The organism is Salmonella sp. SAL04214 (assembly GCF_046550615.1).
Lineage (GTDB): Bacteria > Pseudomonadota > Gammaproteobacteria > Enterobacterales > Enterobacteriaceae > Salmonella > Salmonella enterica.
The window spans coordinates 1-57,671 of record NZ_JBGDXT010000014.1; the positions used below are offsets into that span (position 1 = coordinate 1).

The 57,671-nt window shown below is 53.4% G+C and carries 48 protein-coding genes, 1 pseudogene and 1 riboswitch (1 of these 50 running past the window's edge); of the genes and pseudogenes, 27 read left to right on the forward strand and 22 right to left on the reverse strand.

Annotation, left to right across the window (positions count from 1 at the left end):
• Positions 1-311: 311 nt before the first annotated feature.
• Positions 312-1,163 (reverse strand): glutamate racemase, encoded by an 852-nt coding sequence (gene murI / locus ACLJQD_RS19985; protein ID WP_000201804.1) that lies wholly within the window; start codon positions 1,161-1,163, stop codon positions 312-314.
• Positions 1,108-2,964, reverse strand: coding sequence for a TonB-dependent vitamin B12 receptor BtuB (btuB, locus tag ACLJQD_RS19990; protein ID WP_000591415.1), 1,857 nt, complete (start codon positions 2,962-2,964; stop codon positions 1,108-1,110). The genes murI and btuB overlap by 56 nt, the downstream gene beginning before the upstream one ends.
• A 65-nt stretch (positions 2,965-3,029) precedes the next feature.
• Positions 3,030-3,223, reverse strand: a riboswitch (cobalamin riboswitch).
• Between the two features lie 114 nt (positions 3,224-3,337).
• Between btuB and trmA the strand changes: the two genes are divergently transcribed.
• Entirely contained in the window at positions 3,338-4,438 is a 1,101-nt protein-coding gene (gene trmA / locus ACLJQD_RS19995) for a tRNA (uridine(54)-C5)-methyltransferase TrmA (RefSeq protein ID WP_017441854.1), read from the forward strand.
• 46 nt (positions 4,439-4,484) lie between these two features.
• On the opposite strand, the gene ACLJQD_RS20000 is transcribed toward trmA, so the two are convergent.
• Together ACLJQD_RS20000 and fabR are read right to left on the reverse strand one after the other, a co-directional pair.
• Complete coding sequence (locus ACLJQD_RS20000) at positions 4,485-4,844, reverse strand: YijD family membrane protein (protein ID WP_000813834.1); 360 nt, start codon at positions 4,842-4,844, stop codon at positions 4,485-4,487.
• 15 nt (positions 4,845-4,859) lie between these two features.
• Positions 4,860-5,495, reverse strand: coding sequence for an HTH-type transcriptional repressor FabR (fabR, locus tag ACLJQD_RS20005; protein ID WP_000971958.1), 636 nt, complete (start codon positions 5,493-5,495; stop codon positions 4,860-4,862).
• 198 nt (positions 5,496-5,693) lie between these two features.
• On the opposite strand from fabR, the gene sthA reads away from it, so the two are divergent.
• Positions 5,694-7,094, forward strand: a complete 1,401-nt coding sequence (sthA, locus tag ACLJQD_RS20010) for a Si-specific NAD(P)(+) transhydrogenase (RefSeq protein WP_001120791.1) — start codon at positions 5,694-5,696, stop codon at positions 7,092-7,094.
• Here the strand turns inward: sthA and oxyR are convergent.
• The 4 genes from oxyR to argC form a co-directional block, all read right to left on the reverse strand.
• On the reverse strand, positions 7,077-7,994 hold the full coding sequence (gene oxyR, locus ACLJQD_RS20015) for a DNA-binding transcriptional regulator OxyR (protein WP_001025919.1): 918 nt from the start codon (positions 7,992-7,994) through the stop codon (positions 7,077-7,079). The two genes, sthA and oxyR, sit on opposite strands and share 18 nt — an antisense overlap.
• 283 nt (positions 7,995-8,277) lie before the next feature.
• Positions 8,278-9,654, reverse strand: coding sequence for an argininosuccinate lyase (gene argH, locus ACLJQD_RS20020; RefSeq protein WP_017441855.1), 1,377 nt, complete (start codon positions 9,652-9,654; stop codon positions 8,278-8,280).
• A gap of 117 nt (positions 9,655-9,771) precedes the next feature.
• Positions 9,772-10,548, reverse strand: a complete 777-nt coding sequence (argB, locus tag ACLJQD_RS20025) for an acetylglutamate kinase (protein WP_001575262.1) — start codon at positions 10,546-10,548, stop codon at positions 9,772-9,774.
• 7 nt (positions 10,549-10,555) lie between these two features.
• A complete protein-coding gene (gene argC, locus ACLJQD_RS20030) occupies positions 10,556-11,560 on the reverse strand; it encodes an N-acetyl-gamma-glutamyl-phosphate reductase (RefSeq protein ID WP_017441856.1) in 1,005 nt (334 codons plus the stop codon).
• An 88-nt stretch (positions 11,561-11,648) separates the two neighbouring features.
• On the opposite strand from argC, the gene argE reads away from it, so the two are divergent.
• The 7 genes from argE (at position 11,649) to ACLJQD_RS20065 (ending at position 21,698) form a co-directional block, all read left to right on the forward strand.
• Positions 11,649-12,800: an acetylornithine deacetylase gene (gene argE, locus ACLJQD_RS20035; RefSeq protein ID WP_000800208.1), complete on the forward strand. Its 1,152-nt coding sequence runs from the start codon at positions 11,649-11,651 to the stop codon at positions 12,798-12,800.
• A 391-nt stretch (positions 12,801-13,191) separates the two neighbouring features.
• Positions 13,192-15,843 (forward strand): phosphoenolpyruvate carboxylase, encoded by a 2,652-nt coding sequence (ppc, locus tag ACLJQD_RS20040; RefSeq protein WP_001005548.1) that lies wholly within the window; start codon positions 13,192-13,194, stop codon positions 15,841-15,843.
• A gap of 210 nt (positions 15,844-16,053) precedes the next feature.
• Positions 16,054-17,787, forward strand: a complete 1,734-nt coding sequence (locus ACLJQD_RS20045) for a phosphoethanolamine transferase CptA (protein ID WP_017441857.1) — start codon at positions 16,054-16,056, stop codon at positions 17,785-17,787.
• 160 nt (positions 17,788-17,947) lie between these two features.
• A complete protein-coding gene (locus ACLJQD_RS20050; protein WP_000274595.1) occupies positions 17,948-18,784 on the forward strand; it encodes a helix-turn-helix transcriptional regulator in 837 nt (278 codons plus the stop codon).
• 254 nt (positions 18,785-19,038) lie between these two features.
• The gene (gene fsa / locus ACLJQD_RS20055) at positions 19,039-19,701 is read left to right on the forward strand and encodes a fructose-6-phosphate aldolase (RefSeq protein ID WP_000424866.1); all 663 of its coding nucleotides are present in this window, start codon (positions 19,039-19,041) and stop codon (positions 19,699-19,701) included.
• Between the two features lie 11 nt (positions 19,702-19,712).
• Positions 19,713-20,816, forward strand: coding sequence for a glycerol dehydrogenase (locus ACLJQD_RS20060; protein WP_000374031.1), 1,104 nt, complete (start codon positions 19,713-19,715; stop codon positions 20,814-20,816).
• A 258-nt stretch (positions 20,817-21,074) separates the two neighbouring features.
• A complete protein-coding gene (locus ACLJQD_RS20065) occupies positions 21,075-21,698 on the forward strand; it encodes a DUF1287 domain-containing protein (protein WP_000666692.1) in 624 nt (207 codons plus the stop codon).
• Positions 21,699-21,755: 57 nt separating this feature from the next.
• Here ACLJQD_RS20065 and katG read toward each other — a convergent pair whose 3' ends face one another.
• The 3 genes from katG to ACLJQD_RS20080 form a co-directional block, all read right to left on the reverse strand.
• Positions 21,756-23,936 carry a catalase/peroxidase HPI gene (gene katG, locus ACLJQD_RS20070; protein ID WP_017441858.1) on the reverse strand — a complete coding sequence of 727 codons (2,181 nt, stop codon included), beginning with the start codon at positions 23,934-23,936 and terminating at the stop codon, positions 21,756-21,758.
• Positions 23,937-24,100: 164 nt separating this feature from the next.
• A complete protein-coding gene (metF, locus tag ACLJQD_RS20075) occupies positions 24,101-24,991 on the reverse strand; it encodes a methylenetetrahydrofolate reductase (protein WP_000007508.1) in 891 nt (296 codons plus the stop codon).
• A gap of 194 nt (positions 24,992-25,185) precedes the next feature.
• The gene (locus ACLJQD_RS20080; RefSeq protein ID WP_017441859.1) at positions 25,186-26,742 is read right to left on the reverse strand and encodes a bifunctional metallophosphatase/5'-nucleotidase; all 1,557 of its coding nucleotides are present in this window, start codon (positions 26,740-26,742) and stop codon (positions 25,186-25,188) included.
• Between the two features lie 135 nt (positions 26,743-26,877).
• Between ACLJQD_RS20080 and ACLJQD_RS20085 the strand changes: the two genes are divergently transcribed.
• The 3 genes from ACLJQD_RS20085 (at position 26,878) to mscS (ending at position 30,095) form a co-directional block, all read left to right on the forward strand.
• Positions 26,878-28,002 (forward strand): hypothetical protein, encoded by a 1,125-nt coding sequence (locus ACLJQD_RS20085; protein ID WP_017441860.1) that lies wholly within the window; start codon positions 26,878-26,880, stop codon positions 28,000-28,002.
• Positions 28,003-28,236: 234 nt separating this feature from the next.
• Positions 28,237-29,235 (forward strand): hypothetical protein, encoded by a 999-nt coding sequence (locus tag ACLJQD_RS20090; protein ID WP_017441861.1) that lies wholly within the window; start codon positions 28,237-28,239, stop codon positions 29,233-29,235.
• Positions 29,236-29,237: 2 nt separating this feature from the next.
• Positions 29,238-30,095, forward strand: a complete 858-nt coding sequence (gene mscS, locus ACLJQD_RS20095) for a small-conductance mechanosensitive channel MscS (RefSeq protein ID WP_000398251.1) — start codon at positions 29,238-29,240, stop codon at positions 30,093-30,095.
• Between the two features lie 125 nt (positions 30,096-30,220).
• On the opposite strand, the gene metL is transcribed toward mscS, so the two are convergent.
• Together metL and metB are read right to left on the reverse strand one after the other, a co-directional pair.
• Positions 30,221-32,653 carry a bifunctional aspartate kinase/homoserine dehydrogenase II gene (gene metL, locus ACLJQD_RS20100; protein WP_000110811.1) on the reverse strand — a complete coding sequence of 811 codons (2,433 nt, stop codon included), beginning with the start codon at positions 32,651-32,653 and terminating at the stop codon, positions 30,221-30,223.
• Between the two features lie 2 nt (positions 32,654-32,655).
• Positions 32,656-33,816: a cystathionine gamma-synthase gene (gene metB, locus ACLJQD_RS20105; RefSeq protein ID WP_000197213.1), complete on the reverse strand. Its 1,161-nt coding sequence runs from the start codon at positions 33,814-33,816 to the stop codon at positions 32,656-32,658.
• 264 nt (positions 33,817-34,080) lie between these two features.
• Between metB and metJ the strand changes: the two genes are divergently transcribed.
• Together metJ and ACLJQD_RS20115 are read left to right on the forward strand one after the other, a co-directional pair.
• Entirely contained in the window at positions 34,081-34,398 is a 318-nt protein-coding gene (gene metJ, locus ACLJQD_RS20110; protein WP_000852811.1) for a met regulon transcriptional regulator MetJ, read from the forward strand.
• A gap of 456 nt (positions 34,399-34,854) precedes the next feature.
• Positions 34,855-36,645, forward strand: a complete 1,791-nt coding sequence (locus ACLJQD_RS20115) for an aryl-sulfate sulfotransferase (RefSeq protein ID WP_000899639.1) — start codon at positions 34,855-34,857, stop codon at positions 36,643-36,645.
• A gap of 602 nt (positions 36,646-37,247) precedes the next feature.
• On the opposite strand, the pseudogene ACLJQD_RS20120 reads toward ACLJQD_RS20115, so the two are convergent.
• Together ACLJQD_RS20120 and rpmE are read right to left on the reverse strand one after the other, a co-directional pair.
• A pseudogene (locus ACLJQD_RS20120) lies at positions 37,248-37,361 on the reverse strand (hypothetical protein); the annotation flags it as partial.
• A gap of 279 nt (positions 37,362-37,640) precedes the next feature.
• Positions 37,641-37,853 carry a 50S ribosomal protein L31 gene (gene rpmE, locus ACLJQD_RS20125; protein WP_000715284.1) on the reverse strand — a complete coding sequence of 71 codons (213 nt, stop codon included), beginning with the start codon at positions 37,851-37,853 and terminating at the stop codon, positions 37,641-37,643.
• A 203-nt stretch (positions 37,854-38,056) separates the two neighbouring features.
• Here rpmE and priA point away from each other — a divergent pair, with 203 nt between their 5' ends.
• From priA to rraA, 7 genes are all read left to right on the forward strand, one after another.
• Positions 38,057-40,255: a primosomal protein N' gene (gene priA, locus ACLJQD_RS20130; protein ID WP_017441862.1), complete on the forward strand. Its 2,199-nt coding sequence runs from the start codon at positions 38,057-38,059 to the stop codon at positions 40,253-40,255.
• Between the two features lie 154 nt (positions 40,256-40,409).
• Positions 40,410-41,435 carry a DNA-binding transcriptional regulator CytR gene (gene cytR / locus ACLJQD_RS20135; protein WP_000841337.1) on the forward strand — a complete coding sequence of 342 codons (1,026 nt, stop codon included), beginning with the start codon at positions 40,410-40,412 and terminating at the stop codon, positions 41,433-41,435.
• Positions 41,436-41,528: 93 nt separating this feature from the next.
• Entirely contained in the window at positions 41,529-42,503 is a 975-nt protein-coding gene (gene ftsN, locus ACLJQD_RS20140; RefSeq protein WP_017441863.1) for a cell division protein FtsN, read from the forward strand.
• A 91-nt stretch (positions 42,504-42,594) separates the two neighbouring features.
• Positions 42,595-43,125: an ATP-dependent protease subunit HslV gene (hslV, locus tag ACLJQD_RS20145; protein WP_000208240.1), complete on the forward strand. Its 531-nt coding sequence runs from the start codon at positions 42,595-42,597 to the stop codon at positions 43,123-43,125.
• 9 nt (positions 43,126-43,134) lie between these two features.
• Complete coding sequence (gene hslU, locus ACLJQD_RS20150; protein ID WP_001293360.1) at positions 43,135-44,466, forward strand: HslU--HslV peptidase ATPase subunit; 1,332 nt, start codon at positions 43,135-43,137, stop codon at positions 44,464-44,466.
• A gap of 66 nt (positions 44,467-44,532) precedes the next feature.
• Entirely contained in the window at positions 44,533-45,462 is a 930-nt protein-coding gene (menA, locus tag ACLJQD_RS20155) for a 1,4-dihydroxy-2-naphthoate polyprenyltransferase (RefSeq protein WP_000139639.1), read from the forward strand.
• A gap of 92 nt (positions 45,463-45,554) precedes the next feature.
• A complete protein-coding gene (rraA, locus tag ACLJQD_RS20160; protein WP_000872918.1) occupies positions 45,555-46,040 on the forward strand; it encodes a ribonuclease E activity regulator RraA in 486 nt (161 codons plus the stop codon).
• 221 nt (positions 46,041-46,261) lie between these two features.
• On the opposite strand, the gene zapB is transcribed toward rraA, so the two are convergent.
• A complete protein-coding gene (gene zapB / locus ACLJQD_RS20165) occupies positions 46,262-46,501 on the reverse strand; it encodes a septal ring assembly protein ZapB (protein ID WP_000051370.1) in 240 nt (79 codons plus the stop codon).
• Positions 46,502-46,899: 398 nt separating this feature from the next.
• On the opposite strand from zapB, the gene ACLJQD_RS20170 reads away from it, so the two are divergent.
• The 4 genes from ACLJQD_RS20170 (at position 46,900) to fpr (ending at position 51,239) form a co-directional block, all read left to right on the forward strand.
• A complete protein-coding gene (locus ACLJQD_RS20170) occupies positions 46,900-47,745 on the forward strand; it encodes an MIP/aquaporin family protein (protein ID WP_000084285.1) in 846 nt (281 codons plus the stop codon).
• A 20-nt stretch (positions 47,746-47,765) separates the two neighbouring features.
• A complete protein-coding gene (gene glpK / locus ACLJQD_RS20175; RefSeq protein WP_000136808.1) occupies positions 47,766-49,274 on the forward strand; it encodes a glycerol kinase GlpK in 1,509 nt (502 codons plus the stop codon).
• Between the two features lie 111 nt (positions 49,275-49,385).
• A complete protein-coding gene (gene glpX, locus ACLJQD_RS20180; RefSeq protein ID WP_001250624.1) occupies positions 49,386-50,396 on the forward strand; it encodes a class II fructose-bisphosphatase in 1,011 nt (336 codons plus the stop codon).
• 96 nt (positions 50,397-50,492) lie between these two features.
• Entirely contained in the window at positions 50,493-51,239 is a 747-nt protein-coding gene (gene fpr / locus ACLJQD_RS20185) for a ferredoxin--NADP(+) reductase (protein WP_000796303.1), read from the forward strand.
• Between the two features lie 109 nt (positions 51,240-51,348).
• On the opposite strand, the gene ACLJQD_RS20190 is transcribed toward fpr, so the two are convergent.
• Complete coding sequence (locus tag ACLJQD_RS20190; protein ID WP_017441864.1) at positions 51,349-51,777, reverse strand: DUF805 domain-containing protein; 429 nt, start codon at positions 51,775-51,777, stop codon at positions 51,349-51,351.
• Positions 51,778-51,877: 100 nt separating this feature from the next.
• On the opposite strand from ACLJQD_RS20190, the gene ACLJQD_RS20195 reads away from it, so the two are divergent.
• The gene (locus tag ACLJQD_RS20195; protein ID WP_000802241.1) at positions 51,878-52,474 is read left to right on the forward strand and encodes a YiiQ family protein; all 597 of its coding nucleotides are present in this window, start codon (positions 51,878-51,880) and stop codon (positions 52,472-52,474) included.
• A 112-nt stretch (positions 52,475-52,586) separates the two neighbouring features.
• Positions 52,587-53,354, forward strand: coding sequence for a triose-phosphate isomerase (gene tpiA, locus ACLJQD_RS20200; RefSeq protein WP_017441865.1), 768 nt, complete (start codon positions 52,587-52,589; stop codon positions 53,352-53,354).
• Between the two features lie 109 nt (positions 53,355-53,463).
• Here tpiA and ACLJQD_RS20205 read toward each other — a convergent pair whose 3' ends face one another.
• From ACLJQD_RS20205 to ACLJQD_RS20225, 5 genes are all read right to left on the reverse strand, one after another.
• A complete protein-coding gene (locus ACLJQD_RS20205) occupies positions 53,464-54,768 on the reverse strand; it encodes an SLC13 family permease (RefSeq protein WP_017441866.1) in 1,305 nt (434 codons plus the stop codon).
• 97 nt (positions 54,769-54,865) lie between these two features.
• Positions 54,866-55,588, reverse strand: coding sequence for a GntR family transcriptional regulator (locus ACLJQD_RS20210; protein ID WP_001535809.1), 723 nt, complete (start codon positions 55,586-55,588; stop codon positions 54,866-54,868).
• 62 nt (positions 55,589-55,650) lie between these two features.
• Positions 55,651-56,691: an ADP-ribosylglycohydrolase family protein gene (locus tag ACLJQD_RS20215; RefSeq protein ID WP_000557882.1), complete on the reverse strand. Its 1,041-nt coding sequence runs from the start codon at positions 56,689-56,691 to the stop codon at positions 55,651-55,653.
• A gap of 9 nt (positions 56,692-56,700) precedes the next feature.
• A complete protein-coding gene (locus ACLJQD_RS20220; RefSeq protein WP_017441867.1) occupies positions 56,701-57,660 on the reverse strand; it encodes an aminoimidazole riboside kinase in 960 nt (319 codons plus the stop codon).
• 10 nt (positions 57,661-57,670) lie between these two features.
• Position 57,671: a 1-nt sliver of an MFS transporter gene (locus tag ACLJQD_RS20225; protein WP_000777314.1), read on the reverse strand. Its footprint extends 1,334 nt past the window's final position; only 1 of the gene's 1,335 nt is visible here; its start codon lies off the right edge, out of view — the gene reads right to left on this strand; the stop codon is cut by the window's right edge — 1 of its three bases falls inside, at position 57,671.

Below are 57,671 nucleotides of genomic sequence, written 5' to 3' on the forward strand. Positions count from 1 at the left end.
ATTTTTCGTCTTGCGACGTCAAGAATCCGTATCTTCGAGTGCCCACACAGATTGTCTGATAAATTGTTAAAGAGCAGTGCCGCTTCGCTTTTTCTCAGCGGCGCGGGGTGTGCATATTACGCTTTCCCGCTTCAGAGTCAAGCGTTTATTTTCGCTTTTCTCCGTGAGGTTCTGGTCTGAACCCCGCTGACCCGGCGGCCTGTGTGCCGTTGTTCCGTGTCAGTGGTGGCGCATTATAGGGAGTTATTTCTGCCTGACAAGAGGAAATTTAAAATAATTTCTCAAGTGCCTGGTATTTACCCAAAACGCCATTAAACCGCCAGTTTTTCGAGCGTTTCAAAGCCATAACGCTGTAAAACGGGTAATAATTGTTCAGCTCCTGGCGTCATTGCCATGCAATAAGCAATATTGGCATCGGTTGATTTCGCATCCGGCGCTTCATGTTCCAACAGCCAGGCTGTACGACGCGCTATCGCCGCGCCGGAATCCACTAACCGCGTCCCTTCGGGCAGGACTTGCAAAAGCTCGTCCCGTAATAGAGGGAAATGCGTACACCCCAGAACGACCGTGTCAGGCGGCTCCGGCATTCGTAGCCATGGGCGTAATATGCGGCGCAGCTCTTCCAGCGAGACCGAGTCGCCATGTAATTTCGCTTCCGCCAGTTCCACCAGTTCTGCCGACCCCAACATGGCTATCTGACATTCATTAGCGAAGCGCGCAATCAGCTCGTGAGTATAAGGACGTTTGACCGTCGCTCTCGTCGCCAGTAGCCCGACGACGCCATTGGCGGTCAGCCGCGCCGCTGGTTTAATCGCAGGCACAACGCCCACCACCGGGAAGGCAAACTTTTCACGTAATGCGGGAAGTGAGACCGTACTGGCGGTATTGCAGGCAATCACCGCCAGTGAAAGGGGATAGCGCTGCTGTACCGCAGTCACAATCTCGACAACGCGCTCGACGATAAACGTTTCACTCTTTTCCCCGTAGGGGAAAGCCACGTTATCGAAAGCATATATATAGTGGAGATCCGGCAGGAGCCGCCGAATCTCATCATAGACCGACAATCCACCGACGCCGGAATCAAATACCAGCACGGTGGGACGTGGTTCAGAAGGTGTAGCTGCCAGACAAGGTGTATTCTCGTCCTGCAGTTTGGTAGCCATAAACTGTCTCGTAATCTTTGTCGAACAGGTTGGCTATTTTACCACGAACTGTCAGATGTGAGGTGACCGGATATGAAACTCCAATATCCCACAAGCTCAAGCCGCCCATTTTTACATCTCTATTATTGTCGTAGTCTTTATCGTAACGTTCGCCGAGGTACTGATACATCACATTCCAGCCGAGTTCAAAAATCTGTCCGGTCAGCTCATACTTTACCTGCTGCTTAGCACGGCGATAGAGAACCTTATTGGTTTCATCATCACGCGGATCGACGTATTGCAGCGTCAGGTGGTGATCTACCGGGCCAGTGGTGATATTTCCGGTCCACTCCAGACCTTTAATGGTGGCCGACTTCAGATTAACGTATTGATTATCTTTATAATCGATCAGGTTTTGAACCTTATAATGATATGCAGAAAGGCGCCAATCCAGCGGTCCGGTCAGCCCATCAATGCCGGCCTCCCACTGCCTGGATTCTTCCGGCTTTAGGTTTGGGTTAGCGGCAATACCAGGCCCATAAGAAGATGCAAAACGCGTCGCGCCATATTGCTGCCCAAGGGACGGTGCCAGGAACCCCGTACCATAGGAGAGAGTTGCCCGATAACCATCAACAAACTCCCAGCCCGTTGCGGTCTGCCATGTCCCATGCCAGCCGAACTGCTCATCATGATCTTCACGGCCAGAAGCTTCCAACGTGACACTATCGATTTGTTGCTGTCCGGTCAGATAGAGCCCGGTGGTATCACGTTTGTAAGTATCGGCCTTCGTTGTACTACTGGAGGTCAGTTTTTCCTGTTTCCAGTCAGCCCCACCGCTAACCGCTCCGTGCCCAACTTCAACACTATTACCCCATTGAATATAACGCTGCTCCATGTTATCCAGCGAGGCATCCCCCGCATACCGACCAAGATCGTTACTGTAGTTGTAATCTTTAATATGTTGATAATTGGCGATCAGCTGAGAAGAATAGATGCCAGAACTGTATTGCAGGCCAGCATCCCAAGATTGGGTGTAATTCTGGGCCTCATCATTGCCGCCAACATAACCATATGAACCCTGATCGTAATCGCTATTCGCCGTATAACCATAGCCGCGAAAGAAACCGGAGACGTTATCGTTAAACTTATGCTGTACGCCTCCCCAGAACAACTTATTGCGGTAGCCGTCCCGGTCACTGTCCCCGTTATAGGGAGAGTCAGGCTGAATGTTAAAACCCCTGGTCGTCTCATACGCCCCGGCAGCAGTTACAATCGTATCGCCAAACCGTTTATTCATAATCCCATCATAGGTCTGGTAGCCATCCGATCCCATACCGGCGTTGATCTGTGATTTCTCGTCATTGCTCATCGTAATAATATTGACGACGCCGCCAATCGCGCCAGAACCGTACACCGCTGAACGCGGTCCGCGAATGTATTCAATGCGCTGCACTAACGACACCGGAAGCTGACCAATATCAATCGCGTTACTAATGCCCGCCCGCGCCATCGGCACACCATCAATCAGTACCAGGACATGCCGCGATTCGGTGCCACGAACATACAGCGAGGAACTCTTCCCCATTCCGCCACTCTGTGAAATATCCACACCAGGAAGACGGCGCATTACGTCATTAAGATCTTTTGACTGCCAGCGCTGAATATCCTCGCGGGTGACGACATCGGTTGGCGCCAAAACAGAGTTTACAGGCTGCTGAAAACGGTTGGCGGTGACAACCAGGGTATCCGGGCTAGTGTCCTGCGCCCAAGCGGAAAAGGCCGTGACGGAGAACGCCGTCAGCAGCGTAGCTTTTTTAATCATTGTAAAGCATCCACAATATAAGAAGGATGCCGCAGGCTTCATCGATAGTACGCGATGATGAAAAACCAGATGCGACGTTAGCCGGCAGGTCTTCGGGCTTGGAGGGTTATCCGTTGGCTGGATAGCAGAAATGATGACTTCCCGCCGGAGGCAGTGTCTGCTTACGCTCTCATCTCACCTTTCCTTACCGCTGCGCGTCAGCTCCAGATTTTCACTGGATTCCCTATTAACTCACAGGACCGGCCCACGGATGCTACCGTCTGTCACAACACCCTGTCCAGACCGCGCATCACAAATCAGAAATCATCAATAGCTGGACATCCACTGAGCAATCCCTACAATCCCCGCGTACTTTTATTATTCAGGATGCGATATGACCCCCGAACATCTTCCGACAGAACAGTATGAGGCGCAGCTGGCCGAAAAAGTGGCGCGCTTGCAGAGTATGATGGCGCCGTTTTCTGACCTGGTTCCGGAAGTATTTCGCTCGCCGGTCAGTCACTATCGTATGCGTGCGGAATTTCGCCTGTGGCATGACGGCGATGACCTGTACCACATTATGTTTGATCAGCAGACCAAAAGCCGGATTCGCGTTGGCACCTTCCCGGCGGCCAGCCAACTGATTAATACCTTAATGAAGGCGATGATTGCCGGCGTGCGCGATAATCATGCACTGCGGCATAAGCTGTTCCAGATCGATTATCTCACGACCTTGAGCAACCAGGCGGTAGTGTCGTTGCTGTACCATAAGAAGCTGGACGAAGAGTGGCGTGAAGCCGCCACTGCGTTACGCGATGCTTTACGCGCGCAAGGTCTGAACGTACACCTGATTGGCCGGGCCACTAAAACCAAAATCGAATTGGATCAGGATTATATTGATGAGCGTCTGCCTGTGGCAGGTAAAGAGATGATCTACCGCCAGGTCGAAAACAGCTTTACGCAGCCAAACGCCGCCATGAATATTCAGATGTTAGAGTGGGCGCTGGAGGTGACGAAAGACTCAAAAGGCGATCTGCTTGAGTTGTATTGCGGCAACGGCAATTTTTCTTTAGCGCTGGCGCGCAATTTTAACCGCGTGCTGGCAACCGAAATCGCCAAACCGTCCGTCGCTGCCGCACAGTACAATATTGCCGCTAATCATATTGATAATGTGCAAATTATTCGCATGGCGGCGGAAGAGTTTACCCAGGCGATGAACGGCGTTCGTGAGTTTAACCGCCTGCAGGGGATCGACCTGAAGCGCTATCAGTGCGAAACCATTTTTGTCGATCCGCCGCGCAGCGGTCTGGACAGCGAAACGGAAAAAATGGTGCAGGCTTATCCACGTATTCTGTACATTTCCTGCAATCCGGAAACGTTGTGCAAAAACCTGGAAACGTTAAGCCAGACGCACACGGTGTCTCGCCTGGCGCTATTCGATCAGTTCCCGTATACGCATCATATGGAATGCGGGGTATTACTCACCGCAAGGTAAAATGTACGTCGGATGGCCGGTTATACCGCCATCCGGCATTCGCACACTATTCCGCGGTGTCCTGCTTGCGGTTACGCAGTTTAAAGCCAATCCAGAATACCAGAATCACCGACAGCACCGCCGGGAAGAAATTAGAGCCAATATCCGGATATTCTGCACGCACGACGGTGCTATACAGTAAAACGCCAAGAATGAAACAGGCGGCGGCCAACCCCGGCAAACCTACCGGCATAGTACGATTTTGGTAGCGCTGATGCAGGCAATATACCGTCAGCACCAGCGAGATAATCGGGAATACGGAGAACGGCACAATAGCGCTAAACAGCGCCGCGAATGTGCCGTTAATCGATAAGCCAGCGATGAGCGCCAGCAACAGCGTACCTTTATCTTGACCTGACTGTTTCATTACTCGTCCTTCACGTTATTCGGAATGATGTGCTATTTTCTCTTGCTCACGGCGATACCAGTAATACGCCCCTTTCGCAATCATGCGCAGTTGCAATACCAGCCGCTCTTCTAATTGCCGACGCTGTTCAGCGCCGATGTCCAACGCCTCTGCGCCCGCGCTAAAGACAATAGTCACCATCGCTTCGGCCTGGGCTTCAGTAAACGCGCGCGGCATATGGTTTTCGAGTTCCAGATAGTCGGCAAGTTCCGCAATAAAATGCTGAATCTCCCGCGCGACGGCGGCACGAAACGCCGCGGAAGTGCCGGAACGCTCGCGCAACAACAGACGGAAGGCGTTGGGGTTGTTGCCGATAAACTCCATAAATGTGGAGACCGACGTGCGAATGACGCTGCCGCCTTTCGCGATGCGCTGTCGCGCCTGACGCATCAACTGACGCAGCATCAGACCGCTTTCATCCACCATCGTCAGACCGAGTTCATCGACATCGCGAAAATGACGGTAAAACGACGTTGGCGCGATGCCCGCTTCACGCGCCACCTCACGCAAACTCAGGCTGGCGAAACTCCGCTCAGCGCTCAGTTGGCTGAATGCGGCTTCCACCAGCGAACGCCGGGTTTTTTCTTTTTGTTGCGCTCTAACACCCATCACAATGTCTGAATCCTTCCATATGCCTTATTCGGCACTATACCAGAGAATAAAAGTAACGGGTTCACACTGGATTGTGAATGATTGTTTACAGACAGTTTGTGCTCCGGCTTCGCAAAAAAGCACAACGATAATTGGGTTAAAGCCGGGCAAATGTTATCATCGTGTTTATTTTATGTATAAAAACAGGTGAGTAATACCATGCCACATTCCTGGGATTATGATGCAGTCGTCATAGGGTCAGGCCCCGGCGGTGAAGGCGCTGCAATGGGTCTGGTTAAGCAAGGAGCACGCGTCGCGGTGATTGAGCGTTATCATAACGTTGGCGGCGGATGTACCCACTGGGGCACCATTCCATCCAAAGCCCTTCGCCACGCCGTCAGCCGCATTATTGAATTTAATCAAAACCCGCTCTATAGCGACCACTCCCGTCTTCTTCGTTCTTCTTTCGCCGATATCCTTAATCATGCCGATAACGTGATTAATCAACAAACGCGTATGCGTCAGGGGTTTTATGAGCGTAACCACTGTGAAATCTTGCAGGGCAACGCCCATTTTATTGACGAACATACCCTGGCGCTGGAATGCCATGACGGCACGGTTGAAACCCTGACGGCAGAAAAATTTGTTATTGCCTGTGGTTCGCGTCCTTACCATCCCAGTGATGTGGATTTCTCGCATCCGCGCATTTATGACAGCGACTCAATCCTGAGTCTCCACCATGAACCGCGCCACGTTATTATTTACGGCGCTGGCGTTATCGGCTGCGAATATGCGTCCATCTTCCGCGGTATGGATGTGAAAGTGGATCTGATCAACACCCGCGATCGCCTGCTGGCCTTTCTCGATCAGGAGATGTCCGACTCTCTCTCTTACCATTTCTGGAATAGCGGCGTGGTGATTCGCCACAATGAAGAGTATGAGAAAATCGAAGGCTGCGATGATGGCGTCATCATGCACCTGAAATCCGGCAAAAAACTGAAGGCTGACTGCCTGCTCTATGCTAATGGCCGTACCGGTAACACCGATTCGCTGGCGCTGGAGAATATTGGTCTGGAAACAGACAGCCGTGGACAGCTCAAAGTCAACAGTATGTACCAGACCGCCCTGCCGCACGTCTATGCGGTGGGCGACGTGATTGGCTATCCCAGTCTGGCCTCCGCCGCCTACGATCAGGGGCGTATTGCAGCGCAGGCGCTGGTGAAAGGCGAAGCGACCGCGCATCTTATCGAAGATATCCCCACCGGGATTTATACCATTCCGGAAATCAGTTCTGTCGGCAAAACCGAGCAGCAGTTAACGGCAATGAAAGTGCCTTACGAAGTGGGCCGCGCGCAGTTTAAGCATCTGGCGCGAGCGCAAATCGTCGGCATGAACGTCGGCACGCTAAAAATTCTCTTCCACCGCGAAACCAAAGAAATTCTGGGGATTCACTGCTTTGGCGAACGCGCCGCCGAAATTATTCATATCGGCCAGGCGATCATGGAGCAGAAAGGTGGCGGTAACACTATCGAATACTTCGTTAACACCACCTTTAACTACCCAACCATGGCGGAAGCTTATCGGGTTGCGGCGTTGAACGGCTTAAACCGCCTGTTTTAACGCCTTGTCGAAATGGCCATCCATTGCGCCACGGATGGCCTCAGCCAGTTGCTCATAACGGCTACGCAGCGGCGATCCCGGGCGATAAACCAGCCCCACGGTACGACGCGGCTCCGGCTTAATGCATGGCAGATAAACCACGCCGTCGCGCTTACGCTCCTGCGGTACGGCCAGCGCGGGGAGTAGTGTAATACCACTGCCCGCCGCCACCATGTTGCGCAGCGTTTCCAGACTGGTCGCCCGGAAATGGGTATCTTCATCCGCTCCCGCTTCAAAACAGAACCCCATCGCCTGATCGCGCAGACAGTGGCCATCTTCCAGCATCAGCAATTTCTCGCCCGCCAGGTCGGACATCGGCACGCGATCGCGATTCGCCCACGGATGATCCTCATAAATAGCCAGCATCATGGGCTCATCAAACAGCGGCACTTCGATAAACGCCTCGCTCTCTTTCACCAGCGCCAGAATAGCGCAGTCAAGCTTGCCGCTATCGAGTTGCGCTAACAGCTGATGCGTTTGCGCCTCATGCAGATACATCTCCAGCTTCGGGAAAGTCTGGTGCAACATTGGAATGATAAGCGGCAGCAAATAGGGACCAATTGTTGGGATTAAACCAATATGCAGCGGGCCGGACATCGTCTCGCCTTGTTGGCTTGCCATCTCCTTGAGCACCTTGACCTCACGCAGTACGGTACGCGCCTGATCCACCAGCAGTAAGCCCGCCTGGGTAAACAGCACTTTACGGCTCGTACGCTCCAGCAGCATAACGCCCAGCTCATCTTCCAGCTTACGTATTTGCCCACTAAGGGTTGGCTGGCTGACGTGACAGGAGTCCGCCGCTCGCCGGAAATGGCGATGTTCGGCTAACGCCACCAGATATTCAAGATCACGAATATTCATTATTCATCCTCCGTCGCCACGATAGTTCATGGCGATAGGTAGCATAGCAACGAACGATTATCCCTATCAACCTTTCTGATTAATAATACATCACAGAACGGAGCGGTTTCTCGTTTAACCCTTGAAGACACCGCCCGTTTAGAGGGTATCTCTCGAACCCGAAATAACTAAAGCCAACGTGAACTTTTGCGGACCTCTGGTCCGCTTTTTTTTGCGTAAAAAAGCCCGGCGTCGCTGATGCTCGGCCGGGCAGTATTACCTGATAGCGTTACGCTTATAAGGCCTACAACGCGAGGCGCGCCCTGGCATCGTCGATGGCCTGCGCCACCTGCTGCGGAGAAACGCCGCCTTTTGCCGCCCGTTTATCCAGACACGACTGCAAAGACAACATCGGATACACATCGTCGCCAATCACGTGGCTGAATTTCTGTAAATCGGCCAGCGGCAACGCTTCCAGCGGCTTACCCTGGCGAATGGCTTCTACCACCGCTTCGCCGACAATATGGTGCGCTTCGCGGAACGGCACGCCTTTCGCGACCAGGTAATCCGCCAGCTCCGTGGCGTTGGCATACCCCTGTTGCGCCGCGTCCTGACAACGTGGGCGTTTCACCTGAATACCGTCCAGCACCAACGCCGCCATATGCAGGCAGTCAAGCCAGGTATCGAGCGCATCGAACAGCCCTTCTTTGTCTTCCTGCATATCTTTGTTATACGCCAGCGGCAGACCTTTTAAGGTCATCATCATGCCGGTTAGCGCCCCTTGTACGCGACCGCACTTACCGCGAATCAGCTCCAGCGCGTCCGGGTTTTTCTTCTGCGGCATTAACGATGAACCGGAAGTCACGCGGTCAGAAAGCTCTACAAAACCCGCTTCACCAGAATTAAAGAAAATCAGATCTTCCGCGAAGCGTGACAGATGCACCATGCCGATAGCCGCATCAGAAAGCAGTTCCAGTACGTGGTCACGATCGGACACGCTGTCCAGGCTATTGCGGGTCGCAGACGTAAAGCCCAGCCAGCCTGCCAATTGTTCACGGTCAATTTCATAGGCCGTTCCCGCCAACGCGCCGCAACCTAGCGGACTCACGTCCAGACGTTTAAGCGTGTCCTGCAGGCGGCTTTCATCGCGCGCCAGCATTTCGACATACGCGAGACACCAGTGGGCGAAAGTCACTGGCTGCGCGCGTTGCAGATGGGTATATCCCGGCATTACCGCGTCCTGGTTCGCCTGCGCGGTTTCCACCAGCGCGCTCTGTAACTGGCGGTTAGCGGTAAGCAGTTCCCTCACCGTCTCTTTGCACCACAGTTTCAGGTCCGTCGCCACTTGATCGTTACGGCTGCGCCCGGTGTGCAGCTTTTTACCCAACTGACCCACTTTGTCGATGAGCTTACCTTCCACCCAGCTATGGATATCTTCCGCATCGCTTTGCAGGATTTGCTGCGGATTCGCGCGAACCTCTTCCAGCAATACGTTCAGCGCTTCTTCCAACTGTCGTTGCTCATCGGCAGTCAGTACGCCTACCGTGACCAATGCTTTGGACCAGGCCACAGAACCGACAATATCCTGCTCCGCCAGACGGTAATCGAAGCGCAACGAATCATTGAATTGTTTAAACCGCTGGTCTGCCGCCTGTGTAAAACGCCCACCCCAAAGTGCCATAATAGACTTCCTTAAATTCTTCGAATTTCACTGCCGGATGGCGCTACGCTTATCCGGCCTACAATTTCTGTTCACGCAGGCCCGATAAGGCGCAGCCGCCATCGGGCGAACAAATAGTTAAGCCAGAATACGCGTGCCAATCGGCGTGCCGTTAAACAGCGCCGGCAGTTGCTCCGCATGACGCCAGGAAGCGATATCCACAGGGCGACCCAGCGCCCGCGCAGCATCGAGGGCCGCATTCACTTTCACAATCATCCCGTCGGTAATAATGCCCTGGTCGATAAGCTGCTCGGCTTTGGACGCCGTCATTTCGGCGATACGCTGGCCTTTGCCGTCCAGAATACCGCTCACGTCGGAAAGCAGGATCAGATCGGCCCCCAGCGTCGCCGCCAGCGCGGTTGCCGCCTGATCGGCGTTGACGTTCATCAGTTGGCCGTCGTCTGTTACGCCAATGGAGCTGACCACCGGCAGAAAGCCGTTTTCCAGCAGCATGTTAATCAGCTTCGGCGACCCCGGCTGCGCCAGCCCGACGTGGCCTAACGCTTCATCGAGTTGGGTCACGTTTACGCTGTCGCCATCGCCCAGAAACAGACCAACAGAGGCGATATGGTGTTTCTTCGCCCAGGCCAGCAGAGTTTTGTTAGCGGTTCCCGCCAGCGCGCCGGTAATGATGCCAATCTGATCGGCAGGCGTCACGCGCAGGCCGTCTTTCTTTTTCACTGGCAAATTAAGCCCTTTCATCAGCTCATCCACCACGCAACCGCCGCCGTGAACAATCACCAGCGGACGCTGATGGGACTCACGATAGTTGACCAGCGCGGTAAAAAGACGTTCCAGAGCCTCTTCGCTATCCAGTAATACGCCACCCAGCTTGATAATTAATGGATTCATCATTTCACCCTTAAATAAGAGACTGCGTTTCAGCGAAGCCAAAACGAATATTAGCGCACTGCACCGCCTGCGCCGCTGCGCCTTTCAACAAGTTGTCTTCGGTTGCCACCACAATCAGATGTTCGCCCTGGACGGCAAAACCAATATCGCAGAACGGCAGCCCGACGACGTTCTTTAACGCCGGAACGCCTTTGTCATACAGGCGCACCAGCGGTTTGTCGCCATAGGCTTTTTGCAACACGTCGGCGATCTGCGCATGGGTTACTCCCGCTTTCAGGCGGCAGGTAATGGTTTCCAGAATCCCGCGCGGGAAATTCCCCAGATGCGGGGTGAAGATGACCTCCGCGCCCAGATGGACGGCGATTTCCGGCTGATGACGATGCGTAAACACGCCATACGGTTGCAAACTCACTTCACAGAAACTGTTCGATATTGCCGCTTTGCGCCCCGCGCCGCTCACCCCGCTGGTGGCATTAATTACCGGCCACTGCGTCAGATCCAGAAGCCCGCCGTCAATCAGCGGTTTTAGCGACAACTGCGCTGCGGTTGGATAGCAACCAGGAACCGCAATCAGATTCGCCGTGTTCAGTTTATCGGCATTCCACTCCGCCAGACCATACACCGCCTGCTCCAGCAGCTCAGGATACTGATGAGTAAATCCGTAGTACTTTTCATAGAAGGCGCGATCGTTTACCCGAAACGCGCCGGAAAGATCGAATACGACGCATCCGGCCTGTAAAAACTGCGGCGCCAGATCGTGGCTCACTTCATGCGCTGTCGCCAGGAACACCACATCAACATCTGCGCTAAAGTCACGTACATCCGACATCGGTTGCAATGGCAGGTCGACAATCCCTTTTAACTGCGGATGTAAATCAGAAATTAACTTTCCTGCATCATTGCTTTGCGCTGAGACGGTCAAAGCGGTTATGGTCATATGTGGGTGGCGATTTACGTAGCTTACAAGCTCTGCGCCCGCATAACCGCTAGCGCCTACAATCAGCGTATTCAACATCGGGTTCCTTTATGCTCAACGTTAATGTATTTTTATTCATAATTAATGCATGAATATTGATACTATCATGACCTGAGGTGTGTCAACAATGAAAAACGTTTTACCGCCATTTATCGAGATTTACCGCGCTCTGATTGCCACACCGTCGATAAGCGCAACCGAAGAATCCCTGGATCAAAGTAATGCGTCTTTAATCACTTTGCTTGCAGGCTGGTTCAGCGATCTTGGTTTCAACGTAGAGGTTCAACCGGTTCCAGGAACGCGAAACAAATTTAATATGCTCGCCAGCACCGGACATGGCGCGGGCGGTTTGCTGCTGACCGGCCATACCGACACGGTTCCCTTTGATGACGGACGCTGGACGCGCGACCCGTTCACGCTGACCGAGCACGACAATAAGCTCTATGGCCTGGGCACTGCGGATATGAAAGGCTTCTTCGCTTTTATTCTGGACGCGCTACGTGACGTTGACGTCACAAAGTTGAAAAAGCCGCTCTACATTCTGGCGACCGCCGATGAAGAGACCAGCATGGCGGGGGCGCGTTATTTTTCCGAAACCACGGCATTACGTCCGGACTGCGCGATCATTGGCGAACCGACGTCGTTGCAACCGATACGCGCGCACAAAGGGCATATCTCTAATGTCGTTCGCGTCCTGGGGCAGTCCGGTCATTCCAGCGACCCGGCGCGTGGGGTTAACGCCATTGAACTGATGCACGATGCGATTGGCCATATCATGCAACTGCGTGACTCGCTGAAAGCGCGGTATCACTACGAGGCGTTTACCGTTCCGTATCCAACGCTGAATCTGGGCCATATTCACGGCGGCGATGCCTCAAACCGTATCTGCGCCTGCTGCGAATTGCATATGGATATTCGTCCACTGCCGGGCATGACGTTAAACGACCTTAATGGACTGCTTAACGACGCGCTGGCCCCGGTAAGCGAACGCTGGCCGGGCCGCCTGACGGTGGCGGAATTACATCCGCCGATTCCAGGTTATGAGTGTCCACCGGACCACCAACTGGTTGAAGTAGTAGAAAAACTGTTGGGAACGAAAACCGACGTGGTGAACTACTGTACTGAAGCGCCGTTTATGCAGACATTATGCCCAACGCTGGTGCTTGGTCCGGGCTCAATTAATCAGGCGCATCAGCCGGATGAATATCTCGAAACGCGTTTTATTAAGCCAACCCGGGAATTGATTACCCAGGTAGTACATCATTTTTGCTGGCATTAATGCATATTGCCCGGTGACGCGATGTTTACCGGGCCTACCCCGTCTTGTAGGCCGGATAAGCGCAGCGCCATCCGGCATCTCTACGCCACATGTTCATAAGCATTTCTTATTTGGCACGATGCGAATTAACTTTAATAAATTACCGCCATTTTTTCGTTTGCTGAACCGATTTCGCAGTAATTGACGCCACGGGTTTTACGTGGCTTTATAAAGATGAGAAGTGATGTGAAAAAGCTTGGTCCGAAAGATTTCGCGTTGCGGCAAGACGGCAAACGAGCACATCCCAGGGAGCTTACATAAGTAAGTGACCTGGGTGGGAGAGCGCAGCCAACGCCGCCGCAGCGTGAAAGATGCAGGACAATTACAACAGAGATGGGGTGTCTGGGATCATATGAACGAACAATATTCCGCGTTGCGTAGTAATGTCAGTATGCTCGGCAAGGTGCTGGGAGAAACCATCAAGGATGCGCTGGGAGAACACATTCTTGATCGCGTAGAAACAATCCGTAAGCTATCCAAATCTTCACGCGCCGGCAATGAAGCTAATCGCCAGGAGCTGCTCACCACGCTACAAAATTTGTCTAATGACGAGCTGCTGCCAGTTGCGCGCGCGTTTAGTCAGTTCCTGAACCTGGCCAATACTGCCGAGCAATACCACAGCATTTCGCCAAAAGGCGAAGCCGCCAGCAACCCGGAAGTGATTGCCCGCACTCTGCGTAAACTGAAAAACCAACCGGACCTCAACGACGCAACCATCAAAAAAGCGGTAGAGTCGCTGTCTTTGGAGTTGGTGCTAACCGCCCATCCGACAGAAATTACCCGCCGTACGCTTATTCACAAGATGGGTGAAATCAATAACTGTCTGAAACAGCTTGATAATACCGATATCGCCGACTACGAACGTCACCAGGTGATGCGTCGCCTGCGCCAGTTGATTGCCCAATCCTGGCATACGGATGAGATCCGCAAGCAGCGCCCAAGCCCGGTGGATGAAGCCAAATGGGGCTTCGCCGTGGTTGAGAACAGCCTGTGGCAGGGCGTACCTAACTATCTGCGTGAACTGAACGAACAGCTGGAAGAAAATCTCGGCTACAAATTGCCGGTGGATTTTGTGCCGGTACGTTTTACCTCCTGGATGGGCGGCGACCGTGACGGCAACCCGAACGTGACGGCGGATATCACCCGCCACGTGCTCTTGTTAAGCCGCTGGAAAGCCACCGATCTGTTCCTGAAAGACATTCATGTTCTGGTATCAGAACTGTCGATGGTCGACGCCACGCCGGAGCTGCTGGCGTTAGTGGGCGAAGAAGGCGCGTCTGAGCCGTATCGCTATCTGATGAAAAAATTGCGCGCCCGTCTGATGGCGACCCAGTCCTGGCTGGAAGCGCGTCTGAAAGGCGAGAAGCTGCCCAAACCGGCTGGCCTGCTGACGCAAAACGAGCAGCTCTGGGAACCTCTGTACGCCTGCTACCAGTCGTTACAGGCCTGCGGCATGGGCATTATCGCCAACGGCGAGTTACTCGACACGCTCCGCCGCGTGAAGTGTTTCGGCGTACCGCTGGTGCGTATTGATATCCGTCAGGAGAGCACCCGCCATACCGAAGCGCTGGGCGAAATTACCCGCTACCTTGGTATTGGCGACTACGAAAGCTGGTCGGAAGCCGACAAGCAGGCCTTCCTGATCCGCGAGCTGAACTCCAAACGTCCGCTACTGCCGCGTAACTGGGAGCCGAGCAACGATACCCGCGAAGTGCTTGAAACCTGCAAGGTTATTGCCGAAGCGCCAAAGGGGTCGATCGCCGCCTACGTGATTTCAATGGCGAAAACGCCGTCTGATGTGCTGGCTGTGCATCTGCTGCTGAAAGAGGCTGGTATCGGCTTTGCCATGCCGGTCGCGCCGCTGTTTGAAACCCTCGACGACCTGAACAACGCCGACGACGTGATGACCCAGTTGTTGAATATCGACTGGTATCGCGGGCTGATTCAGGGTAAGCAGATGGTCATGATCGGCTACTCCGACTCGGCAAAAGACGCCGGCGTCATGGCCGCGTCATGGGCGCAGTATCAGGCGCAGGACGCCCTGATCAAAACTTGTGAAAAAGCGGGCATCGAGCTCACCCTCTTCCACGGCCGCGGCGGCTCTATTGGCCGTGGCGGCGCGCCAGCCCACGCGGCGCTGCTTTCGCAACCGCCAGGCAGTCTGAAAGGCGGCCTGCGCGTGACCGAGCAGGGCGAGATGATCCGCTTCAAATACGGCCTGCCGGAAGTCACCGTCAGCAGCCTCTCGCTCTACACCAGCGCAATTCTGGAAGCAAACCTGCTGCCGCCGCCGGAACCGAAAGACAGCTGGCGTCATATTATGGATGAGCTTTCCGTCATCTCCTGTGAAACCTACCGCGGCTACGTGCGCGAAAATAAAGACTTTGTACCGTACTTCCGCTCCGCGACGCCGGAGCAAGAGCTGGGCAAATTGCCGCTCGGCTCACGTCCGGCGAAACGTCGTCCAACTGGCGGCGTCGAATCGCTGCGCGCGATTCCGTGGATCTTCGCCTGGACGCAAAACCGCCTGATGCTGCCAGCCTGGCTGGGCGCGGGTACTGCGCTGCAAAAAGTGGTGGAAGACGGTAAACAAAGCGAACTGGAAGCCATGTGCCGCGACTGGCCGTTCTTCTCCACGCGTCTTGGGATGCTGGAAATGGTGTTCTCAAAAGCCGACCTGTGGCTGGCCGACTATTACGATCAGCGTCTGGTGGCGAAAACGCTATGGCCGCTGGGCAAAGAGCTACGAGACCTGCTGGAAGAAGACATTAAAGTGGTGCTGGCGATTGCCAACGATTCGCACCTGATGGCCGACTTACCGTGGATTGCGGAGTCCATTCAGTTAAGAAACGTTTATACCGATCCATTAAACGTGTTGCAGGCCGAGTTGCTGTATCGTTCCCGTCTGACTGAAGAGCAGGGCAAATCGCCCGATCCTCGCGTCGAACAGGCGTTGATGGTCACGATTGCGGGCGTCGCCGCCGGTATGCGCAACACCGGCTAACGCCAAAAGAAAGCCGCCCTCACGCAGTTATGTGGGGGCGGCATGAAATACTGCTGTCATCCTCGTCATTTTTTCAATATATTCCTGTCTGCATTTTATGCATTTGTAAATCTTTCTTAGCAAAACGTGCGGCATAAAGCAGGTTTGCTTCAGATTCTTTTAAGGTTCAGGCGTTACGTTTGGCGCTACGATTAAAGACAGGCTCTCATTATGCAATCCACATTACTCCAGACTAAACCCGCGTTTAGCTGGAAAGCCCTGGGCTGGGCACTGCTCTACTTTTGGTTCTTTTCCACCCTCCTGCAGGCCATTATTTATCTCACCGGATACAGTGGGACAAACGGTCTGCGGGATTCGCTACTGTACAGCTCACTGTGGCTGATCCCGGTCTTTCTGTTTCCAGGCCACATCCGGGTTATTGCTGCCGTTATTGGCGTCGTACTCTGGGCCGCCTCGCTGGCGGCGCTGAGCTATTACGTAATCTACGGGCAGGAGTTCTCGCAAAGCGTGCTGTTTGTGATGTTTGAAACCAACGCCAATGAAGCCAGCGAATATTTAAGCCAATATTTCAGTCTGAAAATTGTTCTTGTCGCGCTGGCTTATACGGTGGCGGCGATTTTGCTGTGGACACGTCTACGCCCGGTTTATATTCCATCCCCCTGGCGTTATCTGGTGTCGTTTGCCCTGCTGTACGGGCTGATCCTCCATCCCATCGCGATGAATACCTTTATCAAGCATAAGTCGATGGAGAAAACGCTGGATAGCCTGGCGTCACGAATGGAGCCCGCCGCGCCGTGGCAATTTATTACTGGCTACTATCAGTACCGTTTACAGCTCGCTTCGCTGAATAAACTGCTGAATGAAAACGATGCCCTGCCGCCGCTGGCTAACTTCCAGGACCACTCCGGCGATGCGCCGCGCACGCTGGTACTGGTGATTGGCGAATCGACCCAGCGTGGCCGTATGAGTCTGTACGGTTATCCGCGCGAAACCACGCCGGAACTGGACGCGCTGCATAAAACCGACCCCGGGCTGACCGTGTTTAATAACGTGGTAACTTCGCGACCGTACACCATTGAGATTCTGCAACAGGCGCTAACATTCGCGGACGAAAAGAACCCGGACTGGTATCTGACGAAGCCATCGTTGATGAATATGATGAAACAGGCCGGGTATAAAACCTTCTGGATCACTAACCAGCAGACGATGACGGCGCGTAATACCATGCTGACCGTGTTCTCTAAGCAGACTGATAAGCAGTTCTATATGAACCAGCAGCGCACTCAAAGCGCGCGCGAATATGACAGCAACGTGCTGGCGCCGTTTAAAGCGGTGTTAGCCGACCCGGCGCCGAAAAAATTCATTATTGTGCATCTGCTGGGAACGCACATTAAATACAAGTTCCGCTATCCAGAAAACCAGGGCAAGTTTGATGGTAAAACCGACCATGTTCCGCCGGGATTAAGCAGCGACGAACTGGAGTCGTATAACGATTACGACAACGCGAACCTGTATAACGACTATGTTGTCGCCAGTCTGATTAAGGACTATAAAGCGACCGATCCGAACGGTTTCCTGCTCTACTTCTCCGATCACGGTGAAGAAGTGTATGACACGCCGCCGCATAAGACGCAGGGACGAAACGAAGATTCGCCAACCCGTCATATGTATACGGTGCCGTTCCTGCTGTGGACCTCAGAGAAATGGCAGGCGGCGCATCCGCGCGACTTCTCACAGGATGTCGATCGTAAGTACAGCAGTTCCGAGCTTATCCATACCTGGTCGGACTTAGCGGGCCTGACCTATGATGGCTACGACCCGACGCGTTCCATCACCAACCCGCAGTTCAAAGAGACCACGCGCTGGATTGGCAACCCATATAAGAAAAATGCGCTGATTGATTATGATACGTTGCCGTATGGCGATCAGGTCGGTAATCAATAGCCTGTATGCTGCCCGATAACGCTAACGCTTATCGGGCCTGGCGTTCTTCTCTCCCGCAGTCCGGATAAGGCGCCAAGCGCCGCTATCCGGCAATAATCGCTTGAGGACATCGGTTTTCGACGTTACTGTTTCCTCTGTTTGCGATCGGCAGGGGATTATCATGTATCACGACGTCAGCCACCTTCTCTCCCGTCTCATCAACGGCCCGCTGCCGCTGCGCCAGATTTATTTTGCCAGCGCCAGCGGCCCAGCGCCGGAACTGGCGTACCAGGTGGATTTTCCGCGGCTGGAGATTGTGCTGGAGGGCGAGCTTACTGACATGAGCATTACCGCCCCGCTCATTCCTTGCGATGTTCTCTACGTTCCGGCTGGCGGCTGGAACATCCCGCAGTGGCAAACGCCCGTCACCACCCTGAGCATTCTGTTTGGCAAACAGCAGTTAGGTTTCAGCGTAGTCCACTGGGATGGTCAGCAGCATCAAAACCTCACGAAACAGCACGTTGCGCGCCGTGGCCCGCGTATCGGCTCTTTCCTGTTACAAACGCTTAATGAGATGCAGATGCAGCCGCAAGAGCAGCAAACGGCCAGATTGATTGTCGCCAGCCTACTAAGCCATTGCCGCGATCTGCTCGGCAGCCAAATCCAGACCGCCTCCCGCAGCCGCGCGCTTTTTGAAGCCATTCGGGAGTATATTGATGAACGCTACGCCGCGCCGTTGACGCGCGAATCGGTAGCACAGGCGTTTTATATCTCGCCAAATTACCTCTCGCACCTGTTCCAGAAAACGGGAGCCATCGGCTTTAACGAATACCTGAACCATACGCGACTGGAACACGCCAAAACGTTGCTGAAGGGTTATGACCTGAAAGTGAAAGAGGTGGCGCACCGCTGCGGCTTTGTCGACAGTAACTATTTCTGCCGCCTGTTTCGCAAAAATACGGAACGCTCGCCGTCGGAGTATCGCCGCCAGTATCACAGCCAGCTAACGGAGAAATAATCCACACGTCAATAAAGAGAATACAGTAGATAAAACGCGCACTTACTGGATTATTGTAATATCAATACAAAAACCTCACTCCCCCACATGGCATACAACAGCACGTTATACGTTAATCATCACCAAATTGTGAAGTAAATCACGCTTTACCAAGGGCATCACATTTGTCCAGTTTTTGGCAGATTTGTCACATAGCGCATCCGGGGCACGCTCCTTTATCCTGTCCATAACAAAAACTCACGAAGAGAAAGACTATGGAACTCTATCTGGATACCGCTAACGTGGCGGAAGTTGAACGTCTGGCGCGCATTTTCCCGATTGCCGGCGTCACCACCAATCCAAGCATTGTGGCAGCCAGCAAAGAATCTATCTGGGATGTGCTGCCCAGGCTGCAAAACGCCATCGGCGAAGAAGGCACTTTATTTGCGCAGACCATGAGCCGCGACGCGAAAGGAATGGTGGAAGAAGCCAAACGGCTGAATAACGCCATCCCCGGCATTGTGGTTAAAATTCCGGTGACTGCCGAAGGTCTTGCAGCGATTAAATTGCTGAAAAAAGAAGGCATCGTGACGCTGGGCACCGCCGTCTACAGCGCGTCGCAGGGCCTGCTGGCGGCGCTGGCGGGCGCAAAATATGTCGCTCCCTACGTCAACCGCGTTGATGCGCAGGGCGGCGATGGCATTCGTATGGTTCAGGAGCTGCAAACGCTACTGGAACATCACGCGCCCGACAGCATGGTGCTGGCGGCCAGCTTTAAAACGCCGCGGCAGGCGCTGGATTGCTTACTGGCAGGTTGCCAGGCGATTACCCTTCCTTTAGATGTAGCGCAACAAATGCTCAATACGCCTGCGGTAGAGTCAGCAATAGAGAAGTTTGAGCAAGACTGGAAAAACGCTTTTGGTAATCTGAACCTGTAGGAGAGAAATGTATGGATCGCATTATTCAGTCACCAGGTAAGTATATTCAGGGTGCAAACGTCATCGCGCGTCTTGGCGATTATTTAAAACCAATGGCGAACAACTGGCTGGTTGTGGGCGATAAATTCGTGCTGGGATTTGCCGAAGAGACTCTGCGCAAAAGCCTGACGGATGCCGGTTTGTCAGTAGAAATCGCCCCGTTTGGCGGCGAATGTTCGCAAAATGAGATCGACAGGCTGCGCGCCGTCGCCGAAAAAAGTCAGTGTGGCGCCGTACTGGGTATCGGCGGCGGTAAAACGCTGGATACCGCCAAAGCGCTGGCGCACTTTATGAACGTCCCGGTCGCTATCGCGCCGACCATCGCCTCTACCGACGCACCGTGCAGCGCGCTCTCGGTTATTTATACCGATGCCGGTGAGTTTGACCGTTATCTGTTGCTGCCGCATAACCCGAATATGGTCATTGTCGATACGCAGATAGTGGCGGGCGCGCCGGCGCGTCTGCTGGCAGCCGGTATCGGCGATGCGCTGGCGACCTGGTTTGAAGCGCGCGCCTGCTCACGCAGCGGCGCCACCACAATGGCGGGCGGCAAGTGTACACAGGCCGCGCTGGCGCTGGCGGAGCTATGCTATAACACGCTGATCGAAGAAGGCGAAAAAGCCATGTTGGCCGCCGAACAGCACGTCGTCACGCCAGCGCTGGAGCGCGTCATCGAAGCCAACACCTACCTGAGCGGGGTCGGTTTTGAAAGCGGCGGTCTGGCCGCAGCGCACGCGATTCATAACGGTTTAACGGCGATTCCGGATGCGCACCACTATTATCACGGTGAGAAGGTCGCTTTCGGTACGCTGACGCAACTGGTGCTGGAAAACGCGCCGGTCGAAGAAATCGAAACCGTTGCTGCGCTGTGCCATTCCGTTGGCCTGCCGATTACGCTGGCGCAACTGGATATTAAACAGGATATCCCGGCCAAAATGCGCACCGTCGCGGAAGCCTCCTGCGCAGAAGGTGAAACTATTCATAACATGCCTGGCGGCGCAACGCCGGATGAAGTGTACGCCGCGCTGCTGGTCGCCGACCAGTACGGTCAACGCTTCTTGCAGGAATGGGAATAAGGTCCGAGCAATACTCCTGACGATAGTCAGGAGTATTTCAGCTTGCTGACACAACAGAATTCATTTGCCGAATGTCGACACAGGCACCTTATCTGGCCTTGTTATCCAATCATCCAGGCCGGGTAAGCGAAGCGCCATCATCAGGTATTCCATAGCCTGGAATCAGTCCATTTTGTCCTGAAATAGACTTTTTTATCACGCACCATTCTCTCCGCGGAAAGTCAAATGACGTACTGACACACTTCACGGACGAAGAAGATGAAATTCGCACAGGCACTTATCGGTATTCTTGCTGCTTTTTTTATTAGCCATACCTCTCATCATTCGCCACGCTCTGATACCAGACCAATAACCGTTCAGGCGCAAACTAATGCTGCAATCGCCCAAAGTGCCGGGACACAAATAGGTAAGACGCTATTTTATGATGCTGCCTATGTTCGTCTGGATTATCCGAATGGCGATCTTCCGCTGGAGCGTGGCGTATGTGCAGATGTCGTCATCCGCGCGCTGCGCAGTCAGCAGGTTGATTTACAGAAACGGGTACATGAAGACATGCAGGCGCATTTCTCTGCCTACCCGAATAATTGGAAGCTGAAACGCCCGGACAGCAATATCGACCATCGCCGCGTTCCGAATCTGGAAACCTGGTTCCAGCGTCAAAACAAAGCGTTGCCGGTGACAGATAAATATAGCGATTATCAACCGGGAGATATTGTCTCCTGGCGACTGGATAACGGCCTTGCGCATATTGGCGTGGTATCCCTGAACGTCACGCCTGAAGGGGTGCCGCTGGTTGTGCATAACATAGGCGCGGGAGCACAGGAGGAAGATGTATTATTTAACTGGAAAGTAACGGGACATTTTCGTTATTTTTCGCATTAAACGCGGAAAACGTCAGCGACTACCGAATAGCAGCCGCTGACGAATTAACCTATCAGATTATTGCAGATCGAAACGGTCCAGGTTCATCACTTTCACCCATGCCGCGACGAAGTCCTTCACAAACTTCTCGTGCGCATCGCTACACGCGTAAACTTCCGCCAGCGCGCGCAGTACGGAGTTGGAACCAAACACCAGATCGGCGCGGGTCGCCGTGTATTTCACCTCGCCAGTCAGACGATCCCGGCTTTCGAACAGCTCATTAAATTCGTCGGTCGGTTTCCACTCGTAACGCATATCCAGCAGATTAGCGAAGAAGTCTGTGCTGAGCACGCCCGGTCTGTCGGTAAAGACACCGTTCTGGCTGCCGTCAAAGTTGGTTCCCAGCACACGCATCCCGCCAACCAGTACCGTCATTTCCGGCGCGGTCAACGTTAACTGCTGCGCTTTATCAATCAACAGCGATTCGGTCGTCGACACATCCAGACGCGCACGATAGTTACGGAATCCATCGGCAATCGGTTCAAGCAGCGAGAACATCTCGATGTCGGTCTGATCCTGACGCGCATCCACCCGGCCCGGCGCAAAAGGTACGCTGATGCTGACACCCGCAGCAGCGGCCGCCTGCTCGATACCGACCACGCCCGCCAGCACAATAATATCGGCCAGCGAAGCTTTATTCGTCGTTTTCTGGATCTCTTCTAATACCGGCAGAACACGAGCCGCAACGGCGTTGACATCCCAGTCGCGCTGAGGCGCTAATGCCAGACGCGCGCCGTTAGCGCCGCCACGCTTATCGCCGCCGCGGAAAGTAGACGCGGATGCCCAGGCAACCGAAACCATCTCGCTAATAGAAAGCCCGGATGCAGCGATCGCCGCTTTCAGGTTGATAATGTCTTCCTGCGTTGGCTGGTAGAGCGGTTGCGGCAACGGGTCCTGCCAGATCAGATCTTCTTTCGGCACTTCCGGTCCGATGTAACGCGCTTTTGGTCCCATATCTCTGTGCGTCAGTTTGAACCAGGCACGAGCAAAGGCTTCATTAAAGGCCTGCGGATCGTTAAGGAAACGACGGGAAATCTTCTCGAACTCCGGATCAAAACGCAGCGTCAGGTCGGTGACCAGCATGGTTGGCTTACGTTTTTTCGACGGATCGAACGGGTCCGGGATGATGTCCGGCGCGTCTACCGCTTCAAACTGGATAGCGCCAGCCGGACTACGGGTTTGTACCCACTCATATTTGAACAGGTTCTCGAAGAAATAGTTGCTCCACTGGGTCGGCGTCTGCGTCCAGACCACTTCCAGCCCGGAGGTGATAGCATCCGCGCCAACGCCGCTACCATAGCTGCTGGCCCAACCTAAGCCCTGCGCTTCAATCGGCGCGGCTTCCGGATCGGCCCCTACATGGGATGCCGCTGCCGCGCCGTGGGTTTTACCGAGGGTATGCCCGCCAGCGATCAACGCCACGGTCTCTTCGTCGTTCATCCCCATATTGCCAAAGGTAGCGCGAATAGCGGCGGCGGCAGAAAGTGGTTCGCCGCTGTGATCCGGCCCTTCCGGGTTAACGTAGATAAGGCCCATCTCGGTCGCGCCCAGCGGCGCTTTTGCCAGCGCTTCAGGGTGTCGGTGAGTCAACCAGGCTTTTTCATCGCCCCAGTTCACATCCAGATCCGGTTCCCAGACATCTTCACGCCCGGCGCCGAAACCGAAGGTACGGAAGCCGGAGTTTTCCAGCGCCACGTTACCCGCCAGAATAAACAGGTCGGCCCAGGAAATTTTCTGGCCATATTTCTGCTTAATCGGCCACAACAAACGACGCGCCTTATCCAGGCTGACGTTATCCGGCCAGGAGTTAAGCGGCGCAAAACGCTGTTGACCACGACCCGCGCCGCCACGACCATCAATAGAACGGTAGGTGCCAGCGCCATGCCAGGCCATACGAATAAACAAACCGACATAGCTGCCCCAGTCGGCGGGCCACCACGGTTGTGAATCGGTCAGCAGCGCCTTGAGATCCCCTTTCAGGGCGGAGTAGTCTAACTTGCTAAACTCTTTGCGGTAGTCAAAGTCTTCACCCAGCGGGTTAGAACGGTTGGAATGTTGATTCAAAAGATCCACACGAAGCTGGTTCGGCCACCAGTCGCGGCTGGCTGTCCCTGCGCCTGCGCTTCGGTCATGCCCCCCCTGATGGAAAGGACATTTTCCAGTGGATAACGTGTTATGGGTATCGTCGGTCGTGCTCATATCTCAGCTCCCTTTTAAAGTGTTACCGTTACGATATACACCAGGAGCAAATAGATATAGTTGAATTAATCCACAGATTCGATAGCTAATACCTTTTATATTTTTAGTTACAGAGATGTAGATCAATATGAGTTGTAATAAAGCTCCCGGCAGGGAGCTGGAGGTTATAAACCCGGTCTTACGCCCAGCGTGTGGCAAATGGCATAACTCATTTCCGCACGATTCAACGTGTAGAAGTGGAAATCCTTTACTCCTTCACGGCTTAAAATTTTCACCATGTCCATCGCAATGTTAGCGCCCACCAGCTTGCGGGTTTCCGCGTCATTATCCAGCCCCTCAAACATCAGTGACATCCAGGACGGAATGCGGACATTGGTCATATCGGCAAATTTTTTCGCCTGTTTAAAGTTAGACACCGGTAAAATGCCGGGAATAATTTCTACGTCGATACCGGCAGAAACACAGCGGTCACGAAAACGCAGGTAGCTTTCCACATCGAAGAAAAATTGGGTTATCGCGCGGTTAGCGCCAGCATCCACTTTACGCTTCAGATTAAGCAGATCGGCCTGCGCGCTTTTCGCTTCCGGATGTACCTCCGGATAGGCCGCTACTGAAATATCGAAATCGGCCACCTCTTTGAGCAAACCAACCAGATCGGCGGCGTACATCTCCGGCTTACCGCTGCCCGGCGGCAAATCACCGCGCAAAGCGACAATGTGGCGGATACCGTTATTCCAGTAGTCGCGGGCGATGGTGCGCAGTTCATCGCGCGTGGCGTCAATACAGGTAAGGTGCGGCGCGGCCTCAAGCCCAGTACGCTCTTTAATGCCTTTAATAACGCTATGAGTGCGGTCGCGCTCCCCGGAGTTGGCGCCATACGTTACCGAAACAAACTTCGGTTTCAGACTGCTCAGGCGATCGATGGAGTTCCACAGGGTTTGCTCCATTTCACTGGTGCGCGGCGGGAAAAATTCAAACGAAACGTTAATCTGACCCTGTACTTCCGCCAGGCTCTGATTCAGGGCTTCCCGCTGGTTGGCGTGAAAAAAGCTCATACCTTACCTCATCAATCGCATGTTATTATTTGTTGTGTTGTAAACATCTATCCGTTTAGACGTCCAGATGTAAAAATGACGGAAAAGCAGAAGGACGTCAACTGAAAAATCACGCCAAAGAATGAGGAATATTCAGCAAAGTTGAATTTTCTTCATGTCACGCCGCGACACTGAACGCGCCGCGGCAGGGGAAATTACTTCTTCACATCCGCAACGCGCATCCCTTTGAGCTGCTCATCCGTGATGGTGTTGCCCGCCTTGAAGTAATCGACTATCGCATTCGACACATAGTAGCCGCCGGAGGTGTTCCGCGCCTGGCCTTCCGTGAATGCCGCAAAACCATCGCCGCCGTCGGCAAGGAAGCTGTTGGTGGCAATGTGATAAACCGTAGCATCGTCAATCGGCTTGCCATTGAGCGTCAGCACGGTAACCCGCTGGCCGACAGGTTTGCTGCTGTCATACTTCATCTCCAGCCCTTTAGACACCTGCAATACGCCGTTGCTTAAGCCAGCGCCATGCTCCATCAGGCTGCGCAATTGTTTACCGGTTAAATCCATCGTGACCAGTTCATTAGGGAACGGGAAGGTACTGATTACCGCACCCATCGTCACCGCGCCAGCCGGGATTTCGTTGCGGATACCGCCAGAGTTAGTAAGCGCTAACTGGGTGTCTTTCCCCGCCGTAAAAAGCAGCGCATCCGCCGCCAGATTCCCCAGCGACGACGATTCGCCATACGCGCGGGTCAGCTCAACCGGCGACTGGGCCACCGTTTGCTGCACGACTTTATCGAGCTTTTTGTTCCAGCCGTCGATCACCTGTTTCGTTTGCGGGTCGGGCTTCCACTCATCAGCAAAAATGGTCTTCAGCTCGAAGTTCTTCACCGTAAAGTGGTGTGGTTTCTCTTTGTAATCCAGCACCAGTTTACCCACATCAATGCCGCCGCTGTCCGTTGAGAGGATCAGAGTATTACCGACTTTAATCGGTTCCGGCGTACCGACATGCGCGTGGCCGGTAATCAAAATATCCAGCCCTTTTACCTGACTTGCGGTCTGAATATCTTTATCCAGCGCGCGCCGCACATCGGTATTTCCCATGCTGGACTGGCAGGCCGGGGTGCCTTCGTGGATCAGCGCGACGGTCAGATCGACTTTACCTTTAAGTTCATCAATGTAACGTTGCAGCCACTTAATTTCATCGCGTGCCTCAATGCCCACGCGCGTCGCGGCGGATACCGTATCATTAAAAGCAAAGACACCGTGTAAGCCGATTACGCCAATCTTGACGCCATCTTTTTCAACAATGGTGTACGGCTTATCCCAGAAGGATTTACTGCTGTCCTCATAAAAAATATTGCCCTGCACGATAGGGAATTTCGCCCGGCTAAGTTGCAACAATGTATTGTCCCAGCCATGATCGAACTCATGATTACCGATAGTGGCAGCGTCATACTGCATGGTATTCAAAATATCGATAATCGCTTTACCCTTCGTCAGGCTGCTGATATACGGTCCGGTAAAGTAATCTCCGGCATCAAAAAACCACGTCGCCTTATTTTTGGCTTTTTCCTGCTTCACCAACGTGGTGATATTGGCCCAACCGCCAATATCGCGTTTACCGTCAGCAATCCACGGTACTTTATAAGGCTCCACATGGGCGTGTAGATCGTTGGTGTAAATAATGGTGACATCTTTGGCGCAGGCCCAGAACGGCAGCGTGAACAAAATACCGGCAGCAAGCAGTTTTACTTTCATAAATAAGTCCCTTTCAGTCATATAAAGATTCGCTACGTTACGTTCTGAAAGGTTTTTTTATGTGAGAGTCCTCACACCCGCGTACCGTTTTATGAAGGCAGAATCAACGACCTGCCAAAATCGTTGGTAAAATGTATGCCGCCTCTGTTCACCATTAATGCCTGCAAAAGCGCTGGTTGTCGCAATCTTGGGCTGCCTGACTCGCCGGATTATGTGTGGCCGGACTATCGCCTGGGTTATCCGGCATTGCATTGTCGAGCCTGCGGCAGTTATCCGCCGCTCTTCAACGAGGTGGAATTTCGCCGCTGGGCGTCTGCTTATATCGCGCAGTATGCCAAAGAGCATGGTCACTTTTGTCCCGACTGCTATCAAAAAACATGGATTCGCTATGGACGTAATCCCGGCGGAACGCAGCGACTTCAGTGCCAGTACTGTAAGAAGGTCTGGACGCCAAAACAGCACGCGCTGAATGCCGCCGAAACGCCGGAACAGATTTGCAGTATTCCGCTGCTCGTACCGTTTCAGGGAGCGAATGCCTTCCAGCAATTGTACTTTTTATTCAGTTTTGACGCTGTTCGCGGCAATGTTCTTCACCTTTCCAGCAATTTCACGTTACTTTCTGCCGGAAAGAGTTTGCATTACCACTGGAAAGGAATTGCGCCGCCCGAGGGTGAGGATGGCGATATTATTCACCGTATCGCCATTAAAGAACGGCAATTTTTACAGCGTAGTCAGTTCGATGAGATTCAGTATGGCCCGGCGGCGCTTAAACGTAACGCGCAAGGAACAATACTTCGCCCGGTCATTACGGCGCATGGTCATTTTCGGGTGCTGAAAAACCGCTTTCCTGATGTCACGACACACATCATTGCCCATGAGTGTTTTTTGCGCGGCGCGGTCATTACGGCATGGGCGGAGCGGTTTCGCCAGCGTCTCTCCTCGCTGTGGTTCGTTGAGGAAGAGATAAACGATGACGATTGCCGCGCAGAGTGGCAACTGTTAGGCAAAACATGGCAGGGATGGTGGCAAAATCAGTGGCAACTCTGGGGGCAAGGTCACAACCGCAAAATGGTCTGTTCGTTAACTGGTTCCCACTTAGAACAAGGTGTCGCCGTTAATCTGGCGGCTAGTCGCCGCTTTGTTACCTGGCTATGGCAACAACCTGAATTCCAGCAAAGCACCCACTATTCCGCCAAACGCGTCACGCAAATTCTGTATTTGCTGACGGAAAAATATAACTCACAATGGAATCACATTTAACCCAATGATGTAATGCCACGCATAAAAAATCACAGATTATCATTCAGAAGGCGCTATAGATTTAATCACCTCACATCCTGCTTTTATACGCTGAAAAAGAATAGAACTATTTGATAAAATGGCCCTTCGTTTTAAGTTAAAATCGGCTATAAACGTTATTCACATAATCAATATTTATTATCAATTTAAATAGTTCTATACATTCTTATTTTCTATGGAAAACAAGGGATAAATATGGAAATTACTTTACCGTCAATGTCAGATAAAAAATGGACCTGCGCCGATCTCCTGAGTAGCTATCGATTCTGGGGGATCACTTTTTTCTTTTTGGTGCTCTCTTTTATCAGTTCGCTGGGATCGTCGTATGGTGTTTATTTTTGGAGTAAATCTCTGTCTATTCCAGCCAATCGTATTGGCGCCATTCTCGTTGGCGGCCAACTGGGATACCTCCTGGGTATGGTTGCCAGCTGGTTTGTCTGCCGTATAAAAAATTGTTACCCCTTCTACTTTGTTGCGCTCCTGTTAATCATTAGCGTGGTCTGTTCCTTCTGCATAAATGGCCCGTCTGACGTAGTCAGGCTTATCATAGCGCAGTTTTTAATTAATCTGGGTATGGGGATCGTAACGCTGTTAGTCCCCATGCTGCTTTTCAGCGCTATCGGCAGTGCTCAGACATTTGTTATTTTATTTAGCCTCTGCTTACTGTTCAAATTTATCATCGCTGGCTATCTGTCTATATTTATATACTCAATTCCTTATATAGGAATAATCGTAATTACTTTAGCGGTTATCGCGCTTTTGCTACTATTACCGCTCAAAAAAGAACTTTTCTATATTGCACCGCCCAAAAGGTTCTCATCAACCCAGCGACCTGAGTGCGCAGAACCCCTTGTCGTCGCATTATTGGCCTTTTTCATTCCATTTTATATTATTTATTGGTTCTTCAGAATTCACCGGGAAATGCAATTTGTGGCGCCTTCGCCCCGACTCATGACCGCATGTGGCGCGGGATGGCTGTCAGCCATTATGCCGTTTGGCACAGCCATATTGTGTCTGACGCTTAGCGACGAAATCCGCGCTCTGCTGGCGAATAAAAAAGAAGATGGCGGAATACGAACCGGCTGGACACTATTCTGGGCGTTACTGCTGCCACCCGTCGGCGCGGCGATTATCCAGGCAAAAATGAACCGTTTTATTACTGCTAATACCGCGGATACTGCTGACAGAGGATAAACATGGAAGGTTTTGAGTTATTTCCAAAAATTAAAGGCGCGATCAAATGGATGGCCGAGCACAGTGACTCGGTAATTCATTTTGGCTGGAATGTTGTTGCCGCCATCATTCTACTTTTCATCGGTAAGTTAATAGCTCGCTTACTATCGAGGGGGCTGGAAAAATTACTTCTCAGGCGGCAAGTGGATGCCACTATTGTCCACTTTTTCTCCGCGCTGGTTCGCTACATCACGATAGCTTTCACGGCAGTAGCCGCTCTTGGCCGTGTCGGTATAGAAACCTCCTCAATTATTGCCGTTATCGGTGCGGCGGGTTTAGCCATTGGTCTGGCGCTGCAAGGGTCACTTTCCAACTTTGCCGCAGGCGTACTGCTTGTCTCCCTGCGCCCTTTCCGCGCCGGGGAAATTGTACAAATTGGCCTGGTTATCGGCACAGTAGAAAAGGTCCATATTTTCTCCACCACTCTGCTCACTGCGGATAGCAAAGAAGTTGTCATCCCGAATGGTAAAATTATTGCTGATAATATTATCAACTATTCACGACACCCCTATCGACGTATTGATCTGATTATTGGCGTGGATTACCAAAGCCGTATTGCTGACGTAAAAAGCGTGATACATCGTATTATTGAACAAGATCATCGCATTGATAAAACCCGCGATATTACGGTCCGCCTGGGCGAACTTGCGCCCTCTAGCCTGAATTTCTATGTTCGCGTATGGGTGCCCAACGCTCAGTACTGGAGTACTTACTACGATCTTCTGGAAAATATCAAGGAAGCGATGGATGAAAACGGCATCAATATTCCTTACCCCCGGATGGATGTCCGGGTTGAGAATGTAAAAAGCATCACGCCATAATGTTTCGTCAGCAATCGGATAGCGCTTCGTATATCAGTATCTACAGAATGACTGCATAACGTATTGAAACGTATTGATGAGGGAGCGAAGCGCAACCCGGCGCTTCGCTCACGAACTTGCCTTTATTACAGCAACTGCGCCAGGCGGTTGATATCCGACTGAATCGCCCCGGCGGTCACATCGCGACCCGCGCCCGGCCCACGGATCACCAGCGGGTTATCGCGATACCAGCGGCTTTCAATAGCAAAGACATTATCGCACGGCAGCAGCGCCGCCAGCGGATGCTCCGGACGCACCGCTTCAACGCCGACGCGCGCTTTGCCATTGGCGTCGAAACGCGCCACGTAACGCAACACCAGCCCCAGTTCGCGGGCTGCCTCCAGACGCTGCACCATCTGTTCATTCAGCGCGTCGCCGTTTTCGAAAAAGTGATCGATAGACCCTTCTTCACAGTGCGCCGGCACCAACGATTCTACACGCACCTGATCCGGCTCGATGTCGTATCCCGCCTCGCGCGCCAGAATCACCAGCTTACGCATGACATCTTTTCCGGAAAGATCGACGCGCGGATCGGGTTCCGTCAGCCCCTGCTGCCAGGCCTGATCCACCAGATCGGTAAACGGCACCGTGCCGTCAAATTGCAGGAACAGCCAGGATAGCGTCCCGGAGAAGATCCCGCTGATCGAGAGAATCGTATCGCCGCTGTCAATCAAATCCCGCACCGTGTGGTTGATCGGCAACCCCGCGCCCACGGTGGCGTTATACAGCCAGTAACGCCCGGTTTTTTCAAACGCGTCATGAATCTGGCGATACTTATCGCTGGCGCTTGCGCCCGCCAGTTTATTGGCGCTAATCACATGAAAACCGTGGCTGGCGAAATCCAGATACTGATCGGCCAGTTGCTCGCTTGCTGTCACATCCAGCACCACTAAATCATCATACGGATGCGCACGCATCCACAGGAATAGCGACTCTTCGTCCTGCTCAACGGCTTCATCATCAAAGAATGCCAGCGCGCGGCTGGCATCCAGCCCTTCATAATTCAGCAGGCTACGGCGGCTATCCACCACGCCCGCCAGCACAAATTCAAAACCAGTACGCGCGGAAAGCGTGCTTTGTTCACGGGCAAATAGTTCCAGCCAACGGGAGCCGATGTTCCCCTTACCGAACAGCATCAGGCCAATGCGTTTTTCGGCGCGGAAAACAGACTGGTGCAGCCCCTGAATCAGGCTCTCAGTCGGGCCGGTACGCAGCACCGCCACCAGACTGATGCCCTCCTCCGACTGCCAGGTAAACTCCACTGGCTGACCTTTCAACTGCTGCCAGAAGCGATGGCAGTGTAGCGGATTGCGAGTGACGCCCGCACCGACCATCGCCACCAGCGCCAGCCCCTGCCGCAGGCGCAATTCGCCCGGCAGCCCGACATCGTCGAGGAGTTTCAGTACGCTATCCGCTACCTCGGCGGTATAGCAGAACTGTAATAGCTGGCGATCGCGATGCACGCCCACCGCCAGCGGACGCGCCTGCGCCCGTTTTAAAATTTGGTCGAGCTCTTTGTGCGCCAGCCTGAAATCCTGGCTGGCGGGCACCTGAAACTCAATCAGACAGATATCATCGTGACTGGTCACGATACGCGCGCCCGTCCCGGAAGCCAGCACTCGTTCAATTCGGGTTGACCCTTGATCCGGCGTGTAGCTACAGCGCAACTGCAAATCGATATCGCTGCCGGACACTGGCTGTAGCGTGCGGGCGTGCAGAACAGGCGCCGCCAGACGCGCCAGCTCGCTGGCTTCGTCCAGACGCAGCAACGGCAGCAGGCAGGCATCTTTCACTTTGCGCGGGTCGGCGCTATAAACGCCCGCGACATCGCTCCAGATGGTCACGCGGGAAACGCCCGCCAGCGCGCCGATTTGCGTGGCGGAATAGTCGGAACCGTTCCGGCCTAACAGGACCGTTTCGCCGTCGTGATTGCGGCTGATAAAGCCGGTCACGACCAGACGTTTGCCAGGATGCTGCGCCAGTAGCTGTTGCAATAAAGGATAAGATAGCCCTTCATCAACCTGCGGCTGTGCGGCGCGTTCGGCGCGTAAAAATGCGCGCGCGTCCAGCCAGGCGGCATCCAGCCCCTGCTGATTCAGGACGGCGGACATCAATCTCGCCGACCAAATTTCGCCGTGTCCGACGATCTCGGCATAGACGGCATCCGTTACGCCGCCGTCGAGCAAGGCGGCAAGACGTTCCAGATCGCTGATAAAAGCGCTGGTTAAGTCATCTGCCGCGTCGGCGGGAAGCAGCCCGCTAATCAGATCGCACTGGTAGCGGCGTAACGTCTGTAATACCTGATGCGCAGAAAGGCGATCGGTCTGGCTTAACTTGAGCCAGCTAATCAACTGGTTGGTGGTACTGCCTGCGGCGGACACTACCATCATATCGTCAGGCTGCGAATACTCCGCCATAATGCCTGCGACACGCAGGTAACACTTCACATCCGCCAGACTACTGCCGCCAAATTTATGCAGTTGACGACCTTTCGCCCCTGCCTGCGCAATCACACTCATGTTTACCCCTTGTTTGCAGCCCGGAAGCCATTTTCCAGGTCGGCAATTAAATCTTCGCCATCTTCAATACCGGTGGAGATACGCAGTAGCGTTTCGGAGATCCCGGCGGCGGCACGCGCCTGCGGCGACATACCGGCATGCGTCATGGTGGCGGCGTGAGAGATCAAACTTTCCACTCCCCCTAAAGATTCCGCCAGCGTAAACAGCGACAGCCCGCCCAGAAAACGACGCAGCGTCTCCTCATCCCCATCCAGTTCAAAACTCAACATTGCGCCAAAGCCTTTTTGCTGGCGCGCGGCAATTTCATGCCCCTGATTTTCCGGCAGCGACGGGTGATACAGTTTTTTCACCAACGGCTGGGTTTGCAGATATTTCACAATCGCCTGCGCGTTGCGCTGCGCCAGCTCCATACGCGGCACCAGAGTTCGCAAACCGCGCAGCAGCAGATAGCTATCAAACGCCCCGCCGGTCACGCCAATATTATTCGCCCACCACGCCAGTTCAGTGACCATTTCCGGATCTTTAGCAATCACCACGCCGGCCACGACATCCGAATGACCGTTGAGATATTTCGTGCATGAATGCAACACCAGATCGGCACCCAACGCCAGCGGATTTTGCAGCGCCGGGCTTAAAAACGTGTTATCAACGACGCTCACTGCGCCCGCCTCGCGCGCCAGCCGACAGATTTTCGCAATATCCACCACGCGTAACAATGGATTACTTGGACTTTCTACCAGTACCAGCTTCGGTTTTTCTTCCAGCGCCGCCTGTAAGGCGCGTTCATCGCCCTGATCGACAAACCGCACACGATAACAGCCGCGTGTCGCCAGACTGTCAAACAGACGATAACTGCCGCCGTAGCAATCATGCGGCGCGACCAGCAGATCGCCCGGCTTGAGGAAAACGGTGGTGACCAGATGAATCGCCGACATGCCGGTATTCGTCAATACCGCGCCCGCGCCGCCTTCCAGTTCCGCTAATGCGCGCTGAACAACATCACGCGTGGGATTACCGCGGCGGGAATAATCATGCGCGCGCGGCTCATTGAAACCGGTAAAGTTATAGGTACTGGAGAGATGGATTGGCGGCACAACGCAGCCGTATTGCTCGTCGTCGTTTAATCCGCTACGCACTGCGATAGTGGCCTGTTTACGCGTCATATGAAGATATTCCTGGCTGAGTCGGTGAAAGTCAGGCCACAGATTAACCACTACCACAATAGACGTCAATACATCTGGACATCTAAACTTCTTTGCGTATAGATTGAGCAAACCGCAAATAGCCGTTAAAATTATATGCATTAGCGCACATCTGCGACCGCTAACTTCGTGTCAGGGCCGCGCCACTACGGTAAACTACGCGCGATTATGGTCCGGGCTCAGGTTCAGACCTCAATATTAATGACGAAGAGGATTAAGTATCTCATGGCTGAATGGAGCGGCGAATATATCAGCCCATACGCTGAGCACGGTAAGAAGAGTGAGCAAGTCAAAAAAATTACGGTTTCCATTCCTCTGAAGGTGTTAAAAATCCTCACCGATGAACGTACGCGTCGTCAGGTGAACAACCTGCGCCACGCCACCAACAGCGAGCTGTTGTGTGAAGCATTTCTGCACGCCTTTACCGGGCAACCCTTGCCGGATGATGCCGATCTGCGAAAAGAGCGCAGCGATGAAATCCCGGAAGCGGCAAAAGAGATCATGCGTGAGATGGGGATTGACCCGGAAACGTGGGAATACTGATAGCAAAGCATGCGGTCAGAACGCCTCTGGCCGCGCTTTTTTAACGATTCCCCCTGTACACGGCTATCTCCGACATTTTTCTAACCGTTCATCTTCCCGAATAGCCCTCGGTGGATAAATTTGTCAGACATGATAAGTCTCTCTTCGTTATTTTCCTGAAAAAAATTCCCGACATGCCATAACCGATATAATTTTATTATATTTAAACTTCCAATCTTTATTTAAAGTTTCACGTAGCAAAGCGTACATGAATAATAATACACCGCCATATATTTACTGAACAAATAGTATAACGATGAGTATTGTTAAAAAGACCATGGACACCTCATATTTGTGACCAACATCATTATTCCCCTCCGCGGATTGTTTTACTTTTTTAAATGTTTTTTCATCTCCGATAAATAAGAAGGTTAATATACATTCATTTTATCGATAATATCGAATGGGGAAATAAATATGTTATTTACAAGGAAAGTCTTACCTGTATTATGCTGCCTGTGTTTGAGCGGCAGCGTTTTGGCCTCAGGCGTTTTAGACCCAAACAGGCCAATGGTCGCATCAGCAGATGTCATTCCAGTACATGAAGGGCCATTAGGTATGGTCGATGTCGCTCCCTACGGCGGCGTTTTCCCATTAACAGCAATCATTAATAAAGCCAATCATAATGTACAGGACGTGAAGGTTACCGTTTTAGGGAAAGGGGAAAAAGGCATCCCGATCAGTTATGATGTCGGCCCGCAGGCTATAAATACCCATGACGGCATACCTGTATTTGGCTTGTATCCAGATTATGTCAATAAGGTTAAAGTTGACTGGACTGAAGAAGGTAAAAAACAAACTTATACGTGGTCCATTTACGCCGCACCGGTATCATTACCCTCTACTACCGGGCAAACTGCCGTTCTTCCTACAGTAGAACCGGTTAAAGTCGATAGCTCGCTTAAAAATCGCTTATATCTTTTTAACCATATAACAGGGATGCCAAGAGCCGGCCACATTATGCATGTCGCAGGCGGCGCGGCGAACTGGGATTATACCGGTATCAACTGGATTAGCGATACGAATGGCGATGTTCGCGGCTATATGAATATTGATAAATTCCGTAACCAGGATGATATAACGCGTTTTGGTTCCATGATGAGCTTCCATCAGGTTAACGATGGCAATCTTATTTTTGGCCAGGGTCAACGTTACTTTAAATATGATTTCTTAGGCCGCGTTATTTCCGATAAACGACTGCCAAAAGGATTTATTGATTTTTCGCACGCCATTACCGAAACGCCGAAAGGCACCTACCTGCTGCGTGTCGCAAAAGAAAATTATCCATTAAATGGTAAATACACCATCAATACGGTGCGTGATCATATTCTTGAAGTTGACCAGAACGGCGATACCGTCGATTACTGGGATCTGCCAAAAATCCTCGACCCCTATCGTGACGACGTTATTCTGGCGATGGATCAGGGAGCGGTATGTTTGAGCGTCGATGCCGAACACTCCGGTCAGGTCATGACCAAAGAGCAGCTTGCAAAACAACCCTTCGGCGATATCGCGGGTTCCGGCCCGGGCCGCAACTGGGCGCATGTTAACTCCGTCAGCTACGATCCTCGCGACGACAGCATTATCATTAGCTCGCGCCACCAGTCTGCCATCATCAAAATTGGTCGCGATAAAAAAGTGAAATGGATACTTTCCGATCCATCCGGCTGGAAAGGCGAACTGGCGAAAAAAGTGCTGAAACCCGTAGACAGCAACGGTAAACCACTAACCTGCGAAGCGCACCACTGCGACGGTGGATTTGACTGGACATGGACACAACATACCGGTTGGTTAGTGCCATCCAAAAGCACCGGAGGTAAAACCGTCGTGACCGCCTTTGATAACGGCGATGCGCGCGGCATGGAACAACCGGCCATGCCATCAATGAAATATTCCCGCGGCGTGGAATATCAAATTGACGAAAAAAATATGACGGTTTCCCAAATGTGGGAATATGGTAAAGAGCGCGGTTTTGACTGGTACAGCGCCATTACTTCCGTCACGGAATATCGCCCGGAAACCAAAACGATGTTCATGTACTCGGCTACAGCGGGAATGAGCGGTACAAAACCGATCGTTTCCGTTCTGGATGAAGTCAAAGACGGTACTCAGGATGTGATGCTGGAGCTAAAAGTACACAGTAACCGTGCCGGTATGCTGGGTTATCGGGCGCTGATTATCGATCCAGAGCAGATGTTTAAAAAATAAAGCGAGATAGTAAAAGTAAAACAGGCGGAAGCTAACTTCCGCCTGAATAGTTAAAACGTATTGTAGTTATGACATTCGCCTTATCCAGTCTCAGATCGACCACCCGTTTCTTCAGCCGGAAGGTCAGAATTTGACATTGTCGCAGTTAGCCATGTATGTTGAAGGACGACTGAAGAATGTGATGCCGCTGTAGCATTTTTAACGTGACACATAATTCTGAACGCTCTCAAGATAATTTCTTCTCCAGATTTTATTTTAAAATTGTGTAATTAATAACTCACTTTAAAATAAATTATTTCTTTTTCTTTCGTCCTGTATCCCATCCATTTATTCTATAAACAACGCATAGCAACCATGCGCCAGTGGCATAAAAGAAAACAGGAGCAAAAATATCATTAATATTAAAATCAATTTTTGGCCATGTCGAAAATCTGAAATAATAGATACCTCTTAGAATCCATTCTCCCACAAAACACATAAGGAAAAATGAAAAGTACACATAAAAATACAATAGTATGAATTTAATTATTCCTTTCATTTTTTCGTCTCCTCTGTATCAAAAATCTCCTCTGATTTATCTCCTATATATTCAGAGAGGACTACACCGAACAGGCCACGTCCGTCGGCGCGCCAATCAGCACACCCGCTGCCCCCTGGACTATCGGACCGCCCACCGGGGTCATGTCACCCTGACGCGCCGCCGGTTTTCCGCTTATTGTTATATCCTTATGAGTTATAGTTGCGCAAAACCCTACAAGGAACAGGTGGTATACAAAAGATCAAAAATGGTTGTACGGTGAATTTTAGGAATATATCAAGATCGGCGGGCGAGAAAGGTTGTTCGAGTAATAAGCACCGTTATTACCACTGGCTAGTTCTGGAATAGATTGACATATCTTCCTTTGTATATAAATAAAATGTGTCAACGTTATTATTCAGGACGGGTCATCCATAACAAAAAAGCGCCCTGCGGCGCTTTTTTTTCTGGCGGTAACTTATTTGCTGCCAGGGATGCTGAAGCGCTTGTTGAAGCGCTCAACACGACCACCGGTATCAACAACACGCTGCTTACCAGTGAAGAACGGGTGGCATTTGCCGCACACGTCCAGGTTCAGGTCGTGACCCACGGTAGAGTGGGTTTTGATAACATTACCGCAAGAACAGGTTGCAGTAATTTCTACGTAATTCGGGTGAATACCTTTTTTCATGGGGAACCTCAGTGTAAGGCCGCGTCGCTCTTCCAGCCCTAACGCCAGACACCACGCGAAGTTAATAGTAAAGGGTTTGATGCTCACAACACGCACCAAAGGCGGCGAATCATACAGAATTTGACCACCGTATGCAAACTGATCCGCGCTCCCTTATCGTAATGTGTATACTACCCGACGAAATTTCAAGTCAGGAAGATGCTATGTCCGTCGCGCACGTTGCCTTGCCCGTTCCGCTTCCCCGAACCTTTGATTACCTGCTGCCGGAAGGCGGGATCGCCAAAGCCGGGTGCCGCGTGCGCGTGCCGTTCGGCAAGCAGCAAGAGCGCGTGGGCATTGTCGTCTCGGTTAGCGACCACAGCGAATTGCCGCTCGATGAATTAAAATCGGTCATTGAAATCCTGGATAACGAGCCAATCTTTTCTCCCTCCATCTGGCGCTTACTCCTCTGGGCGGCGGATTACTACCACCATCCCCTCGGCGACGTTCTGTTTCACGCTCTGCCGGTTTTACTGCGTCAGGGAAAACCAGCCAGCAACGCGCCCCTATGGTATTGGTTCGCCACCGAAGAGGGGCAAGCCGTCGACATCAACAGCCTGAAACGCTCCGCCAAACAACAACAGGCGCTGGCGGCGCTGCGGCAAGGAAAGATCTGGCGCTATCAGGTAGCCGAGCTTGATTTTACTGACGCCACGCTGCAAACGCTGCGGCGTAAGGGGCTTTGTGAGCTTGCCAGTGAAACGCCCGCGTTTACCGACTGGCGGGAGCATTACGCCGTCGCAGGAGAGCGCCTGCGGCTGAATACCGAACAGGCGACAGCAGTCGGCGCGATTCACAGCGCGTCGGACGGTTTCTCCGCCTGGTTGCTGGCAGGCGTAACCGGTTCCGGCAAGACCGAAGTGTATCTGAGCGTGCTGGAAAACGTCCTCGCCCAGGGCAAACAGGCGCTGGTGATGGTGCCGGAAATCGGCCTGACGCCGCAAACGATCGCCCGTTTTCGCGAACGTTTTAACGCGCCGGTGGAAGTGCTGCATTCCGGGCTAAACGACAGCGAGCGTCTTTCGGCATGGCTGAAAGCGAAAAACGGCGAAGCGGCGATTGTCATCGGCACGCGCTCCTCGCTGTTTACGCCGTTTAAAAATCTTGGCGTAATTGTCATCGACGAAGAGCACGACAGCTCTTATAAACAGCAGGAAGGGTGGCGCTACCATGCCCGCGATTTGGCTGTGTATCGCGCCCATAGCGAGCAGATCCCGATTATTCTCGGCTCCGCCACCCCAGCCCTGGAAACGCTATGCAACGTGCGGCAGAAAAAATACCGGATGCTGCGTCTGACGCGGCGCGCAGGCAATGCCCGTCCAGCCCTGCAGCATGTGCTGGATTTAAAAGGACAGCGTCTTCAGGCGGGACTGGCGCCCGCCCTTATCGCCCGTATGCGCCAACATCTCCAGGCCGACAATCAGGTAATTTTATTTCTTAACCGCCGGGGATTCGCGCCCGCGCTGCTTTGCCACGACTGCGGCTGGATTGCGGAGTGCCCGCGTTGTGATCACTACTACACGCTGCACCAGGCGCAGCATCATTTACGCTGTCATCACTGCGACAGCCAGCGTCCGGTACCGCGTCAGTGCCCCTCCTGCGGCTCCACACATATGTTACCGGTTGGGTTAGGGACGGAACAGCTGGAGCAGGTGCTGGCGCCCTTCTTCCCCGGCGTGCCGATCTCACGAATCGACCGTGATACCACCAGTCGTAAAGGCGCGCTGGAGCAGCATCTGGCGGAAGTTCACCGCGGCGGAGCACGCATCCTGATAGGCACACAAATGCTGGCGAAAGGCCATCACTTTCCGGATGTCACGCTGGTGGCGTTGCTGGATGTCGATGGCGCGCTTTTTTCCGCAGATTTTCGTTCGGCGGAACGCTTCGCCCAGCTCTACACTCAGGTTTCCGGCCGCGCCGGGCGCGCGGGCAAACAGGGCGAAGTGGTGCTCCAAACGCACCATCCTGAGCATCCCCTGCTGCAAACGTTACTGTATAAAGGCTATGATGCGTTTGCGGAGCAGGCGCTGGCGGAACGGCAAACGCTCCAGCTTCCGCCGTGGACCAGCCACGTCATTATTCGCGCAGAGGATCATAACAATCAGCAGGCGCCCGTCTTTCTCCAACAGTTGCGTAATCTGATTCAGGCCAGCCCGCTATCAGACGATAAGCTGTGGATCTTAGGTCCGGTTCCGGCCCTCGCGCCAAAACGCGGCGGCCGCTATCGCTGGCAAATTTTACTTCAGCATCCTTCACGGATTCGCCTGCAACACATCATCAGCGGCACGCTGGCGTTGATCAATACGCTCCCGGAAGCGCGGAAAGTTAAATGGGTTCTGGACGTCGATCCGATTGAAGGATAGTCCTCACGATGCGAGGCGGATCGTAAAATTAAAGATCCATCACACTTTTTATGAAAATTCTGTAACCGCTTCCACGCACTATCTGATAAAAATGTTTTCGATGAGTGTTACCAGGGATAGATCTGCGCCAGCAGTTCCCAGGCGAGGAGAAAGAGTGAAATCGAACAAGCAGGTTACTGCCGCTACGATGAAGGATGTTGCGTTGAAGGCGAAAGTCTCTACGGCAACCGTATCCCGCGCGTTAATGAACCCCGATAAAGTCTCCCAGTCGACCCGTAGCCGGGTTGAACAGGCCGCGCTTGAAGTGGGTTATTTCCCGCAGTCGATGGGGCGAAATGTAAAACGCAATGAATCCCGTACGATTCTGGTGATTGTCCCGGATATTTGCGATCCCTTCTTCAGTGAAATTATCCGCGGTATCGAAGTGACCGCGGCAGAACAGGGGTATCTGGTGCTGATTGGCGATTGCGCCCATCAAAACCAGAAAGAAAAAACCTTTCTTAATCTCATCATCACCAAACAGATCGACGGCATGGTACTTCTCAGTTCCCGACTGCCCTTTGACGCCAGCGTTGAGGAGCAGCGCAATTTGCCTCCGATGGTGATGTCGAATGAGTTTGCGCCGGAGCTTGAACTGCCGACGGTACATATCGATAACCTGACCGCCGCGTTCAATGCCATGAACTACCTGTTGGATTTGGGCCACAAGCGGATTGGTTGTATTGCGGGGCCGGAAGATATGCCGCTCTGTCACTATCGCTTACAAGGTTACGTACAGGCATTAAGACGCAGTGGCATTGTGGTCGATCCGCATTACATCGCCCGTGGCGACTTTACCTTTGAAGCCGGGGCAAACGCATTAAAGCAGTTGCTTGAGCAACCGTTGCCGCCTACCGCCGTCTTTTGTCATAGCGACGTAATGGCGCTGGGCGCCCTCTCCTGGGCCAAGCGCCAGGGTCTGAAAGTGCCTGACGATCTGTCGATTATCGGCTTTGACAATATCGCGCTAGCCGAGTTTTGCGACCCTCCGTTGACAACCGTGGCGCAGCCGCGTTTTGACATTGGTCGCGAGGCGATGCTGCTGTTGCTCGATCAGATGCAGGGGCAAAATGTGAGCAGCGGCTCGCGTTTAATGGATTGCGAGCTGATTATTCGCGGTTCTACGCGCGCTTTACCCTAAAGTAAATAGCTTTAAGACTCACCTGTCTGGTCAAAGGCCCGCCGCTTCAGTAACATGACGGGCTGACGAACGAATAAATACAGCGAAACGATAGTGGCACAACGAGATTATGTACGTCGCGGCCAACCGGCTCCTTCGCGGCGCAAAAAGAGCACCTCACGGAACTCACGGAAGAAGCAAAGCAACATGCCTGCCGTCTCGCCGGCAATGGTCGCGATTGCGGCAGCCGTCCTTGTGACCTTTATCGGCGGTCTGTACTTCATTACTCACCATAAGAAAGAAGAGTCCGAAACGCTACAAAACCAGAAAGTCACCGGCAATGGGCTTCCGCCAAAACCGGAAGAGCGCTGGCGTTACATCAAAGAGCTGGAAAGTCGCCAGCCGGGCGTGCGTACGCCAACGGAACCGTCCGCCGGCGGCGAAGTCATGAATCCGAATCAGCTCACCAGCGAACAGCGCCAACTCCTGGAGCAGATGCAGGCGGATATGCGTCAGCAGCCAACGCAACTTAACGAAGTGCCGTGGAACGAGCAGACGCCAGAACAACGCCAGCAAACGCTACAGCGCCAGCGTCAGGCGCAGCAGCAGCAGTGGGCTCAAACGCAGACTGTTCAGCAACCACGCACGCAGCCGCGGGTAAACGAGCAGCCGCAAACGCGCACGGTACAGTCCGCCCCAGCGCAACCTGCGCGCCAAAGTCAGCCGCCGAAGCAGACGGCCTCGCAGCAACCTTATCAGGATTTGCTGCAAACGCCGGCGCATACCAGCGCGGCAGCGCCAAAAGCCGCGCCCATTACGCGCGCGCCTGAAGCGCCGAAGGCGACAGCAGAGAAAAAAGATGAACGTCGCTGGATGGTGCAATGTGGTTCATTCAAAGGCGCCGAGCAGGCAGAAAGCGTCCGCGCTCAGCTGGCGTTTGAAGGCTTTGACTCCAAAATTACCACCAATAACGGCTGGAATCGCGTGGTTATCGGGCCGGTGAAAGGTAAAGAAAATGCCGACAGCACCATTAACCGTCTGAAGATGGCGGGCCATACAAACTGCATTCGACTCGCCACCGGGGGTTGAAACCCTCAAAATCTCCCCCATCTATACTTGCATTATGCCCCGTACGCCGTACGGGGCCGCAATTCAGCATTAGTAACCAAGGGGTCTGCTCGTGACAACAATAGTAAGCGTACGCCGTAACGGCCACGTGGTAATCGCCGGTGATGGTCAGGCCACACTGGGTAACACAGTAATGAAAGGCAACGTGAAGAAAGTCCGCCGCCTCTACAACGACAAGGTCATTGCGGGCTTTGCGGGCGGTACTGCGGATGCATTCACGCTGTTCGAGCTGTTTGAACGTAAACTGGAAATGCATCAGGGGCACCTGGTCAAAGCCGCCGTTGAACTGGCGAAAGACTGGCGTACCGACCGTATGCTACGCAAACTGGAAGCGTTGCTGGCCGTCGCGGATGAAACCGCCTCGCTCATCATCACGGGTAACGGCGATGTCGTGCAACCTGAAAACGATTTAATTGCTATCGGCTCCGGCGGTCCTTATGCCCAGGCTGCCGCTCGCGCTCTGTTGGAAAATACCGAGCTCGGCGCGCGCGAAATTGCTGAAAAGGCGTTGGATATTGCAGGCGATATCTGCATTTACACCAACCATTTCCACACCATTGAAGAATTGACCGCCAAAGCGTAAGGACCTCTCATGTCTGAAATGACCCCACGCGAAATTGTCAGCGAACTGAACAAACACATTATCGGCCAGGATAACGCAAAGCGTTCCGTGGCGATTGCATTGCGTAACCGCTGGCGTCGTATGCAGCTTGATGAAGAGCTGCGCCACGAAGTAACGCCGAAAAATATTCTGATGATTGGCCCGACCGGCGTCGGTAAAACCGAAATCGCCCGTCGTCTGGCAAAACTCGCCAACGCGCCGTTCATTAAAGTCGAAGCCACCAAATTCACCGAAGTGGGCTATGTCGGGAAAGAAGTGGACTCTATCATCCGCGATCTGACCGATGCCGCGGTGAAAATGGTTCGCGTACAGGCTATCGAGAAAAACCGCTATCGTGCGGAAGAGTTGGCGGAAGAACGTATTCTCGACGTACTGATCCCACCCGCAAAAAATAACTGGGGCCAGGCCGAACAGCAGCAGGAGCCTTCTGCCGCCCGTCAAACGTTCCGCAAAAAACTGCGCGAAGGCCAGCTCGACGATAAAGAGATCGAGATTAACCTCGCCGCCGCGCCGATGGGCGTAGAGATTATGGCGCCTCCGGGCATGGAAGAGATGACCAGCCAGTTGCAGTCTATGTTCCAGAACCTGGGCGGTCAGAAACAGAAACCGCGTAAGCTGAAAATTAAAGACGCGATGAAACTGTTGGTTGAAGAAGAGGCTGCTAAACTGGTCAACCCGGAAGAGCTGAAACAGGACGCTATCGACGCGGTTGAACAGCACGGCATCGTGTTTATCGATGAAATTGACAAAATTTGTAAGCGTGGCGAAACCTCCGGCCCGGATGTTTCACGCGAAGGCGTACAGCGCGACTTACTGCCGCTGGTAGAAGGCTGCACGGTTTCGACCAAACACGGGATGGTCAAAACGGATCATATTCTGTTTATCGCCTCTGGCGCGTTCCAGGTGGCGAAGCCGTCTGATCTGATCCCGGAACTGCAGGGCCGTCTGCCGATTCGCGTTGAACTTCAGGCGCTGACCACCAGCGATTTCGAACGCATTTTGACCGAGCCAAACGCCTCCGTCACCGTGCAGTATAAAGCGCTGATGGCAACTGAAGGCGTCAATATCGAGTTCACCGATTCCGGTATTAAACGTATTGCCGAAGCCGCCTGGCAGGTTAACGAAACCACCGAAAACATCGGCGCGCGCCGTCTGCATACCGTACTGGAGCGTCTGATGGAAGAAATTTCCTATAACGCCAGCGATCTGCACGGCCAAAACATCACAATTGATGCGGAATATGTGAGCAAACATCTGGATGCGCTGGTCGCAGATGAAGATCTAAGCCGTTTTATCTTATAATCGCGTCCAATGCATTTTCATCACTGTTGATGGGGCTGAAAAGCCCCATTTTTATTGGCGCTAAATATGACTGAACAACAACAAATTAGCCGCACCCAGGCCTGGCTGGAAAGCTTACGACCCAAAACCTTACCCCTCGCCTTCGCAGCGATTATCGTCGGTACGGCCCTGGCATGGTGGCAAGGCTATTTCGATCCTCTGGTCGCACTGCTGGCCCTTATCACCGCCGGGCTGTTGCAAATTTTATCCAACCTCGCCAACGATTACGGCGACGCTGTCAAAGGCAGTGATAAACCAGATCGCATCGGGCCGCTGCGGGGGATGCAAAAAGGCGTCATCACCCGGCAGGAGATGAAGCGGGCGTTAATCATTACCGTCGTGCTGATCTGTATCTCCGGACTGGCGCTGGTGGCGGTCGCGTGCCATACGTTAACCGATTTTGTCGGCTTCCTGATTTTGGGCGGGCTGTCGATTATCGCCGCCATCACCTACACCGTGGGTAATCGGCCCTACGGCTATATCGGGCTGGGTGATATCTCTGTCCTGGTATTCTTTGGCTGGCTAAGTGTCATGGGGAGCTGGTATCTCCAGGCGCATACGCTGATTCCGGCGCTGATTCTCCCGGCCACCGCCTGCGGTTTACTGGCGACGGCGGTGCTGAATATTAATAACCTGCGCGATATTAATAGCGACAGAGAGAACGGCAAAAACACCCTTGTGGTACGACTGGGCGATGTCAACGCGCGTCGTTATCACGCCTGCCTGTTGCTAGGCGCGCTGCTCTGTCTGGCGCTGTTTAATCTGCTCTCGCTACACAGTCCGTGGGGATGGTTGTTTATTCTGGCCGCGCCATTGCTCATTAAACAAGCGCGCTACGTAATGCGCGAAAGGGAGCCTGCGGCAATGCGCCCGATGCTTGAACGTACCGTTAAAGGCGCGTTGTTAACCAACCTGTTATTTGTGATTGGGATACTCTTAAGTCAGTGGGCCGTTTAACTGACAAATATCAATTAACAATTGATGATTTTGCCAACAGTATACTTAGCGCGATATACTAAAAATTCTCGCAGCAACTGAACGTTAAGCCTATGAAATACGATACTTCCGAGCTTTGTGACATCTATCAGGAAGATGTCAACGTCGTGGAACCGCTGTTCTCCAATTTTGGAGGGCGGTCGTCGTTTGGCGGACAAATCATCACGGTAAAATGTTTCGAGGACAACGGGTTGCTGTACGATCTGCTCGAACAAAATGGCCGTGGTCGGGTTCTGCTGGTCGATGGCGGCGGTTCTGTCCGCCGTGCATTAGTCGATGCGGAGCTGGCGCGTCTGGCCACGCAAAATGAATGGGAAGGGCTGGTTATCTATGGCGCGGTGCGTCAGGTGGACGATCTGGAAGAGCTGGATATCGGCATTCAGGCGATCGCCGCCATTCCGGTTGGCGCCGCAGGTGAAGGCATTGGGGAAAGCGATGTGCGCGTCAATTTCGGCGGCGTGACGTTCTTCTCCGGCGATCATCTCTATGCCGACAACACCGGGATTATCCTTTCCGAAGACCCGCTTGATATCGAGTGATCAAAAAAGGCGCCGTAAGGCGCCTTTTTTATGCGTTGTCGCTGATTGCCGGATGGCAGCTTACGCCTTATCCGGCCCACCGGTATCCGCATTCTAAATCCTCTATAGATTTCGCGTCAGGGCAAGGCGGCAAGTAAGTGAATCCCCAGGAGCATAGGCCACTATGTGACTGGGGTGAACGCACGCAGCCAACGCCGCCATAACGTGAAATATGACGAGGATTAGACTTCTTCCATACGACCAAGCAGCGCCTGCAAACGTTCCTGCCAGCCGCTCTGCTGTTCCTTCAGAGAATTATTTTCACGCTCGAGTTCTTCACGCTGATGCTGTGCAGACTGCACTTCCTGCGTCAGGCTGTTGTTTTTTTCTTTCAGCTCTTCAATTTCCATCTGTAACAGGGTGATGGTGTCAATCGCCTGCTGTACTTTTGCTTCCAGTTTCTCAAACACTTCTAAAGACATGATCTTACCTCTCCTGAATTGCAAGGCGACGCTTCACGTAAACGCGCACAATATATAGTGTCGATTGTATGAAGCCCCGCTCTCGCTGTCCAGCGACATACCGCGTAGATCGCGGTTTGCAGCAATTTTCATCCATCTCCTGGTAACATTCATTCAATAACTTAAAAGTGTTAACATATTGGTTAATGAAATGATTCAATTCACTCTCTTCTGCTGTCTCAAAATGCGCCTCATGGCGCGATAACGCTCATTTTATTGACGCAGTACACACATTTTGATTTCGATATTTCTCGTTTTTGCTCGTTAACGATAAATTAACAGTGTGCCTACAGGGCATCGTGGATGTCCATGACCTCCTCGCATACCAATAAACATTACATACTCTTCAGGATCCGATTATGAGTCAAACATCAACCTTAAAAGGCCAGTGCATTGCTGAATTCCTCGGTACCGGGTTGTTGATTTTTTTCGGTGTGGGTTGTGTCGCTGCGCTTAAAGTTGCCGGAGCTACTTTTGGACAGTGGGAAATCAGCGTCATCTGGGGTCTGGGGGTAGCGATGGCTATCTACCTGACGGCAGGTGTTTCTGGCGCACACCTGAACCCGGCAGTGACCATCGCACTCTGGCTATTTGCCTGTTTCGACAAACGTAAAGTTGTTCCTTTTATTATTTCTCAAGTTGCCGGCGCCTTTTGCGCAGCGGCGTTAGTTTACGGGCTTTATTACAATCTTTTTGTGGACTTCGAACAAACCCACCATATCGTCCGTGGCAGCGTTGAAAGTCTCGATCTCGCAGGCATTTTCTCAACTTACCCGAATCCTCATATCAATTTTGTGCAGGCCTTCGCGGTTGAAATGGTGATTACCGCTATTCTGATGGGGCTGATTCTGGCGCTGACCGACGACGGTAACGGCGTACCTCGCGGTCCGCTTGCGCCACTGCTCATTGGTTTACTGATCGCCGTTATCGGTGCCTCTATGGGGCCGTTGACCGGGTTTGCGATGAATCCGGCGCGTGACTTTGGCCCCAAAATGTTCGCCGGGCTTGCCGGTTGGGGTGAAATTGCGTTTACCGGCGGTAGAGACATTCCTTACTTCCTGGTGCCGCTGTTTGGCCCCATCGTCGGCGCCATTCTGGGCGCGTTTGCTTATCGCAAATTTATTGGCCGTCATTTGCCGTGCGATACCTGCGTCGTGGAAGAGAAGGACTCCACCGCGACCACACAACAAAATGCTTCGCTGTAATCTGATTACGGGACAAAATTATGACTGAAAAAAAATATATCGTTGCGCTCGACCAGGGTACCACCAGCTCCCGCGCGGTCGTTATGGATCATGACGCGAATATCGTCAGCGTATCACAGCGTGAATTTGAGCAAATTTATCCTAAGCCAGGCTGGGTAGAACACGACCCGATGGAAATTTGGGCGTCTCAAAGCTCAACGCTGGTAGAAGTGCTGGCTAAGGCCGATATCAGTTCCGATCAGATTGCCGCTATCGGTATCACCAACCAACGTGAAACCGCGATCGTCTGGGAACGTGAAACCGGCAAACCGATATACAACGCTATTGTCTGGCAGTGCCGTCGTACCGCCGATATTTGCGAACAGCTTAAACGCGACGGCCTGGAAGATTACATCCGCGACAATACCGGTCTGGTCGTCGATCCGTACTTCTCTGGCACTAAAGTGAAATGGATCCTTGACCATGTGGAAGGTTCGCGCGAACGCGCGAAGCGTGGCGAGCTGCTGTTCGGTACGGTGGATACCTGGCTTATCTGGAAGATGACGCAGGGCCGCGTCCACGTTACGGATTACACCAACGCCTCACGAACCATGCTGTTCAACATCCATGATTTGGACTGGGACGATAAAATGCTGGACGTGCTGGATATCCCACGCGCGATGCTGCCCCAGGTACGTAAGTCCTCCGAAGTCTATGGCCAGACCAATATTGGCGGTAAAGGCGGTACACGTATTCCTATCGCCGGGATTGCCGGGGATCAGCAGGCCGCGCTCTTCGGCCAACTGTGCGTAAAGGAAGGAATGGCAAAGAACACCTACGGCACCGGCTGCTTTATGCTGATGAACACCGGCGAGAAAGCGGTAAAATCGGAAAACGGCCTGCTGACCACCATCGCCTGCGGCCCAAGCGGCGAAGTCAACTATGCGCTGGAAGGCGCGGTGTTTATGGCGGGAGCGTCCATTCAATGGCTGCGTGATGAAATGAAGCTCATCAGCGACGCGTTCGACTCCGAATATTTCGCCACGAAAGTGAAAGATACCAACGGTGTCTACGTGGTTCCAGCCTTCACCGGTCTGGGCGCGCCGTACTGGGATCCGTATGCCCGCGGCGCCATTTTTGGCCTGACCCGCGGCGTGAACTCTAATCACATTATCCGCGCGACGCTCGAATCCATCGCTTACCAGACCCGCGACGTACTGGAAGCGATGCAGGCCGACTCCGGCATCCGCCTGCACGCTCTGCGTGTGGACGGCGGCGCAGTGGCCAACAACTTCCTGATGCAGTTCCAGTCAGATATTCTCGGCACGCGGGTGGAACGCCCGGAAGTGCGCGAAGTGACCGCGCTGGGCGCCGCCTATCTGGCTGGTCTGGCCGTCGGTTACTGGCAGAACCTGGACGAGTTGCAGGAAAAAGCCGTCATTGAGCGAGAATTCCGCCCCGGCATTGAAACCACCGAGCGTAACTACCGTTATAGCGGCTGGAAGAAAGCGGTTAAACGCGCAATGGCGTGGGAAGATCACGACAAGTAAGGTCGCCATCCGGCAAAATCTTTGTGCGGGGGCAACTCCGCACACACATCAATTATTCCCTCCTTCCCCTGTGCTACACTGCGCGCCACTCCTTTTTGCTACGAGTTTGTTATGAGACGAGAACTTGCCATCGAATTTTCCCGTGTGACCGAAGCGGCGGCGCTGGCTGGCTACAAATGGCTGGGACGCGGCGATAAAAATACCGCGGACGGCGCGGCGGTCAACGCCATGCGTATCATGCTCAACCAGGTCAACATTGACGGCACCATCGTGATTGGCGAAGGCGAAATCGACGAGGCCCCGATGCTCTATATCGGCGAGAAAGTCGGTACCGGCCACGGCGATGCGGTAGATATCGCCGTCGATCCGATTGAGGGCACGCGCATGACGGCGATGGGTCAGGCGAACGCGCTGGCGGTGCTGGCGGTCGGCGATAAAGGCTGCTTCCTGAATGCGCCCGATATGTATATGGAAAAACTGATTGTCGGTCCGGGCGCCAAAGGGGCGATCGATCTCAATCTGCCGCTGGCGGATAACCTGCGCAACATCGCGGATGCGCTGGGTAAACCGCTTGGCGATCTGACCGTGACCATTCTGGCAAAACCGCGTCATGACGAGGTCATCGCAGAGATGGCCAAACTGGGCGTACGCGTGTTTGCCATTCCTGACGGCGACGTCGCGGCCTCAATTCTGACCTGTATGCCGGATAGCGAAGTCGACGTGCTGTACGGAATTGGCGGCGCACCAGAAGGCGTGGTATCCGCAGCGGTGATCCGCGCGCTGGACGGCGATATGCAGGGGCGTCTGCTGGCGCGCCATGATGTGAAAGGCGACAGCGAAGAAAACCGCCGCATTGGCGAACAGGAACTGGCGCGCTGCAAAGCAATGGGCATTGAAGCGGGCAAGGCGTTATGCCTGGGCGATATGGCGCGTAGCGATAACGTTATTTTCTCCGCGACCGGCATCACGAAAGGCGATCTGCTGGAAGGAATTAGCCGGAAAGGCCATATTGCCACGACAGAAACGCTGCTGATCCGCGGCAAATCACGCACCATCCGCCGCATTCAGTCTATCCACTATCTTGATCGTAAAGATCCGGATGTACAGGCGCATATCCTCTAGCGCATTTGTTAGTTAGAGCCTTCCAGCCTCGCGGGGCTGGAAATCTTTCTCCTGACGAACGAAGATAAGGTTAGCGATTCAGAACAGGAGAAAACCATGGCCGATTGGGTAACAGGTAAAGTCACTAAGGTGCAAAACTGGACTGACGCACTGTTCAGCCTGACCGTTCACGCCCCCATTAATCCTTTTACTGCAGGCCAATTTACCAAACTCGGACTGGAGATCGATGGCGAGCGCGTTCAGCGCGCGTATTCCTATGTCAATGCGCCTGACAATCCGAATTTAGAGTTTTATCTGGTGACGGTGCCGCAAGGAAAGCTCAGCCCGCGGCTGGCGGCGCTAAAACCTGGCGATGAGGTGCAAGTGGTCAGCGACGCGTCGGGTTTCTTTGTACTGGATGAAGTGCCTGACTGCGAGACGCTATGGATGCTGGCGACCGGAACCGCTATTGGCCCGTATTTGTCTATTCTGCAATATGGGCAGGATGTCGCGCGCTTTAAAAATCTGGTCTTGGTCCACGCCGCACGCTTCGCCGCCGATTTAAGCTATCTGCCGCTAATGCTGGAACTGCAACAGCGTTATGAAGGCAAGCTGCGCATCCAAACGGTGGTCAGCCGGGAGAGCGTGCCAGGCTCGCTTACCGGACGCGTGCCAGCGCTCATTGAAAACGGCGAGCTGGAAAAAGCCGTTGGATTGCCGATGGATAAAGAGACCAGCCACGTCATGCTGTGCGGGAACCCGCAGATGGTGCGCGATACGCAGCAACTGCTGAAAGAGACCCGACAGATGACTAAACATCTGCGCCGCCGACCGGGGCATATGACGGCTGAACATTACTGGTGATGTTTTACCGAATGGCGGCTAGGGCTTATCCGGCCTCCTGCAAATCATCACCAATCTGTGGGCCCGGTAAGCGTCAGCGCCACCGGGCAAATTACGGTTTACCGCCCGTTCACGGTTCTGCCTTAAACTTCACGTCCTGTGTCGCTTTCCCAAACTTATTTTCCCCCTGAACACCGACAAACGCGCCCAGATCGATAAGCATCATCACCAGGATCAGCGTCGGAATAAATCGCCCGACGACCCACTGCCACATCCCCGGCAGCATCACCCAGTTTCCGGCCAGCAGCATCCACGCCAGAATCATTAGCAACGCCCACGCGCCGGAGCGTCCCCGGTCATGCAGACGTTTGACCATGACGGCGGCGGTCGGCCACAGCAGGCACACCAGGCAAAATGCCGCCGTTTGGATATCAAGCAGATTTTTCCCCGCCAGCGAAAATAGCGCCAGCATCCCGGCAAACCAGAGGCCGACCCAAATCCAGAAATCACGGCGTCCGATACGCCCTTTAAATGAGAATAACCATTGCTGTATGGTCATGTAAGTTCCTTATATTTTGCCTTCCGCTACAGTTTACCCTTTTGACAAGCCCGACAGTTATCGTTTTAATCGTGAGCAGTCCTAACGAAAGGTAAGATTGATGAAGCCAGGATGTACTCTGTTTTTACTGTTGTTTTCTGCTCTCACCGCCAGCATAACGGCGCACGCGCAGCTCTCTTCATCGACCACGACAGCGCCCTATTTGCTGGCGGGCTCGCCAACCTTTGATCTTTCTATTAGCCAGTTTCGTGAGAACTTTAACCGCCAGAATCCCGATCTGCCGCTCAATGAATTTCGCGCCATTGAGAATAGCCGCGATAAGGCGAATCTGACCCGCGCCGCCAGTAAGATTAACGAAAATCTGTATGCCTCCACGGCGCTGGAGCGCGGTACGCTCAAAGTGAAAAGTATGCAGATTACCTGGCTGCCCATTCAGGGGCCGGAACAGAAAGCGGCGAAAGCGAAAGCGCTGGAATATATGGCCGCCATTATTCGCACTGTCGCCCCGTTGCTGACAAAAGAGCAAAGCCAGAAAAAACTGCAAAAGATGCTTATCGCCGGTAAAGGTAAACACTATTACGCCGAGACCGAAGGCGCAGTACGTTATGTTGTCGCAGATAACGGCGAAAAGGGGCTGACCTTCGCGGTTGAACCGATTAAGCTGGCGTTATCTGAAAATCTGGAAGGGGCGAATTGATGACAAAAAGCAAAGCCTTTCCGGGGATGAATCTCTATACTGTTTCACAGACCATGCTGCTCTGACGAGCGGCCATCTTCCTTAATTCGCTGACTAAGCGTGGAGAAATGAAATGCGACATCCTTTAGTGATGGGTAACTGGAAACTGAACGGCAGCCGCCACATGGTAAACGAACTGGTGGCTAACCTGCGTAAAGAACTGACGGGCGTAGCAGGCTGCGACGTGGCAATCGCTCCGCCGGAAATGTATATCGATCTGGCGAAACGCGCTGCTGCCGGCAGCCACATCATGCTGGGCGCGCAGAACGTTGATCTGAATCTGTCTGGCGCATTCACCGGTGAAACTTCGGCTGAAATGCTGAAGGATATCGGCGCGCAGTACATTATTATCGGCCACTCCGAGCGTCGTACTTATCACAAAGAATCTGACGAGCTGATCGCCAAAAAATTCGCCGTACTGAAAGAGCAAGGTCTGACGCCGGTACTGTGCATCGGTGAAACCGAAGCGGAAAACGAAGCGGGCAAAACAGAAGAAGTGTGCGCACGCCAAATCGACGCGGTACTGAAAACGCAGGGCGCGGCAGCCTTTGAAGGCGCGGTTATCGCTTACGAACCCGTATGGGCGATCGGTACCGGTAAATCTGCAACTCCTGCGCAGGCGCAGGCAGTGCACAAATTCATCCGTGACCACATTGCTAAAGCTGACGCGAAAATCGCTGAACAGGTTATTATCCAGTACGGCGGTTCTGTTAATGCCTCCAACGCAGCCGAACTGTTCGCGCAGCCGGACATCGACGGCGCGCTGGTAGGCGGCGCTTCTCTGAAAGCTGACGCCTTCGCCGTGATCGTGAAAGCAGCAGAAGCTGCTAAAAAAGCGTAATTCGCTTTAGCGGGTCTTTCCCCGGTCGCGCTTCGCAACCGGGGTTATCGCCTGGTAGCCCGGACAGGTGCGTAGCACCGCCTCCGGGAAAATCCCCAAGCGGAACAGGCTACAGTTTCCCCAACGCCTGATACCACAGGTAGTCCAGCGGCAGCAGAATCAAATAGCTCACCACCGCTAGCGCGATACATAACAGCATTCCCGCCCGCGCAGGAACTTTCCCTAGTCCCATCGCCACCACAATCGGTGACGCCTGATACGGCAGCAGCGGCGTGGAATACCCCAGTACTTGAATCATGATCGCGCTCAATAGTGGAAAACTGGTAGCATCGGAAAAGCTCTGCGCGAAGGTGGTATACAGCGCCGGTACGCCATTAGCGGTCATAATAAAGTTCAGCGCGCTGGTAATTCCGGTCAGCGCGAGGAAGCTGGTAAACGGACTCTCTTTATCCAGCGGCATAATATGCAGCAGCGCATTTCCCACGACGCTGCCAATACCCGTGTGAGTGACGGTGATCGCCAGCCCCAGAATCCCGGCGACGTAAATACAGGTACGGATATTCACGCCGCTGGAAAACTCGTCGCCGTTGATAAAACCAACGCGCGGCAGAAGCGTTATCACCGCCGCCGCCAGCCCCGTCCAGGCTGGCCCCACGCCGTGCCAGCTTTCAGTCACCCAGAGCGTCAACACCACCGCCAGCAGCCATGCCAGGCGCTTCTCATCATGGCTCATCGGCGGCAGCGGCGTCATGTCGCGCGGCGGATGCGGTTTACCGGGAAACAGCCAGCATATCAGCGCAATCAGTACCGCCCCTTTTAGCCAACCGAGCACCGGCGTATGCAGAAGTAAATAAGGTACATAATTCAGATGGATGCCGTATGAACCTTCCGCCGCGCCGCTCATCACCAGATTCGGGACGTTAGCAGGCAAAATGGTGGCCGACAGCTGGAAAGTACCGAATCCCACCGCCAGCGCCAGCCCATACCAACCGCGCGTGCCATCCTCAATCCCCGCGCGTTTCGCCATGGCCGCCACAATCGGCATCAGCAGCGCAATGCGCCCCATATTTGAAGGCATAACAAAGGCCAGGGCATAGCTGAGCAGCACCACGCTGCCAACCATCAGCGGCCATGAGTCGGTGAGCCGCGACGAAAGCACCCGCGCCGCCCTGTCCGCCAGCCCGGTTTTGCGAATCGCGATCCCCAGCACAAAGCCGCTGAACACCAGCCAGAAGGCCGATGAAGCAAAGCCGCCGAAGATAACCTCCGGCGGCGCGATTTTGGCGATCATCGCCACAGCAAAAAACAGCAGTGCGGTCATAAACTCCGGCAGTAGCGAAGTCGCCCACAGAAGGATAGTAACGCCAACGATGATGAAAGGGAGGAACAGAGGATGGGACAACCAGAGCGACATACCTGTCTCCTGACGATTTTTTCAGCAAGAATACGACGGACAGTCAGGCAGGTAAACGCCAGATATAGTGGGGTTATCGCAGGATTAAGCGGACAGATCAGTGATAATGAATTTCACCAAAGTATTCAGACAGCACGTAATAGCGGCAATACTCAAAAGGGCTGTCCTTCCCGGCCTGAAACGTCTGTCTGGCGACGGATAACAGCGGTTTATTGGCGGCGATTTGCAATTTTTCGCACAGGTCAGCGGAAGGTAAAATCGCCTCAACTTTTTCTATCGCCGAGTCGCTTGTGACGTTTAATAACGAATAAAGCGACGTATGCTCCAGCGCCTGCGGTGTGAGTTGCAGATCGGGAAAGAAGCTAAGATCGAGATAGATCTTTTCATGGTTAAACGGACGGTTATTCAGGCAACGAATACGCGAAATATAGAGATAGTGATGCTGTGCGGGCAGGCTCAAGCCGTCTGCCTGAGCGTCGCGCGCGCGGCGCGGCGCGATTTCCAGAATACGGTTCTCAATCGCCACGCTGGCGTCCTGGAGATCGCGGGTAATACCGCGAAACGTGTGCCCGTAGCTCACGCCTTCCGGCACCGAGCACACCACCGAACCACTTCCGCGCTGGGAGGAAATAATGCCCGCATTGATTAATTCGCTCCAGGCCTGTTTAACCACAATCAGCGAGACGTTGTAGGCTCTGGCAATCTCTTTTTGCGTCGGCAGCTGGCTGCCTAAAGGCAGGGATCCATTTTGAATCTGCTGACAGATGATAAAAAATAGTTGCTTATAAAGCGGAGTAAAGCTCGTTTTATCAACCTGCAAGCTGCGCACCTCACGTCTTCGCCAGCAGGGGACGTTTTACCGTCCCCGGCAGGGTGAAGTCGCTACCCTGCGATTTGCCTGGCCAGTTCTGCCAAATCGAAATGATTCATACGATCCAAAGTCGTTAAATAATCGGCGGGAAAAGCCTCCACGCCATGGAATGCGCCGGAAATCGCCCCGACCATGGTGGCGACAGTATCAGTATCATTGCCGATATTAACGCCGGAGATAATAGCATCTACGGCAGAATTCGGACAACACGCGAACAGGCCAAAGGCCGCCGGCACCGCTTCACTCACGTGCAGCCCGGAGCCAATAATATCAGCAAGTTCCACCACCGCCGTTTCCCAATGGCGATGACGTTTACCGATATCTACGGCCAGCTCAATGCGTCGGGCAACGGAAGGCCCGGCGACCATCATCGCCCCTTGCTCCTGCGCCAGCAGATAGCCCCTTTGCGCACCGTAAATACCGGCGGCAATAATGCTGTCTGCGTTGGTCTGCGCTCTTAACGCCTCGCTGGTTGCCGCCGCCATCGCCGCTGCGCCGGACATCGCCAGCACGTTATTATGCGTAAAACGGCAAATCTGCAGCGCGCAGTCAATCGCCGCGTCGATATCGCCAGGATGCAGCACCGCCGCTGGCCAAATCTTCATGGCGGCGCCGTTCGTTGCCTCCGCGTTACCCTTATTAATAATCTGTACCGACTGTTTTTCGCCTTCCAGCTCGCCCTGCAAAGAGGCGCGATTATCATTAAATATCGCTTTCATTGCCGCACGCGTCGTCGGACCGGTAAAGTTGGCGTAGTACGGATAATCCAGCCACTGCTGAAAAGCCTCGCGCATCGCCTCGTCGCTGACCTGGCGTTGATGGCGCAGCAGCGCGTCCATAATGTACTTAGCCTGAATAAAATCATCCGTGCACATCCCCGCTTCATTGCAGCGGCCAAACGTGTCCGCAGGCGGTTTTTGAAAGGTCGTCACCCAGCCGCCAAAATAGTCTTTTATCTGCTGCTGGGTGCGTACTTCCGTCGCGGCTCCCATCGCGTCCGCGGCGGCGGCGCCCACCAGGCATCCCAGTATTTTGTTTTGATCAACGTGCATGATGACTCCTTATTTCACGGTCATGGCTTGTGCCAGCGAATGGCTGGAAAGAAAAGTGTTGAGTTGGTCAGGAAACGGTAAAGCGGTCATTGCGCCCTTTGCCGTTACCGCCATGGCGCCGCAGGCGTTGGCATTGCTGATGGCCTCCGCCAGCAGGGCATGGTTCCAGCAATTTGCGCGGGAAAGGGTGAACAGCAGGCCGCCGACAAAAGCATCGCCTGCCCCGGTGGTATCGACGACATCGACGCGTGGTGCGGGGAAATGGAATTCCCCCTCGGCGGTAATCAACAGCGCGCCATCGGCCCCCAGCGAAATGATCGTGGTGTCGCAGCCCAGATCGCGCAGGTAATAACGCGCATCCTGCCAGTGGCTGGCCCCGCTGAGCTGGCACAGCTCATCTGCCGAGACTTTGCAGATAGAAGCCAGTGCGGCGGACCGGGCGATCAGTTCAGGGATTTCATCAGTATTCCCCCACATTTTGCTGCGCAGATTGACGTCAAACAGTACGTAACCACCCGCTTCACGCATTCTTCTCGCTCCCTCAAGGCATGCCTCGCGGGCGGGACTGTCGGTAAGGCCAATTGAACTGAAGTAAAACCATTCGTACTGCCTGAACGGCGGCAAATCCTGCGGCGAAACGTAGGTATCAGCCCCCGGATGCACCAGATAGGTAAAGCTGCGTTCCCCGTCAGCCGTCAGGTTAACGATCAGCACCGCGCTGGTCAGGGCTGCATCCAGCCTTAGAAACGTGACATCCACGCCGTTATCCTGAAAAACCTGGCGCAGGAAACGGCCGGCGTCATCATCACCAAGACAACCGATAAAACCGCACTCCCCGCCCAGCCTGGCAACGCATACCCCCACGTTCGCCGACGCTCCGCCGGGGCATTTCAGATAGCTGTTCTGTTTTTCCGGCACCAGGTCAACGGAGGCATCGCCGATAACCCAAACCTTATTCATGGCCTTCATTTGCGCCTCCT

Bases quoted from the DNA above. Each gene is read 5' to 3' on its own strand.
- murI (WP_000201804.1), bottom strand. From the start codon at position 1,163: ATGGCTACCAAACTGCAGGACGAGAATACACCTTGTCTGGCAGCTACA.
- btuB (WP_000591415.1), bottom strand. From the start codon at position 2,964: ATGATTAAAAAAGCTACGCTGCTGACGGCGTTCTCCGTCACGGCCTTT.
- trmA (WP_017441854.1), top strand. From the start codon at position 3,338: ATGACCCCCGAACATCTTCCGACAGAACAGTATGAGGCGCAGCTGGCC.
- ACLJQD_RS20000 (WP_000813834.1), bottom strand. From the start codon at position 4,844: ATGAAACAGTCAGGTCAAGATAAAGGTACGCTGTTGCTGGCGCTCATC.
- sthA (WP_001120791.1), top strand. From the start codon at position 5,694: ATGCCACATTCCTGGGATTATGATGCAGTCGTCATAGGGTCAGGCCCC.
- oxyR (WP_001025919.1), bottom strand. From the start codon at position 7,994: ATGAATATTCGTGATCTTGAATATCTGGTGGCGTTAGCCGAACATCGC.
- argH (WP_017441855.1), bottom strand. From the start codon at position 9,654: ATGGCACTTTGGGGTGGGCGTTTTACACAGGCGGCAGACCAGCGGTTT.
- argB (WP_001575262.1), bottom strand. From the start codon at position 10,548: ATGATGAATCCATTAATTATCAAGCTGGGTGGCGTATTACTGGATAGC.
- argC (WP_017441856.1), bottom strand. From the start codon at position 11,560: ATGTTGAATACGCTGATTGTAGGCGCTAGCGGTTATGCGGGCGCAGAG.
- argE (WP_000800208.1), top strand. From the start codon at position 11,649: ATGAAAAACGTTTTACCGCCATTTATCGAGATTTACCGCGCTCTGATT.
- ppc (WP_001005548.1), top strand. From the start codon at position 13,192: ATGAACGAACAATATTCCGCGTTGCGTAGTAATGTCAGTATGCTCGGC.
- ACLJQD_RS20045 (WP_017441857.1), top strand. From the start codon at position 16,054: ATGCAATCCACATTACTCCAGACTAAACCCGCGTTTAGCTGGAAAGCC.
- ACLJQD_RS20050 (WP_000274595.1), top strand. From the start codon at position 17,948: ATGTATCACGACGTCAGCCACCTTCTCTCCCGTCTCATCAACGGCCCG.
- fsa (WP_000424866.1), top strand. From the start codon at position 19,039: ATGGAACTCTATCTGGATACCGCTAACGTGGCGGAAGTTGAACGTCTG.
- ACLJQD_RS20060 (WP_000374031.1), top strand. From the start codon at position 19,713: ATGGATCGCATTATTCAGTCACCAGGTAAGTATATTCAGGGTGCAAAC.
- ACLJQD_RS20065 (WP_000666692.1), top strand. From the start codon at position 21,075: ATGAAATTCGCACAGGCACTTATCGGTATTCTTGCTGCTTTTTTTATT.
- katG (WP_017441858.1), bottom strand. From the start codon at position 23,936: ATGAGCACGACCGACGATACCCATAACACGTTATCCACTGGAAAATGT.
- metF (WP_000007508.1), bottom strand. From the start codon at position 24,991: ATGAGCTTTTTTCACGCCAACCAGCGGGAAGCCCTGAATCAGAGCCTG.
- ACLJQD_RS20080 (WP_017441859.1), bottom strand. From the start codon at position 26,742: ATGAAAGTAAAACTGCTTGCTGCCGGTATTTTGTTCACGCTGCCGTTC.
- ACLJQD_RS20085 (WP_017441860.1), top strand. From the start codon at position 26,878: ATGCCGCCTCTGTTCACCATTAATGCCTGCAAAAGCGCTGGTTGTCGC.
- ACLJQD_RS20090 (WP_017441861.1), top strand. From the start codon at position 28,237: ATGGAAATTACTTTACCGTCAATGTCAGATAAAAAATGGACCTGCGCC.
- mscS (WP_000398251.1), top strand. From the start codon at position 29,238: ATGGAAGGTTTTGAGTTATTTCCAAAAATTAAAGGCGCGATCAAATGG.
- metL (WP_000110811.1), bottom strand. From the start codon at position 32,653: ATGAGTGTGATTGCGCAGGCAGGGGCGAAAGGTCGTCAACTGCATAAA.
- metB (WP_000197213.1), bottom strand. From the start codon at position 33,816: ATGACGCGTAAACAGGCCACTATCGCAGTGCGTAGCGGATTAAACGAC.
- metJ (WP_000852811.1), top strand. From the start codon at position 34,081: ATGGCTGAATGGAGCGGCGAATATATCAGCCCATACGCTGAGCACGGT.
- ACLJQD_RS20115 (WP_000899639.1), top strand. From the start codon at position 34,855: ATGTTATTTACAAGGAAAGTCTTACCTGTATTATGCTGCCTGTGTTTG.
- rpmE (WP_000715284.1), bottom strand. From the start codon at position 37,853: ATGAAAAAAGGTATTCACCCGAATTACGTAGAAATTACTGCAACCTGT.
- priA (WP_017441862.1), top strand. From the start codon at position 38,057: ATGTCCGTCGCGCACGTTGCCTTGCCCGTTCCGCTTCCCCGAACCTTT.
- hslU (WP_001293360.1), top strand. From the start codon at position 43,135: ATGTCTGAAATGACCCCACGCGAAATTGTCAGCGAACTGAACAAACAC.
- menA (WP_000139639.1), top strand. From the start codon at position 44,533: ATGACTGAACAACAACAAATTAGCCGCACCCAGGCCTGGCTGGAAAGC.
- rraA (WP_000872918.1), top strand. From the start codon at position 45,555: ATGAAATACGATACTTCCGAGCTTTGTGACATCTATCAGGAAGATGTC.
- zapB (WP_000051370.1), bottom strand. From the start codon at position 46,501: ATGTCTTTAGAAGTGTTTGAGAAACTGGAAGCAAAAGTACAGCAGGCG.
- ACLJQD_RS20170 (WP_000084285.1), top strand. From the start codon at position 46,900: ATGAGTCAAACATCAACCTTAAAAGGCCAGTGCATTGCTGAATTCCTC.
- glpK (WP_000136808.1), top strand. From the start codon at position 47,766: ATGACTGAAAAAAAATATATCGTTGCGCTCGACCAGGGTACCACCAGC.
- glpX (WP_001250624.1), top strand. From the start codon at position 49,386: ATGAGACGAGAACTTGCCATCGAATTTTCCCGTGTGACCGAAGCGGCG.
- fpr (WP_000796303.1), top strand. From the start codon at position 50,493: ATGGCCGATTGGGTAACAGGTAAAGTCACTAAGGTGCAAAACTGGACT.
- ACLJQD_RS20190 (WP_017441864.1), bottom strand. From the start codon at position 51,777: ATGACCATACAGCAATGGTTATTCTCATTTAAAGGGCGTATCGGACGC.
- ACLJQD_RS20195 (WP_000802241.1), top strand. From the start codon at position 51,878: ATGAAGCCAGGATGTACTCTGTTTTTACTGTTGTTTTCTGCTCTCACC.
- tpiA (WP_017441865.1), top strand. From the start codon at position 52,587: ATGCGACATCCTTTAGTGATGGGTAACTGGAAACTGAACGGCAGCCGC.
- ACLJQD_RS20205 (WP_017441866.1), bottom strand. From the start codon at position 54,768: ATGTCGCTCTGGTTGTCCCATCCTCTGTTCCTCCCTTTCATCATCGTT.
- ACLJQD_RS20215 (WP_000557882.1), bottom strand. From the start codon at position 56,691: ATGCACGTTGATCAAAACAAAATACTGGGATGCCTGGTGGGCGCCGCC.
- ACLJQD_RS20220 (WP_017441867.1), bottom strand. From the start codon at position 57,660: ATGAAGGCCATGAATAAGGTTTGGGTTATCGGCGATGCCTCCGTTGAC.